This window comes from Mitsuaria sp. WAJ17 (assembly GCF_014174515.1).
In the GTDB taxonomy this organism is placed as follows: Bacteria; Pseudomonadota; Gammaproteobacteria; order Burkholderiales; family Burkholderiaceae_C; genus Roseateles_B.
Window position 1 is genome coordinate 1 of the sequence record NZ_JACJUG010000012.1, and the last position, 54,850, is coordinate 54,850.

Annotated in this window: 61 protein-coding genes and 1 tRNA gene (1 of these 62 cut by a window edge); 46 read left to right on the plus strand and 16 right to left on the minus strand. The window is 66.1% G+C overall.

The window, feature by feature from the left end; genetic code table 11:
- The first annotated feature begins 6 nt into the window (after positions 1–6).
- Positions 7–99 carry an integrase core domain-containing protein gene (locus H5407_RS11335; RefSeq protein ID WP_310737641.1) on the plus strand — a complete coding sequence of 31 codons (93 nt, stop codon included), beginning with the start codon at positions 7–9 and terminating at the stop codon, positions 97–99.
- Between the two features lie 172 nt (positions 100–271).
- Here H5407_RS11335 and H5407_RS11340 read toward each other — a convergent pair whose 3' ends face one another.
- A complete protein-coding gene (locus H5407_RS11340) occupies positions 272–1,177 on the minus strand; it encodes an AEC family transporter (RefSeq protein WP_183104563.1) in 906 nt (301 codons plus the stop codon).
- Between the two features lie 248 nt (positions 1,178–1,425).
- On the opposite strand from H5407_RS11340, the gene H5407_RS11345 reads away from it, so the two are divergent.
- From H5407_RS11345 to xerD, 3 genes are all read left to right on the plus strand, one after another.
- Positions 1,426–1,878 carry a hypothetical protein gene (locus tag H5407_RS11345; protein WP_183104564.1) on the plus strand — a complete coding sequence of 151 codons (453 nt, stop codon included), beginning with the start codon at positions 1,426–1,428 and terminating at the stop codon, positions 1,876–1,878.
- Between the two features lie 106 nt (positions 1,879–1,984).
- Positions 1,985–2,962 carry a tripartite tricarboxylate transporter substrate binding protein BugE gene (locus H5407_RS11350; protein ID WP_183104565.1) on the plus strand — a complete coding sequence of 326 codons (978 nt, stop codon included), beginning with the start codon at positions 1,985–1,987 and terminating at the stop codon, positions 2,960–2,962.
- 33 nt (positions 2,963–2,995) lie between these two features.
- On the plus strand, positions 2,996–3,925 hold the full coding sequence (gene xerD / locus H5407_RS11355) for a site-specific tyrosine recombinase XerD (RefSeq protein ID WP_310737638.1): 930 nt from the start codon (positions 2,996–2,998) through the stop codon (positions 3,923–3,925).
- 62 nt (positions 3,926–3,987) lie between these two features.
- On the opposite strand, the gene H5407_RS11360 is transcribed toward xerD, so the two are convergent.
- Complete coding sequence (locus H5407_RS11360) at positions 3,988–4,458, minus strand: Lrp/AsnC family transcriptional regulator (protein ID WP_183104567.1); 471 nt, start codon at positions 4,456–4,458, stop codon at positions 3,988–3,990.
- A gap of 123 nt (positions 4,459–4,581) precedes the next feature.
- On the opposite strand from H5407_RS11360, the gene H5407_RS11365 reads away from it, so the two are divergent.
- On the plus strand, positions 4,582–5,184 hold the full coding sequence (locus H5407_RS11365; protein ID WP_183104568.1) for a MarC family protein: 603 nt from the start codon (positions 4,582–4,584) through the stop codon (positions 5,182–5,184).
- Positions 5,185–5,253: 69 nt separating this feature from the next.
- Here H5407_RS11365 and H5407_RS11370 read toward each other — a convergent pair whose 3' ends face one another.
- The 6 genes from H5407_RS11370 to H5407_RS11395 form a co-directional block, all read right to left on the minus strand.
- Positions 5,254–6,837, minus strand: a complete 1,584-nt coding sequence (locus H5407_RS11370) for a TRAP transporter large permease subunit (RefSeq protein ID WP_183104687.1) — start codon at positions 6,835–6,837, stop codon at positions 5,254–5,256.
- On the minus strand, positions 6,837–7,445 hold the full coding sequence (locus H5407_RS11375; RefSeq protein WP_183104569.1) for a TRAP transporter small permease subunit: 609 nt from the start codon (positions 7,443–7,445) through the stop codon (positions 6,837–6,839). The genes H5407_RS11370 and H5407_RS11375 overlap by 1 nt, the downstream gene beginning before the upstream one ends.
- Positions 7,446–7,589: 144 nt before the next feature.
- A complete protein-coding gene (locus H5407_RS11380) occupies positions 7,590–7,931 on the minus strand; it encodes a TIGR01244 family sulfur transferase (RefSeq protein ID WP_183104570.1) in 342 nt (113 codons plus the stop codon).
- Positions 7,932–7,974: 43 nt separating this feature from the next.
- Positions 7,975–8,421, minus strand: a complete 447-nt coding sequence (locus H5407_RS11385) for a GatB/YqeY domain-containing protein (RefSeq protein WP_183104571.1) — start codon at positions 8,419–8,421, stop codon at positions 7,975–7,977.
- 160 nt (positions 8,422–8,581) lie between these two features.
- Positions 8,582–8,794, minus strand: coding sequence for a 30S ribosomal protein S21 (gene rpsU / locus H5407_RS11390; RefSeq protein ID WP_012346814.1), 213 nt, complete (start codon positions 8,792–8,794; stop codon positions 8,582–8,584).
- Positions 8,795–8,978: 184 nt separating this feature from the next.
- Positions 8,979–10,223, minus strand: coding sequence for an NAD(P)/FAD-dependent oxidoreductase (locus H5407_RS11395; RefSeq protein ID WP_183104572.1), 1,245 nt, complete (start codon positions 10,221–10,223; stop codon positions 8,979–8,981).
- Positions 10,224–10,648: 425 nt separating this feature from the next.
- Here H5407_RS11395 and H5407_RS11400 point away from each other — a divergent pair, with 425 nt between their 5' ends.
- Positions 10,649–11,683 (plus strand): sensor domain-containing diguanylate cyclase, encoded by a 1,035-nt coding sequence (locus H5407_RS11400; protein ID WP_183104573.1) that lies wholly within the window; start codon positions 10,649–10,651, stop codon positions 11,681–11,683.
- Between the two features lie 42 nt (positions 11,684–11,725).
- Here H5407_RS11400 and H5407_RS11405 read toward each other — a convergent pair whose 3' ends face one another.
- The 4 genes from H5407_RS11405 to nth form a co-directional block, all read right to left on the minus strand.
- A complete protein-coding gene (locus H5407_RS11405) occupies positions 11,726–12,196 on the minus strand; it encodes an EVE domain-containing protein (protein WP_183104574.1) in 471 nt (156 codons plus the stop codon).
- A 319-nt stretch (positions 12,197–12,515) separates the two neighbouring features.
- Complete coding sequence (locus H5407_RS11410; RefSeq protein WP_183104575.1) at positions 12,516–12,824, minus strand: cell division protein ZapA; 309 nt, start codon at positions 12,822–12,824, stop codon at positions 12,516–12,518.
- Positions 12,821–13,030: a cell division protein ZapB gene (gene zapB, locus H5407_RS11415; RefSeq protein WP_183104576.1), complete on the minus strand. Its 210-nt coding sequence runs from the start codon at positions 13,028–13,030 to the stop codon at positions 12,821–12,823. The genes H5407_RS11410 and zapB overlap by 4 nt, the downstream gene beginning before the upstream one ends.
- Before the next feature lie 57 nt (positions 13,031–13,087).
- Positions 13,088–13,720 (minus strand): endonuclease III, encoded by a 633-nt coding sequence (nth, locus tag H5407_RS11420; RefSeq protein WP_183104577.1) that lies wholly within the window; start codon positions 13,718–13,720, stop codon positions 13,088–13,090.
- Between the two features lie 96 nt (positions 13,721–13,816).
- Between nth and H5407_RS11425 the strand changes: the two genes are divergently transcribed.
- The 4 genes from H5407_RS11425 to H5407_RS11440 are packed head-to-tail and all read left to right on the plus strand — an operon-like array spanning position 13,817 to position 17,475.
- Positions 13,817–15,265, plus strand: a complete 1,449-nt coding sequence (locus H5407_RS11425) for a glycosyltransferase family 39 protein (protein WP_183104578.1) — start codon at positions 13,817–13,819, stop codon at positions 15,263–15,265.
- Positions 15,252–16,283 (plus strand): glycosyltransferase family 2 protein, encoded by a 1,032-nt coding sequence (locus H5407_RS11430; RefSeq protein WP_183104579.1) that lies wholly within the window; start codon positions 15,252–15,254, stop codon positions 16,281–16,283. Before H5407_RS11425 ends, H5407_RS11430 begins: the two co-directional genes overlap by 14 nt.
- Entirely contained in the window at positions 16,280–16,666 is a 387-nt protein-coding gene (locus H5407_RS11435) for a GtrA family protein (RefSeq protein ID WP_183104580.1), read from the plus strand. Before H5407_RS11430 ends, H5407_RS11435 begins: the two co-directional genes overlap by 4 nt.
- Positions 16,663–17,475 (plus strand): ChbG/HpnK family deacetylase, encoded by an 813-nt coding sequence (locus H5407_RS11440; RefSeq protein ID WP_183104581.1) that lies wholly within the window; start codon positions 16,663–16,665, stop codon positions 17,473–17,475. Before H5407_RS11435 ends, H5407_RS11440 begins: the two co-directional genes overlap by 4 nt.
- 26 nt (positions 17,476–17,501) lie before the next feature.
- Here the strand turns inward: H5407_RS11440 and rsxB are convergent, their stop codons facing one another.
- From rsxB to H5407_RS11455, 3 genes are all read right to left on the minus strand, one after another.
- A complete protein-coding gene (gene rsxB / locus H5407_RS11445; protein ID WP_183104582.1) occupies positions 17,502–18,188 on the minus strand; it encodes an electron transport complex subunit RsxB in 687 nt (228 codons plus the stop codon).
- Positions 18,189–18,207: 19 nt separating this feature from the next.
- Entirely contained in the window at positions 18,208–19,524 is a 1,317-nt protein-coding gene (locus H5407_RS11450; RefSeq protein ID WP_183104583.1) for a polyhydroxyalkanoate depolymerase, read from the minus strand.
- Between the two features lie 241 nt (positions 19,525–19,765).
- The gene (locus H5407_RS11455; RefSeq protein WP_183104584.1) at positions 19,766–20,968 is read right to left on the minus strand and encodes an amino acid aminotransferase; all 1,203 of its coding nucleotides are present in this window, start codon (positions 20,966–20,968) and stop codon (positions 19,766–19,768) included.
- Between the two features lie 145 nt (positions 20,969–21,113).
- Here H5407_RS11455 and uvrB point away from each other — a divergent pair, with 145 nt between their 5' ends.
- The 10 genes from uvrB (at position 21,114) to tsaD (ending at position 30,479) form a co-directional block, all read left to right on the plus strand.
- A complete protein-coding gene (gene uvrB, locus H5407_RS11460) occupies positions 21,114–23,228 on the plus strand; it encodes an excinuclease ABC subunit UvrB (protein WP_183104585.1) in 2,115 nt (704 codons plus the stop codon).
- A 32-nt stretch (positions 23,229–23,260) separates the two neighbouring features.
- Positions 23,261–23,728, plus strand: coding sequence for a low molecular weight protein-tyrosine-phosphatase (locus tag H5407_RS11465; protein ID WP_183104688.1), 468 nt, complete (start codon positions 23,261–23,263; stop codon positions 23,726–23,728).
- A gap of 188 nt (positions 23,729–23,916) precedes the next feature.
- Entirely contained in the window at positions 23,917–24,453 is a 537-nt protein-coding gene (locus tag H5407_RS11470; protein ID WP_183104689.1) for a Fe-S cluster assembly transcription factor, read from the plus strand.
- 51 nt (positions 24,454–24,504) lie between these two features.
- Positions 24,505–25,725: an IscS subfamily cysteine desulfurase gene (locus H5407_RS11475; RefSeq protein ID WP_183104586.1), complete on the plus strand. Its 1,221-nt coding sequence runs from the start codon at positions 24,505–24,507 to the stop codon at positions 25,723–25,725.
- Between the two features lie 48 nt (positions 25,726–25,773).
- Complete coding sequence (gene iscU, locus H5407_RS11480) at positions 25,774–26,160, plus strand: Fe-S cluster assembly scaffold IscU (protein ID WP_183104587.1); 387 nt, start codon at positions 25,774–25,776, stop codon at positions 26,158–26,160.
- A 16-nt stretch (positions 26,161–26,176) separates the two neighbouring features.
- On the plus strand, positions 26,177–26,500 hold the full coding sequence (gene iscA, locus H5407_RS11485; RefSeq protein ID WP_183104588.1) for an iron-sulfur cluster assembly protein IscA: 324 nt from the start codon (positions 26,177–26,179) through the stop codon (positions 26,498–26,500).
- Positions 26,501–26,605: 105 nt separating this feature from the next.
- Positions 26,606–27,127, plus strand: coding sequence for a Fe-S protein assembly co-chaperone HscB (gene hscB / locus H5407_RS11490; protein ID WP_183104589.1), 522 nt, complete (start codon positions 26,606–26,608; stop codon positions 27,125–27,127).
- A 72-nt stretch (positions 27,128–27,199) separates the two neighbouring features.
- Entirely contained in the window at positions 27,200–29,056 is a 1,857-nt protein-coding gene (gene hscA, locus H5407_RS11495) for a Fe-S protein assembly chaperone HscA (protein WP_183104590.1), read from the plus strand.
- A gap of 41 nt (positions 29,057–29,097) precedes the next feature.
- A complete protein-coding gene (gene fdx / locus H5407_RS11500; RefSeq protein ID WP_183104591.1) occupies positions 29,098–29,436 on the plus strand; it encodes an ISC system 2Fe-2S type ferredoxin in 339 nt (112 codons plus the stop codon).
- A gap of 2 nt (positions 29,437–29,438) precedes the next feature.
- Positions 29,439–30,479, plus strand: a complete 1,041-nt coding sequence (gene tsaD / locus H5407_RS11505; RefSeq protein WP_183104592.1) for a tRNA (adenosine(37)-N6)-threonylcarbamoyltransferase complex transferase subunit TsaD — start codon at positions 29,439–29,441, stop codon at positions 30,477–30,479.
- 33 nt (positions 30,480–30,512) lie between these two features.
- Here the strand turns inward: tsaD and H5407_RS11510 are convergent, their stop codons facing one another.
- Positions 30,513–30,956 (minus strand): Hsp20/alpha crystallin family protein, encoded by a 444-nt coding sequence (locus H5407_RS11510; protein WP_183104593.1) that lies wholly within the window; start codon positions 30,954–30,956, stop codon positions 30,513–30,515.
- Positions 30,957–31,381: 425 nt separating this feature from the next.
- Here H5407_RS11510 and H5407_RS11515 point away from each other — a divergent pair, with 425 nt between their 5' ends.
- From H5407_RS11515 to H5407_RS11640, 26 genes are all read left to right on the plus strand, one after another.
- The gene (locus H5407_RS11515) at positions 31,382–31,591 is read left to right on the plus strand and encodes a hypothetical protein (protein ID WP_183104594.1); all 210 of its coding nucleotides are present in this window, start codon (positions 31,382–31,384) and stop codon (positions 31,589–31,591) included.
- Between the two features lie 117 nt (positions 31,592–31,708).
- Positions 31,709–32,227 carry a DUF2244 domain-containing protein gene (locus tag H5407_RS11520; protein ID WP_183104595.1) on the plus strand — a complete coding sequence of 173 codons (519 nt, stop codon included), beginning with the start codon at positions 31,709–31,711 and terminating at the stop codon, positions 32,225–32,227.
- A 295-nt stretch (positions 32,228–32,522) separates the two neighbouring features.
- Positions 32,523–32,792, plus strand: coding sequence for a 30S ribosomal protein S15 (rpsO, locus tag H5407_RS11525; RefSeq protein WP_183104596.1), 270 nt, complete (start codon positions 32,523–32,525; stop codon positions 32,790–32,792).
- A gap of 228 nt (positions 32,793–33,020) precedes the next feature.
- The gene (gene pnp, locus H5407_RS11530; RefSeq protein ID WP_183104597.1) at positions 33,021–35,156 is read left to right on the plus strand and encodes a polyribonucleotide nucleotidyltransferase; all 2,136 of its coding nucleotides are present in this window, start codon (positions 33,021–33,023) and stop codon (positions 35,154–35,156) included.
- Between the two features lie 54 nt (positions 35,157–35,210).
- Complete coding sequence (locus H5407_RS11535) at positions 35,211–36,197, plus strand: NAD(P)H-quinone oxidoreductase (RefSeq protein WP_183104598.1); 987 nt, start codon at positions 35,211–35,213, stop codon at positions 36,195–36,197.
- Between the two features lie 17 nt (positions 36,198–36,214).
- A complete protein-coding gene (gene tpiA, locus H5407_RS11540) occupies positions 36,215–36,955 on the plus strand; it encodes a triose-phosphate isomerase (RefSeq protein ID WP_183104599.1) in 741 nt (246 codons plus the stop codon).
- A 70-nt stretch (positions 36,956–37,025) separates the two neighbouring features.
- Complete coding sequence (secG, locus tag H5407_RS11545) at positions 37,026–37,409, plus strand: preprotein translocase subunit SecG (RefSeq protein ID WP_183104600.1); 384 nt, start codon at positions 37,026–37,028, stop codon at positions 37,407–37,409.
- Between the two features lie 185 nt (positions 37,410–37,594).
- A tRNA-Leu gene (locus H5407_RS11550) sits at positions 37,595–37,679 on the plus strand.
- A gap of 242 nt (positions 37,680–37,921) precedes the next feature.
- Positions 37,922–38,281 (plus strand): NADH-quinone oxidoreductase subunit A, encoded by a 360-nt coding sequence (locus tag H5407_RS11555; protein ID WP_183104601.1) that lies wholly within the window; start codon positions 37,922–37,924, stop codon positions 38,279–38,281.
- Between the two features lie 132 nt (positions 38,282–38,413).
- Entirely contained in the window at positions 38,414–38,890 is a 477-nt protein-coding gene (locus H5407_RS11560) for an NADH-quinone oxidoreductase subunit B family protein (protein WP_046113908.1), read from the plus strand.
- 15 nt (positions 38,891–38,905) lie between these two features.
- Positions 38,906–39,502: an NADH-quinone oxidoreductase subunit C gene (locus H5407_RS11565; RefSeq protein WP_183104602.1), complete on the plus strand. Its 597-nt coding sequence runs from the start codon at positions 38,906–38,908 to the stop codon at positions 39,500–39,502.
- A 69-nt stretch (positions 39,503–39,571) separates the two neighbouring features.
- Positions 39,572–40,825, plus strand: coding sequence for an NADH-quinone oxidoreductase subunit D (locus H5407_RS11570; RefSeq protein ID WP_183104603.1), 1,254 nt, complete (start codon positions 39,572–39,574; stop codon positions 40,823–40,825).
- Positions 40,822–41,328, plus strand: a complete 507-nt coding sequence (gene nuoE / locus H5407_RS11575; protein WP_183104604.1) for an NADH-quinone oxidoreductase subunit NuoE — start codon at positions 40,822–40,824, stop codon at positions 41,326–41,328. The genes H5407_RS11570 and nuoE overlap by 4 nt, the downstream gene beginning before the upstream one ends.
- An 8-nt stretch (positions 41,329–41,336) precedes the next feature.
- On the plus strand, positions 41,337–42,680 hold the full coding sequence (nuoF, locus tag H5407_RS11580; protein WP_183104605.1) for an NADH-quinone oxidoreductase subunit NuoF: 1,344 nt from the start codon (positions 41,337–41,339) through the stop codon (positions 42,678–42,680).
- A gap of 17 nt (positions 42,681–42,697) precedes the next feature.
- Positions 42,698–45,022 carry an NADH-quinone oxidoreductase subunit NuoG gene (nuoG, locus tag H5407_RS11585; protein ID WP_183104606.1) on the plus strand — a complete coding sequence of 775 codons (2,325 nt, stop codon included), beginning with the start codon at positions 42,698–42,700 and terminating at the stop codon, positions 45,020–45,022.
- 4 nt (positions 45,023–45,026) lie between these two features.
- Positions 45,027–46,124: an NADH-quinone oxidoreductase subunit NuoH gene (gene nuoH, locus H5407_RS11590; RefSeq protein ID WP_183104607.1), complete on the plus strand. Its 1,098-nt coding sequence runs from the start codon at positions 45,027–45,029 to the stop codon at positions 46,122–46,124.
- Between the two features lie 6 nt (positions 46,125–46,130).
- A complete protein-coding gene (gene nuoI, locus H5407_RS11595; protein ID WP_183104608.1) occupies positions 46,131–46,613 on the plus strand; it encodes an NADH-quinone oxidoreductase subunit NuoI in 483 nt (160 codons plus the stop codon).
- Positions 46,614–46,771: 158 nt separating this feature from the next.
- Positions 46,772–47,425, plus strand: a complete 654-nt coding sequence (locus tag H5407_RS11600) for an NADH-quinone oxidoreductase subunit J (RefSeq protein ID WP_183104609.1) — start codon at positions 46,772–46,774, stop codon at positions 47,423–47,425.
- Positions 47,425–47,736, plus strand: coding sequence for an NADH-quinone oxidoreductase subunit NuoK (gene nuoK, locus H5407_RS11605; protein ID WP_183104610.1), 312 nt, complete (start codon positions 47,425–47,427; stop codon positions 47,734–47,736). Before H5407_RS11600 ends, nuoK begins: the two co-directional genes overlap by 1 nt.
- 26 nt (positions 47,737–47,762) lie before the next feature.
- Complete coding sequence (gene nuoL / locus H5407_RS11610; RefSeq protein WP_183104611.1) at positions 47,763–49,805, plus strand: NADH-quinone oxidoreductase subunit L; 2,043 nt, start codon at positions 47,763–47,765, stop codon at positions 49,803–49,805.
- Positions 49,806–49,826: 21 nt separating this feature from the next.
- Positions 49,827–51,299, plus strand: a complete 1,473-nt coding sequence (locus H5407_RS11615; RefSeq protein WP_183104612.1) for an NADH-quinone oxidoreductase subunit M — start codon at positions 49,827–49,829, stop codon at positions 51,297–51,299.
- Between the two features lie 16 nt (positions 51,300–51,315).
- The gene (gene nuoN / locus H5407_RS11620) at positions 51,316–52,794 is read left to right on the plus strand and encodes an NADH-quinone oxidoreductase subunit NuoN (RefSeq protein ID WP_183104613.1); all 1,479 of its coding nucleotides are present in this window, start codon (positions 51,316–51,318) and stop codon (positions 52,792–52,794) included.
- A 6-nt stretch (positions 52,795–52,800) separates the two neighbouring features.
- Positions 52,801–53,109 carry a DUF2818 family protein gene (locus H5407_RS11625; RefSeq protein WP_183104614.1) on the plus strand — a complete coding sequence of 103 codons (309 nt, stop codon included), beginning with the start codon at positions 52,801–52,803 and terminating at the stop codon, positions 53,107–53,109.
- Positions 53,096–53,716: an NUDIX domain-containing protein gene (locus H5407_RS11630; RefSeq protein ID WP_404935622.1), complete on the plus strand. Its 621-nt coding sequence runs from the start codon at positions 53,096–53,098 to the stop codon at positions 53,714–53,716. Before H5407_RS11625 ends, H5407_RS11630 begins: the two co-directional genes overlap by 14 nt.
- A 15-nt stretch (positions 53,717–53,731) precedes the next feature.
- Entirely contained in the window at positions 53,732–54,244 is a 513-nt protein-coding gene (locus H5407_RS11635; RefSeq protein WP_183104615.1) for a DUF1178 family protein, read from the plus strand.
- 174 nt (positions 54,245–54,418) lie between these two features.
- Positions 54,419–54,850, plus strand: partial view of an efflux RND transporter periplasmic adaptor subunit gene (locus H5407_RS11640; RefSeq protein WP_183104616.1) — the 5' portion only. Its footprint extends 732 nt past the window's final position; only the first 432 of its 1,164 coding nucleotides appear in the window; the start codon lies at positions 54,419–54,421; its stop codon lies beyond the right edge, outside the window.

Genomic DNA, 54,850 nt, shown 5'->3' on the forward strand with positions numbered 1-54,850 from the left:
CGCCTCATCGGGGACTGGATCCACTTCTACAACCACCGGCGCCCGCATCAGGCGCTGAACATGAGGACTCCCGCTGAGGCGTTTGCATTAGCGGCATGACCTGAGCAGGTTCTGCTGGGTCAATACACCGAGGCCGACAGCGAGCCGGGCCGCTGGCGAGCACGCAGTGCTAGCCGCAGCGTGACGCTGAACTGCACGGACGGCACAAGCTCTGCTGACCCGCCCAGGGAACGTCAGCTGTGCGTGGCCGCAAGGCCATGACGATGGAGCCCTAGCGCCCCACCCATCCCTGCACCACCAACCACACCGGCAAGCTGACCATCCCCAGCAGCGTCGACAGCGTGATCAGCCCCGCCACGAAGGGCCCGTTGCCCCCCATGCGCACGGCCAGCACATAGGCGCTCGACGCCGTCGGCAAGGCCGCGAAGGCCATCAGCATCGAGGCTTGCGCCGGGGGCAGCGCGAGCACATGGATCAGCGCCAGCGCCACCAGTGGCAGCGCCGCATGCCGGATGAAGAGCAGGGCACCGGCCAGCCCGGGGGCATCGCGCAGGGCGCCGAAGCGCAGGCCTGCGCCCACAGCCATCAGGCCCAGGGGCAGGGCGGCCACGCCGATCTTCTGCAGGCTGACGGCCGCCGGCTCGGGCAGACGCAGGCCGCTGAGGTTGGCGACAAGCCCCAGCACCGTCGAGACGATCAGCGGATTGCGCACCAGCTCCTTCAGATAACCGTGGCCGCCGTGCCGGGCCAGTGGCCACACCGCCGCCACATTGGCCAGCGGCACGCACAGCGCGATCAGCAGGGCGATCCAGGCCACGCCCTGCGCGCCCTGCAGCCGCTCGGCCAGGGCCAGCGCCACGAAGGAATTGAAACGGAAGGCCACCTGGGCGCCCGAGGCATGGTTCTGCGCATGCACGCCCGGCCACAGCCGCAGGGCATAGGACAACAGCACGCCGCTGAGCAGCACGGCCACGCCGGCACCGGCCAGGGCCAGGGTCTCGCCCGGGCGCAGCTGGCTGCGCGAGATGGAGTTGAACAGCAGCACCGGGAACAGCAGGTAGTACACCAGGCGCTCCACGCTGCTCCACACCGGGCGGTCCAGTGAGGTGTAGCGGCACAGCACGAAGCCGACGACGATCAGCAGGAAGTCGGGGAGCAGGAGCAGCAGGTCGGGCATGGACGGAGTGTGCCAGCGCCGCCTTGATAGCGGTCTTGCGATGGGGCGTTGAGTAGGAGGGGCGGGATCCACCTCAGGCGGGCTGTATGTTCGTGCCGCCATGTTCGCGCCGCCATGGGCGGGACAAACGTGCGTGCACAGCCAAAACCGTGTGTGCATAGTCGCGAGCATGCACGGGGCTGCATGTGCTGGCGGCGAGCGGGGCGCCGTATCATTCGTTACATCTACCCGGCCTTCCGCGCTTGCCCATGAGCCCCATCAACGACAGCACTGACGCCTACGCCCAGACCCGCTTTCCCCTGCACGGCCGGGTGCAGATCGTGGGCGAGTGGCCCTTTCTGCTGAACCATTCGGAAGGCCCCTTCAACAAGGAGCTGGTCCTGGCCCTGGGGCAGTTGCTGGCGGCGCAGATTCCGGCGCTGCAGGCGCGGGGGCCCTGGGTGATGCTGGCCATCATCGGCTACAGCACCCTGGCCACTGACGAGGCGCTGCAGACCTTCGCCGGAATGCTGCAGCGGCTGTCGGCAACCGGCCTGGCGCCAAGAGCTGTTGCCCATGTGACGTCGCCGGAGGTCGAGGGTGCCGGCCTCATGGATGAGGCCATTGCCCGCTGCTTCGATACGGCCGGGATTCCCTTCGCCAGCTTTAGCGAAGAGGCGCCGGCAAGGGATTGGCTGCAAAGCCAGTTGGGCAGCGACTGAGCGCCGTGCGAACGGCCTGCCCGAGACCTGCCTGAAGACCCGGCCCGCGTGCCGCGAGCTGGCATAGACTGGCATCTCCCTTCAGCCGGTACTCGAGAGGAGACCCATGACCCGTCGCACGATTCTCAAGCACATTCCCCTGGCCCTGGCGACCTTGGCCGCACCGGGCATGGTCCTGGCCCAGGCCTATCCGAGCAAGCCGGTCAAGCTGGTCGTGCCCTTCGCGCCGGGTGGCACCACGGATATCGTGGCCCGCGTGGTGGCCGAAAAGATCAACGGGCCCCTGGGCCAGACCATGATCGTGGAGAACAAGGCCGGCGGCGGCGGCAAGGTGGGCGCCAACGAGACGGCCAAGTCGGCGCCGGACGGCTATTCCCTCGGCATGGCCACGGTATCGACCACGGCGGCCAATCCGGCCATCGACCCCAAGATCCCCTACAACCCGCTGACGGACTTCACGCCCATCATCAATGTGGCCGCCACGCCCAATGTGATCGCGGTGCACCCCAGCTTCCCGGCCCGCGACTACAAGGGCTTCGTGGCTGAGCTCAAGAAGAACCCCGGCAAGTACAGCTATGCGACCTCGGGCACGGGCGGCATCGGCCACCTGCAGATGGAGCTGTACAAGTCCCTGGCCGGGGTATTCGTGCTGCACATCCCCTACCGCGGCGCGGGCCCGGCCCTCAATGACACGGTGGCCGGGCAGGTGCCCATGATCTTCGACAACCTGCCCTCGGCGCTGCCCTTCATCAAGGACGGCCGGCTGATACCCATCGTCGTGGCCGCGCCTCAGCGCCTGGCTCAGCTGCCCCAGGTGCCCACCTTCAAGGAGGTCGGCCTGGAGCCGGTGAACCGCATGGCCTACTACGGCATCTACGGTCCCAAGGGCCTGCCCAAGGAGGTGGTGGACAAGGTCAGCACGGCCGTCAAGAAGACGCTGGAGATGCCCGATGTGCGCAAGCGCATCGAGGACACTGGCGCCCTGATCGTGGCCAACACGCCTGAGCAGTTCGCCGCGCAGATCAAGGCCGAGTACGAGGTCTACAAGAAAGTCGTCGAGACCCAGAAGCTGAAGCTGGACTGAGCCCCGTCCGTGCCGCGCGCCCGCCAGACCCCTGTGCCTGCGCCCGCTGGCCCGCCGGCCAGCAGCGCAAGGCGGGCCAGCGCGCAGGCGGCTGAGCTCTTCCTGGAGGCGCTGTGGCTGGAGGACGGCCTCTCTACGGCCACCCGCCAGGCCTATGGCCGTGACCTGGCCCTGCTGGCCGACTGGCTGGACGCCGAACGGGGCCGCTGCATCGACGAGGCCAGCCAGGCCGACCTGCAGGCCTACATCAGCGCCCGTCATGAGGGCAGCAAACCCAGCAGCGCCAACCGGCGCCTGAGCGTCTTCAAACGCTACTTCCGCTGGGCACTTCGTGAAGGCCGGCTGAGGCAAGACCCGACCCTGCAGCTGCTGCCCTCGCACCGCCTGCAGCGCAGCATCAAGACCCTCAGCCAGGCCCAGGTCGAGGCCCTGCTGCAGGCGCCGGATGTGGACGAGGCCCTGGGCCTGCGCGACCGCGCCATGCTGGAACTGATGTATGCCAGCGGCCTGCGCGTCAGCGAGCTGGTGGAGTTGAAGACCCTGCATGTGGGTCTCAAGGAAGCGGCCATGCGGGTGATGGGCAAGGGCAGCAAGGAGCGCCTGCTGCCCTTTGGCGAAGAGGCCCGGGACTGGCTGCTGCGCTATCTGCGTGAGGCCCGGCCCCAGCTGGCCGCCGGCAAGCAGCCCGAGGCGCTGTTCCTCAACCGCTACGGCGAGGCGCTCAGCCGGCAGATGTTCTGGCGGCTGGTGAAGAAGTATGCGCTGCAGGCTGGCATCCGCCAGAGCATTTCGCCGCACACGCTGCGCCATGCCTTTGCGACCCACCTGTTGAACCATGGGGCCGATCTGCGTGCCGTGCAGTTGCTGCTGGGTCATGCCGACCTCTCCACCACGCAGATCTACACCCACGTGGCCCGCGAGCGCCTCAAGGCCCTGCACGCCCAGCACCACCCGCGGGGCTGAGCGCTGAGGTCTGGGGTGGGGTCAGGTCTTGCCTGCCGCCTGAACCGCCGCCCGCAAGCCGCTCAGCGCACAGGCAGCGGGGAGGGCGGCTTGATCTCCTCCAGGCAGATCATGGAGCGCACGTCGGCCACGCCAGGCAGCTGCATCAGCTTGTCGGTCAGGAACTGAGAGAGGGATTTCAGATCGGCCGCCACCACCTTGAGCAGATAGTCGCAGTCGCCCGAGACCGTGTGGCATTCCAGGATCTCGGGGAAGGCCTTGAGCAGGGTCTCGATGTCCCGGACCCGCACAAAGGCCTGAGCCTCGATGTTGAGGCTCACGAAGGCCGTCACGCCCAAGCCCAGGGACTGCGGGTCCACCTCGGCACGGTAGCCACGCAGCACGCCGCGTTCCTCCAGCGCCCGGACCCGACGAAAGCACTGCGGGGCCGACAGCTGCACCCGCGCGGCCAGGTCCACATTGGCAATGCGGCCCTCGCGCTGGAGGATCTCGACGATGCGGGCGTCCAGGGTATCGAGCGGGGCGTGGGACATGTCTGGCATGGGATGAAAGCACGGGCTGGCCCGCATGATCGCAGGCCGCTTCGCGTGAGGATGGCACGCGAGCTAATGGTTAACCCGTGGTCCGCAGACCGAACTCGCGGACAATGGCGCCCCATGGACCACAGCTTTCTCTCCGCCCTGATCCTGCTCCTGCTGGTGCTGGATCCGCTGGGCAGCCTTCCCATCTTCATCCCCATCATGCGCGCCGTGCCCAAGGAGCGGCGCGTCAAGGTGGCCGTGCGCGAGGTCGGCATCGCCTTCCTGGTGCTCTTCGCATTCATGTTCCTGGGCGACGGCTTCCTGCGCGTCATGCACCTGTCCGAGCGCTCGCTGGAGGTGGCCGGCGGCGTGATCCTGCTGATCATCGCGATGCGCATGATCTTCGGCAGCTCCGGCGAATCGGCCTACGGCGTGGAGCCGGGCCGCGAGCCCCTGATCTTTCCGCTGGCCGTGCCGCTGCTCGCCGGGCCGTCCGCCATGGCGACGGTGCTGCTGCTGGCCTCGCGCCAGCCGGACCGCATCATGGAATGGGTGGGCGCCCTGACCGCCGCCATGCTGATCTCCGGCCTGACCCTGGTCCTGGCGGACCGCATCCGCAAGCTGCTGGGCGACTCGGTGGTCTCGGCCATTGAGAAGCTGATGGGGCTGGTGCTGACCGCCATTGCCGTGGAAATGGTGCTGGCGGGCCTGAAGCGCTATTTCATCGGCGGGCTGTGAGCCTGTCTGGCCCATGAGAAAAGCCGGCTGATGGCGACATCAGCCGGCTTTGTCATTGCGGCGGCAAGCCTACTTTTTTGCATCCTGCTGCAGCGCCCTCAGCACCGCCTCGTTCGGATCCTCAGCCGCCCCGCTGGCGGACGAGGCCGGCGCACTTGCCGCCTCCGGTGCGAAGAGCTTGCTGGCGTCGTCCGAGCTGAGCTCGTCCTTGCCCTTGTCCTGATCCTTGCCGGTGTCCATGCCCTGCAGCAGCTGCGTGGCCTGGTCCATGTCCACGACCTTGGCCTTGTCGAGGAAGGCCGTCACGGTGACGGGGAAGAAGATGACGATGGCCACCAGGATCAGCTGCATCAGCACCCAGGGGATGGAGCCCATGTAGATGTCGCTGGACTCCACCTTCCTGGGCAGGGAACCCTGCTTGAAGAGCGTGTCCGAGATGCCGCGCAGATAGAACAGGGCGAAGCCGAAGGGCGGGTGCATGAAGCTGGTCTGCATGTTCACGCACAGCATCACGCCGAACCAGACGAGGTCGATGCCCATCTTGTCCGCCACCGGGCCCAGCAGGGGCAGGATGATGAAGGCGATCTCGAAGAAGTCCAGGAAGAAGGCCAGGAAGAAGATGAAGATGTTGACCACCACCAGGAAGCCGATCTGGCCGCCAGGCAGCGTGGATAGCATGTGCTCGATCCAGTGACCGCCCTCGACGCCCTGGAACACCAGGGAGAAGGTGCGCGATCCGATCAGGATGAAGACCACCATGGCCGTGATGCGCATGGTGCCCATCATGGTGCCCTTGACCAGCGGCCAGTTCAGACGGCCATGCATGGCGGCCAGCACGAAGGCGCCCACCGCGCCCATGGCGCCGGCTTCGGTCGGGGTGCAGATGGCAGTGTTGATGCCCGGCAGGCCGCCCATGGAGCCCAGCACGGCGAAGATCAGCACCGCGGAGGGCACGATGCCGCGCAGGCACTTGCGCCACAACGCCCAACCCTGAAGGGTCCGCGCTTCCTTGGGCACGCCGGGCACATGGTCCGGCTTGATGCGGGACAGCGCGAAGGTGTAGAGCGCGAAGATCAGCACCTGCAGGATGGAGGGGCCCCAGGCGCCCTTGTACATGTCGCCCACGGGCTTGCCGAGTTGGTCGGCCAGCACCACCAGCACCAGGGAGGGGGGCACCAGCTGCGTGATGGTGCCTGAGGCGGCCAGCACGCCGGTGGCGTAGCGCATGTTGTAGCCGTAGCGCATCATCACCGGCAGCGAGATCATGGCCATGGCGATCACCTGGCCGGCCACGGTGCCGGTGATGGCGCCGAGGATGAAGCCCACGATGATCACCGAGTAGCCCAGGCCGCCGCGGATGGGGCCGAAGAGCTGGCCCATGGAATCGAGCATGTCTTCGGCCAGGCCGCATTTCTCCAGCAGCGCGCCCATCAGGGTGAAGAAGGGGATGGCCAGCAGCAGGTCGTTGCTGAGGATGCCGAACACGTTCTGCGGCAGCGCCGCCATGAATTCCGGCGGGAACCAGCCCTGGCTGATGGCGAAGAGGCCGCAGCCCAAGCCCAGGGCCGCCAGCGAGAAGGCCACGGGGAAGCCGATCAGCATGATGATGATCAGCCCCGCGAACATCAGGGGCGGGAATTGCTCCATGCTGATCATTGCAGGGGCCTCTCGTAGTGCGTGTCCATGTTGTAGCGGTGGCCGAGCCAGCCAATGCGCTTGATGATCTCGGCCACGCCCTGCAGCCAGACCAGGGCGAAGCCCAGGGGCAGCATCAGCACGGCGGGCCAGCGGATCAGACCGCCGGCGTTGCTGGAGACCTCACCGCTGACCAGCAGCTTGTGCACATAAGCCAGGAAGCCCAGGCTGGCGATGCTGTCGTCCGGCCGCATGCCGGTGGTGAGCTTGCCCATGAAGAGACCCCAGGACAGCCAGGCCATGTAGCCGATCACCGGCAGCAGGAAGACGGTGATGCCGAAGAGGTCCACCAACACCTTGCTCTTGCCGCTGAGGCGGCTGTAGATCAGGTCCACCCGCACATGCTCGTTGATGCGCAGGACCTGGGCAGCGCCCAGCATCACGCAGGCGGCGAACAGGTACCACTGGATCTCGAGGAAGGCGTTCGAGCTGTAGTCGAAGGTGTAGCGGACGACGGCGTTGGCCGCACTGATGAGGCAGGACAGCAGCACGGCCCATTCGGCGAGCACGCCGAACCGGTCGTTGAGTCTGTCGATGGCCTCCGCAAAGGCAATCAAGGCGTTCATGGGCAGTTCCTGGAGCAAAGGGTAGGGCGGTGGGCCCTGCCAGCTTGGTCCGGACTGTATCGATTGCCCGCTGAACGCTGCCTGAATTCGACGCCGGATGAGGGTAAGCCCCGAGCAGGCGAGGCGCGTACCCTCTGCCCGGGTTCAGCCCTGGGTGGCTGCCACGTAGAGCTTGGTGCAGCGCGCACCCGAGCGGCAGAAGGCCAGCACGGGGCCGGGCAGGGTGGTCAGCAACTCGCGGAAGGCGGCGATCTCTTCGGGCGACTGATAACCGCCTGCCACTGGCAGGTGTGCGTACTGCAGGCCGGCTGCCGCCGCAGCAGCCGCCACGCTGGCGCTGCTGGGCTGCTCGGGGCCCCCCTCGCCGTCGGGGCGGTTGTTGATCACGCTGCGGAAACCGGCCGCTGCGGCCTCGGCCATGGCTGCGGGCTCCAACTGCGGGGCGACGGCGAAGTCGGGCGTCAGGCGATTGAGCGGCAGGGTCATGGTTCGAGGCTCCGAGTGGTGATGGCGGATGATGCTAGCGGGATCAGGGCGCCAGGGCCTTCTTGACCGCGGCAGACACCAGTCCCATGTCGGCCTTGCCGGCCAACTGGGTCTTGACTGCGGCCATCACCTTGCCCATGTCGCCTGGGCCCTTGGCACCGAGCTCGGCCACGATGGCGGCCACGGCGGACTGGATCTCGGCCTCACTGAGGCGGGCCGGCAGGTAGGCTTCCAGCACCACGACTTCGGCGGCTTCCTTGTCGGCCAGGTCCTGGCGGGCAGCGGCGGTGTACTGGGCGATGGCGTCCTTGCGCTGCTTGATGAGCTTATCGACGATGCCAACCAGCATCACGTCATCCACGTCCACGCGCTCATCGACTTCCTTCTGCTTGACGGCGGCCAGCAGCATGCGGATGGTCGAGAGCCGGTCGGCTTCCTTGGCGCGCATGGCGGCCTTCATGTCTTCGGTGATGCGTTCTTTGAGCGTCATGATGAGCAATCAGTGATAAGGCTGGACGTCAGGGCTGGATTCCGCCCCGAAATGGAAAAAGCCCGCGACAGCGTCCTGCGCGGGCTTTGTTGAAGAGGCAAGCCTCTTCAGCAGCGTGGACGCCTGACGGCGCCAGAAAACGAGAAGCTCAGCGAGAAGCTCAGTACAGCTTCTTGGGCAGCTGCATGCTGCGAACGCGCTTGTAGTGACGCTTGACGGCGGCGGCCTTCTTGCGCTTGCGCTCGGCAGTGGGCTTTTCGTAGAACTCACGAGCACGCAGCTCGGTGAGCAGGCCCAGCTTTTCGATGGTGCGCTTGAAGCGGCGCAGGGCCACGTCGAACGGCTCGTTTTCTTTGACGCGAATGGTGGTCATGAAGCAATAGTTCCTTCAAGGTGCGCTCGGTGTTCGCCTGAGCTGGTCAAACCAGGATTGGCTTGACAGCTCTGAAGCGGAAGTATCCGGAGTCCGCTTCCGAATCGACGCGCGGGTTTGCTAGCAAAGACAGGGATTATAGCCACAGATTTGCCAGTTCGCCAAGATGGTGTCCGAGGGCGTTTCAGGCAGCCACAGCGCCGGTGTCCAGCGACTGTTGGCGGGCCAGCACGCCTTGCGCGCAGGCATGGGCGCTGGCCCAGGCCCACTGGAAGTTGTAGCCGCCCAGCCAGCCGGTCACGTCCACCACCTCGCCGATGAAGAACAGGCCCGGCTGGCGCCGACTTTCCAGGGTCTGGGAACTGAGTTCGCGGGTGCTGACACCGCCCCGCATCACCTCGGCCTTCTTCCAGCCTTCGTCGCCGGCGGGCGTGAGCTGCCACTGCTTGAGGCTGCGGGCGAGGGTCTCGAGGTCCCTGTCCTTGCAGTCGGCCAGGGGGCGGCTGCCGTCCAGACCCTGCTGTTTGAGCCAGGTCTGAGCCAGGCGGGCCGGCATCCATTCGCCCAGCGCATTGCCCAGCTGCTTGCGGCTGTGGGCCTTGGCTTCGCGCAGGGCGCCGGCCAGATCCAGGGCGGGCAGGAGGTCGATCTCGATGCCATGGCCGGGCTGCCAGTAGCTGGAGATCTGCAGGATGGCCGGACCGCTGAGCCCGCGGTGTGTGAAAAGCAGGTCCTCCAGAAAGCGGGTGCGCTGCTTGCCCTGCCCGGTGCTGACCGCCACTTCCAGCGAGAGGCCGGCCAGCTCGGCGAAGGGCGCCCAGCTATCGGCGGAGAAAGTCAAGGGGACGAGGGCGGGGCGCGGCGTGACCAGCTCATGGCCGAACTGCCGGGCCAGGCGCAAGCCGAAGTCACTGGCGCCGATCTTGGGCACGGGCAGGCCGCCGCAGGCCACCACAAGGGAATGCGCGCGGACAGGCCCCTGGCTGGTCTCCAGCTCGAAGCCCTGGTCCAGGGCATGGACGGCAGCTACCGTGCAGGGCTGCCAGCGCTGCACGCCCCCGGCCTCGCACTCGTCTTTCAGCATCTGGATGATGCGCTCGCTACCTTCGTCACAGAACAATTGGCCGCGATGCTTCTCATGGAAGCCGATGCCATGCTTCTGCAACAGGGCCATGAAGTCCTGCGGTGTGTAGCGCGCCAGAGCCGAGCGGCAGAAGTGGGGGTTCTCGGAGAGGTAATTGCCGGGCCCGGCTTCGCGGTTGGTGAAGTTACATCGCCCGCCACCGGAAATGCGGATCTTCTCCGCCAGGCGCGGCGCATGATCGATCAGCAGGGCCCGCAGGCCCAACTGGCCGGCCTGGGCTGCGCAGAAGAGGCCGGCAGCACCGGCGCCGATGATGATGAGGTCAAAGTCAGGCGTGGCAGGCATGGAGCAGGGCGAGGCGCGGCAGGAGGATGCCGGGGCAGGGCTTGTGGGGCGGATGAAGGCGAAAGAACGCGAATGGAGTCGAATCGATGAGTGGTCCCGCGGACCCCCATGGATCGAATCGGGACGCGGGCCCCGCATTCTCGCCGCAAGAGGCCCATAACCTGCCAAGGGATGGGGCCAGTGGCCCGCAGCGGCAGGATCGGGGCCGCCCCTGACGAGTAGGATGACCCAAATAGGGGGCAGGCGTCGCCGCCAAGCGGTCTGGTTTTGGCTACCATGCGCGGAGCAATCACAGGCCGACAGCGACAGGCCGACAGCACCCGTCCACGCAAGGGATGGGATGCTCGCCCGGTACGTGCCCTGCCAGGGGTGCTCACGGGCCGGCGCGAGGGAGCATCGGAAAGAAGCAAGAAGGCTTTCAAGGCATGGACATTCAATCGGCGATCGCACAGGGCATGGCAGGACGCCCGGGCAGCTTGCAGGACTGGCTGCAGTCGCAAGGCCTGTCCGACGGCGGTGCTGCCGGGGCCCTGCTGAGCCTGGCTGAGCCGCTGGGGGGCTTTCTGGCGGTCAAGTCCCTGGCCACCGGCCGTTATGTCTATGCCAGCGCCGGCCTGGATCGCCTCTTCGAGCGCACGGAATCTTCCCTGGTCGGCAGCAGTGACGTGGACCTCATGCGCGGCGACGAAGTCCAGGCCATGCGCCGGGTTGAGCAGGCTGTCATGGCGCAGCGCAATGTGGTGGTCAGCGAGCACCGGCTGGAGCTGGGCGGCCGCCGCCGCGATTTCATGGTGACGCGCGTACCCCTGGGGGCTGATCACATCATGTCGATGTGGTCCGAGCGTACCGAGGAGAAGCACCGCGAGTCGCACCTCCAGCGCGCGCTGCAGCAGATCGAGCAGCAGCAGAAATCCATGGAAATGCTGCGCCGAGAGTCCGAGAAGGGCAGTGGCCGGGATGACACCTCGGGACTCTACCTGCGGGCGCAGTTCGACGACCAACTGCTGCGCGAGATCGACCTCTCCACCCGCGAGCACCGCGAATTCGCCCTGGTGCTGATTTCGCTGGATCCCTTGCCGGCCGAGGTCCAGCACCTGCGGGACGAGGCTCAGCAGCGCATGCTGGAAGGCCTGGGCCGCATGCTGCGCGCCAACACGCGTGCCATGGATGCGGCCTGCCGGGTAGGCGAGCAGCTGTTTGCCGTGCTGCTGTCGGGCGTTGGGCTGGCCACCGCCCACGCCCGCATGGAGCAGCTGCGCAGGCAATGCGTGACCCAGATCATCGTGGTGCAGGGCCTGGACCTGCATCTGTCGCTGTCCATGGGTGTTGCCAGCTTCCCGCATACTGCCTCCCGCCAGGAGGATCTGCTGGAGGCGGCGCAGTCCGCCATCCAGGAGGCCCAGCGTCGCGGCGGCAACCAGGTGGTGCTGGCGCCGATTCCCTTTGGCAGCCAGCCCTGAACGGGCTGTCGGTGCCCGCATCGCCAACCGGCACCGGCAGCCTCAGGCGCTGGCCTTGTCCAGCAGGGCCATCACGGCCCGCCATTCCTCGGGGCTGACCGGCGTGATGGACAGGCGATTGCCGGCCTGCAGCACGCGCATGCTGGCCAGGCTCGCCTGCTGGCGCATCTCGGCCAGGCCCATCAGGCGGGTCTTGCAGACGAAGCGCACATCAACATGCAGCCAGCGCGGCGCTTCCGGCTTGGATTTGGGGTCGAAATAGGGGCTGGTAGGGTCGAACTGGCTGGCGTCTGTGTAAGCCGAACGGCTCACCTCACCAATGCCGGCAATGCCCGGCTGAGGGCAGGAGGAGTGATAGAAGAGCACCCCATCACCCGGCTGCATGGCGTCACGCATGAAATTGCGGGCCTGGTAGTTGCGTACGCCGATCCAGGGCACGGTCTGCGCGGGGGCGGCAGCCAGGTCGTCGATGGAGCACTCGTCCGGCTCCGACTTCATCAGCCAGTAGTTCATGGGCAGAAGCACTGCACTCGGGGGGGGCTGGTGTGCGGTAGGCCGAGTGAAGGGGCGTAGAGGGCGCAAGCCGGTGCGACCCGGGCGAGGGGCTGCGCCTGGCAAGAAGAGGGTGTCCGCCGCGAGCCGTGAGCCGCATTCCTGAACCCAGGGGATTCAGGTGGGCGAGGTCAGCAAGACTTCGGGTTCATCTGACGCGAGACGATCACACCAGCCAGGCGATGTTCCAAGCCCATGCTCAAAGAGCATCGGTTCAAGGAAATATAAGACTCACGCGAACGCAACGGACGGGCCCATTCTAGGGCCTCGCCGGCCAGTCTCAGAGCAGTTGCCCATCCTGGGCAAGGGCTTCGTCGAGACGTTTGATGAGCCCTTCGAGATCGGATACCGTGCCGTCCTGCGTGCCCGGGGTGCTGGCACGGGTCGCAGGCTGCTCGGCGAGCTGGTAAGCCAGGTTCAAGGCGGCCAGCACGGCGATGCGCTCCCGAGCCTTGATGCGGCCGGCATCCCGGATGCCACACATCTCGCGATCGACCTGGGCCACCGCCTTGCTCAGCGCGGCCTCGCCGCCTTCAGGGCAGCCCAGCAGATAGCTCTGGCCCATGATGGTCACTTCCATCTGCTTCATGGCGCGTTCTTCTCCGATTCCAGCGGCAGACGATCCAGCAGGGCGTCGATGCGGGCCCTGGCGGCGTTGAGACGGGAGCGCATGCCATCGCGCTCCTGGGTCAGGGCGCGAACCTGCTCCTCGAGCAGGGCGTTGGTGCGGGTCAGCTCGTCGTGACGCAGGAGGAGCCTCTCCACCCGGTCAACTAGGTCGGTGATGCTTGGCATGGCTGGCTGGGACGATCTCGCCTACTGATGATGCGGCATTGTAGGGGCGGCGGGCGCTCAGGGCAGGCTGCGGCCCAGGTCGCAATCCACGCGCACACTGCAGCGCTCGCACATCGGGCGGCGGGCCTGGCAGACGTAGCGGCCATGCAGGATCAGCCAGTGATGGGCATCAACCATGAACTCGGCCGGCACTCGGCGCAGCAGGCCCTGCTCGACGGCCAGCGGCGTCTTGCCTGGCGCCAGTCCGGTGCGGTTGCCGACGCGGAAGATGTGCGTGTCCACAGCCATCGTGGGCTCGCCGAAGGCGACGTTGAGCACCACATTGGCCGTCTTGCGGCCCACGCCGGGCAGGGCCTCCAGGGCCTCGCGGCTGCGCGGCACCTGGCCACCGTGCTGCTCCACGAGGAGGCGGCAGGTGCTGATGAGGTTCTTGGCCTTGTTGCGGTACAGGCCTATGGTCTTGATGGCGTCGGCCAGGCCCTCCTCGCCCAGGGCCAGGACCTTGGCCGGTGTGTTGGCCCGGGCAAAGAGCTTGCGGGTGGCCTTGTTGACACCGACGTCCGTGGCCTGGGCCGAGAGCAGCACGGCGGCCAGGCATTCAAAGACGCTGCTGTACTCCAGCTCGCTCTGAGGCGAAGGGTTGGCCGTGCGCAGGGTCTGGAAGAAGTGCAGGACTTGGGCGTCATTCATGGCGTGATTGTGGTTCAAACGGGGGTCCGAACCGGGTCGCCTCGGCGAGAATGCGCCACGCGTTCGCCCCGGGACGCCACGTCATCCTCCAGCCGCATGAGTTCCGCTCCGATCAACGCCATCCCGATATCGCCCGCCAGCCCGCTACGCAGCGCCGCCGGCGCTCGCCCCTGGCTCTGGCTGCTGGCCGTGGCCGTGCTGCTGCGGCTGCTGAGCCTGCCCCTGATGGCCCTCACGGACCACACCGAGGCCCGCTATGCCGAGATCGCCCGGCTCATGGTGCAGTTGGGCGACTGGGTCAGCCCCCATGTCACGCCCGGCGAGGTCTTCTGGGCCAAGCCGCCTCTATCGACCTGGAGCCAGGCCCTGTTGATGGAGCTGTTCGGCGTCAATGAATGGTCGGGCCGCCTGGCGGCCTGGGGCTGGGCACTCCTGGGCCTATGGAGCCTGGACTGGATGCTGCGCGCCAGCCTGGCATCGGTCCAGCGGGCTGCGGCCCTGACGGCGCTGATGCTGTGCCCCATGTACTTCATCTGTGCCGGCGCCGTGATGACCGATGCCACGCTGATGGCCACGGTGCTGCTTGTGCAGGCCGCCTGGTGGCGGGCGGTGACGGCGCCCGATGCCGCCGCTGCACGCCGCGCCGGCCGCGTCCTGGCGTTTGGCCTGGGCCTGGCCCTGCTCACCAAGGGGCCGGCCGCAGGCGTGCTGGCCTTGCTGCCGCCGGTGCTGCACGCACTGTGGCGCGGGCACTGGGCGGTGGTCGGCCGCATCCTCAAGGACCCGCTGGCCTGGCTGATCTGGCTGGGCCTGACCCTGCCTTGGTATGCCTGGGCCGAGCAGCGCACACCCGGCTTCCTACAGTACTTCCTGCTGGGTGAGCATGTGATGCGCTTCCTGCAGCCTGGCTGGAAGGGGGACCGCTACGGCTTCGCCCATGCCCAGCCCATCGGCATGATCTGGCTGTTCGTGCTGGTCTCGGCCCTGCCCTGGATTCTGCACGGGCTGGCCGCCTGGCTGGGCGGGCGCCGAGCCGGGACGCCGGCACCCGAGCGGCTCGGCCGCGATCTCTGGGCCTATGCGCTGTGCATCACGGCTGCGCCGCTGCTGCTGTTCAGCGCGGCCCGCAACATCATCCCCACCTACGCGGTCACCGCGCTGCCCGGCGTGGTGCTGCTGTGGCTCGCCCAGGTGGATGCCCAGCGCCTGGGCGCGGCACGGCACTGGGGTGCCGGCCTAATCGTGCTGCTGCTGACGGCCTTGGGCTTCCTTTGGCTGGGTCCGAAGGAAGCCCTGCGAGCCTCCGACCGCGAGCTGATCCGTGCCTACGAGAAGGCCTGCGGCGCGCAGGCCTGGACCGCTGCCTGTGGTTTGGAGTACGCCAGCAAGCCGGACCACTCAGCCTTTTTCTACAGTGCGGGCCGTCTCTATGCGCAGCCGGAGCATGCGGTCGTGCGCTACCAGGTCCTGGACCGGGATACCCAGCGCCCGCACGGCGACGCGCTGGCCTGCAACAAGCATCTGTGCCTCTATGTCGCTCCCTGAGAATTCCTCCACGCCTCGTGCTCTCAAACCCCTGACGGCTCGTGGGCGGCCACAGCTGCTGTCGGTGGTGATGCCGGCCTTCAACGAGGCGCGCAACCTGTCGTGGCTGCTGCCCAGGCTGGTCGAGGAGCTGGGGCCCCACGCCGAGGCCCTAGAGCTGATGGTCATCGACGACGGCAGCCGTGACGACACCGTGATGGTCGTGCAGGGGCTGATCCGCCAGGGCTTGCCGGTGCGCCTGTTGCGCTTGTCGCGCAACTTCGGCAAGGAGGCTGCACTGACTGCCGGACTGGATGCGGTCGAGGGTGAGGTGGTGATCAGCATGGACTCCGACGGCCAACATCCCGTCAGCTGCGCGCTCAAGATGCTGGAGCGCTGGCGGGACGGCTATGACGTGGTCTACGGCGTGCAAAAAGGGCGGCGCGAGTCGCAGTCCTTCGCGCGGCGGGTCTACACCCGGACTTTCTACTGGCTGATGCAGAAGGGCTCGCGCTTCGAGCTTCCCGCCGACGCCGGTGACTTCCGTCTGCTGGACCGCGCCGTCGTGCTGGCTCTGCGCCAGTTGCCAGAGCGGGCCCGCTACATGAAGGGCCTGTTCGCCTGGGTGGGCTTCCCGGCGACAGGCATCGAGTTCGTGCCGGACGCGCGGGCCCACGGCGAGACCAGCTTCAACTTCATGCGCCTGCTGCAGCTGGCGGTGACGGGCATCACCGCCTTCTCCAAGGTGCCGCTGCGCGTGGTGTCGGCCCTGGGCATGGTGGTGTCCTTGATTTCGGTGGTGTTTGGCTTCTGGATCGTGTTCGAGAAAGTCTTCCTCGGCAACGAGATCTCAGGCTTCGCAACGTTGGCTGCCTCGATCACCTTCCTGGCGGGGGTGCAGCTGCTGTGCCTGGGCATCATCGCCGAGTATCTGGGCCGGGTCTTCGACGAGGTCAAGCGTCGCCCGCTGTACGTGACGCAAGACCTGACCCCCTCGCTGAAGCGGTCTGCGGATGCCGGTCCGGAGCCGCGCGCGTGAAGTCCCTGCTGTGGTTTGGCACCGTGGGTGCTTGCGCGGCGGCCGTGCATTTCTGCGTGGTCTGGTTACTGGTCGGAGCCTGGCAGTGGCCGGCGCTGGGGGCCAATGTGCTGGGCTTTCTGCTGGCCTTCGGAGTGAGCTTCGTCGGCCATCACCGCCTGACCTTTGCTGCGCAGCAGGCCCGGCGGCGGGATGCCCTGCCACGCTTCTTTGGCGTCGCGGTGCTGGGGTTCGCCTGCAATGAGATGCTCTATGCCTTGCTGCTGGAGCTGGGCGTGGAATACCGCCTGGCGCTGTTCGTCGTGTTGCTGGCCGTGGCGGCCATGACCTGGTGGCTGGGTCGGCACTGGGCTTTCAGGCGGCGCGGCGGAGCCTCGTCATGAGCCTGCGTCGCATCCAGATCTGCGCGGACGACTACGGCTTCGATCGCGCCATCAGCCAGGGCATCCTGGACACCATCGACGCGGGCGTGGTCAGCGCCACCAGCTGCATGGTGCTGTCGCCGGCCTGGCCGCACTGGGCACCGGCGCTGAAGGAAAGAGCCGGCTTGGCCGACCTGGGCCTGCACCTGGATCTCAACGAGTTCGCCCACTACGCTGCGCACAGCCTCAAGGGCTGGATCGTCGCGGCCTATCGCGGCGCCGTCCCCGCTTCCATGGCGCGCTCCTGGATCGATGCGCAGCTGGATACCTTCGAGAAGCGCCTGGGCCGGGCTCCGGACTATGTGGATGGCCACCAGCATCTGCACCAGTTGCCCGGCATCCGCGAGGCCCTGCTGCAGGCCCTGTGCGCTCGCTACGGCCATGCCTGTGCCTTGCGCATCACACGGTCGCGCCAATGGCGTGGTGCCAAGGCGGCCATCATCGGTGCCTTGGGCGCCGGTGCGCTGGCGGCAGGCGCCCGGGCCGAAGGATTGCGGGTCAACCGCGACTTTGCCGGTGTCTATGAGTTCCAGCCTGCGGCGGATTTCGCAGCGCTGCTGAGATGGTGGCTGGACCACCTGCCGGACGGCGGTCTGATGATGTGCCACCCGGGCCGCGCAGGTGTCACGGAAACACGTGCCGATGGCATCCGCGCAGCTCGGGTGCGCGAGCATGCCGTGCTGGCTGGCGGCCAGGGCAGGGCGCTGTTGCAGGCCCTGGGCATCCAGCCGGGGCGTTGCGCAGACTGGGATGTCGCCCGGGCCGACTGAAGCACACGGACGGCTTCGCGCAGCGTTCAGCCGTCGCGCTTGGCCCGTGCGCGTGCCAGCGCCGCCTCGATCACTGAGCGCTTGCGCTGCAGCTCCGCGTCGTCGGCCGGCTTGGTGAGCTCCGCCAGGTGGGCCAGCTTGTGCTGGGCCTTGGCGGCGAGGCGCTGCGCGTTCTCTTCGGCCTCGCGCTGTTCGCGCAAACGCTTGAAGCGGTAGCGCTCGCGGGCCTCCTGGGCCTGTGCCTCGCTCCATGCGGCCCAGCCACTGCGGCCGGGCGTCACATCCACCAGGGAGATGCAGTCCACGGGGCAGGCGGGCACGCAGAGCTCACAACCTGTGCATTGCTCCGCCACGATGGTGTGCATCAACTTGGGCGCGCCGGCGATGCAGTCCGCCGGGCAGGCCTTGATGCACAAGGTGCAGCCGATGCACCAAGCCTCGTCGATCACGGCCAGCTTGCGCGGGCCTTCCGCGCCATGCTCGACGCTCAGCGGCAGTGCCGGTCGGCCCGTGATGCGGGCCAGGCGTTCGACGCCCTCGGCACCGCCGGGCGGGCACTGGTTGACGCCGGCCTCGCCGCGCGCCATGGCCTCGGCGTAGGCGCGACAGTCCGGGTAGCCGCAGCGCGTGCATTGCGTCTGTGGCAGGGCTTGGTCGAGTTGATCGATCAGTGCGGCGGTCGAGGCGCTTGTTGTGGCGTTTGTGGCTGTCAAGGTCGGAAGCGGTGCAGCGTCAGGTCGTGGCTTTGCTGCGCGAGCGGGCGGCGGGGGGCTTGCTGCTCGTCGCGGTGGTGGCCGTCAGCGGGACTGCATCGTACTTCGCAATGAAGCTACGCACTTCGGGGTAGACCATCTCGCGCCAGCGGCGGCCCGAGAAGATGCCATAGTGGCCGGCGCCGATGGCATCGTAGTGATACTGATGGCTGCTTGGGATGCCGCTGCACAGCTCATGGGCTGCGCGGGTCTGGCCGGCGCCGGAGATGTCGTCCAACTCGCCTTCCACGGTCAGCAGGGCGGTGCCGCTGATGTCCTGCGGGCGCACCAGCTCCTCGCCGACCTGCCAGGTGCCATTGACCAGCGCGAAGTCCTGGAACACGGTCTTGATGGTGTCGAGGTAGTACTCGGCGGGCATGTCCAGCACGGCGTTGTACTCGTCGTAGAACTTGCGGTGGGCCTCGGCGCTATCGTCGTCGCCACGCACCAGGTCCAGAAAGTAGTCGTAGTGCGACGTCAGATGGCGGTCCGGGTTCATGGCCACGAAACCGGTGTGCTGCAGGAAGCCTGGATAGACTGCACGGCCGGCGCCGGGGAAGTTGGGCGGCACGCGGTAGATGACGTTGTTCTCAAACCAACTGTGGCTCTTGTTCATGGCCAGGTTGTTGACGGCGGTCGGGCTCTTGCGGGCGTCGATGGGGCCGCCCATCATGGTCATGGATCGCGGCGTGGGCTCGCCTCGCGAGGCCATCAGCGAGATGGCCGCCAGCACGGGCACGGTGGGCTGGCAGACCGAGATCACATGGGCCTGGTCGGCGCCCACGTGGCGGATGAACTCCTGCACGTAGTTGATGTAGTCGTCCAGGTGAAAGGGGCCTTCGTCCAGGGACACCATGCGGGCGTCTGTCCAGTCGGTGATGTAGACCTTGTGGTCGCGCAACAGGGACTTCACCGTGTCACGCAGCAGGGTGCTGTGATGGCCTGACAGCGGTGCGACCACCAGCACGGTCGGCTGTGTCTTCATCTTGGCCAGCACGGCCGGGTTGTCCGTGTAGCGCTTGAAGCGCAGCAGCCGGCAGAAGGGCCTCTCCAACGGGACCAACTCCTGCACCGCCACATCAACGCCATCCACGTCCACGCTGCGGATGTCGAACTCAGGCTTCTCGTAGTCCTTGGCCAGACGGTGCATCAGGTCCAGGCCGGCGGAGAAGCGCGCGGCCATGGGTGAGTGCGCGAAGGGCGACAGCGGGTGGCTGTAGAGCTTGGCGGCGGCGCTGGCGAACTCCGAGAACGGGCTCATCAGGGCGCGTTGGGTTTCGTAAAGCTGGTACAGCATGTGGGACCCCTTCCATGGCTGGCCGGCGCCGCGGGATGCGTGGGCTCGGCGTGGTGGCTTGGATGCCTGTGGAGCATCTTGCCTTGTTTTGTGCGTTGCAGCATTGTAGGGATGCAATGCTGACAGGCAGCTTGGTGAAATACCCCGCACAAACCCGGTATTTGCGCCATGACCGCCGTCACGGGGGCGAAAAAGGCGCCGCCGGTGACCCGGACGGCGCCTTGCGCGCGAGGGCGGGGAATCAGCCCTTGATGACTGCCGCCATCGCTGCCGCCACTGCCTTCAGGTTGCCGGGGTTCAGCGCGGCCACGCAGATGCGGCCGGAGTCCACGCCATAGATGCCGAACTCGCCGCGCAGGCGCTGCATTTGGGTGGCGTTGAGGCCGGAGTAGCTGAACATGCCCTTCTGGCGCGTCACGAAGCTGAGGTCCTGCTCGACGCCCGCGGCCTTCAGCTCGGTCACCAGGGCCTCGCGCATGGCGCGGATGCGGGTGCGCATGCCGGCCAGCTCTTCTTCCCACAGGGTGCGCAGGGCGGGGGTGGACAGCACGGTGGCCACGACCTGGGCGCCATGGGTGGGCGGGTTGCTGTAGTTGGTGCGGATCACGATCTTCAGCTGGCTCAGCACGCGGCCAGCTTCCTCACTGCTTGCGCAGACCACGCTCAGGGCGCCCACGCGCTCGCCGTACAGCGAGAAGCTCTTGGAGAAGCTGGTGGAAACGAAGAAGTCCAGGCCGGCGGCCAGGAACTGCTGGATCACGGCGCCGTCCTCGGCGATGCCTTCGCCGAAGCCCTGGTAGGCCATGTCCAGGAAGGGCACGAGGCCGCGGGCCTTGACCACCTCGACCACCTTCGCCCACTGGGCTGGCGTCAGGTCATAGCCCGTGGGGTTGTGGCAGCAGGCGTGCAGCACGACCACGGTGCCGGCCTCAGCGGCTTGCAGGTCGGCCAGCATGGCCTCGGCCTTGATGCCGCGGTGTTCGGCGTCATAGTAGGCATAGGTGTCGACCTGGAAGCCGGCATTGGTGAACAAGGCGCGGTGGTTCTCCCAACTGGGGTCGGAGATCAGCACGCAGGCGTCGGGGTTCAGGCGCTTGAGGAAGTCTGCGCCGATCTTCAGGCCGCCGGTGCCGCCCAGGGCCTGCACGGTGGCGACGCGCTTGCCCTTCACCACCTCGGAGTCAGCCCCGAAGACCAGGCCCTGCACGGCCAGGTCATAGGCGGCGATGCCGTCGATGGGCAGGTAGCCGCGCGCCTTGGGCGCTTCCAGCATCTGGTGCTCGGCCTGGGCCACACAGCGCAACAGGGGCAGCTTGCCGTTCTCGTCGTAATAGACGCCGACGCCGAGGTTCACCTTCTTGGGGTTGGTGTCGGCATTGAATTGCTCGTTGAGACCCAGGATGGGGTCGCGGGGGGCCATTTCGACGGCGGCGAACAAGGACATGGGGCTTTCCTGACAGGACGGTGGCATGAGGCTCGCGGGTGCTTCGCTGCGAGCGGAAGCGGTCTGCGCTACGCTGTCGGGTTCAAGGCGCTGCCAGACCCTGGAATTCTAGGGGCGGCCGGCGCCCAAGCTCAGGGAATCCCCGATGTCCAGCACCGCCATTGCCCCCGACGCCACCGAGGAAAACGACGACACCCTCAAGGGTGAGTTCGTTACATTCGAAGGCTCGCCGTTCCAGCTTTTCCAGCCTTTCCCTCCGGGAGGGGACCAGCCCACGGCCATCGCGCAATTGGTCGAAGGCATCCACGATGGCCTCAGTTTTCAGACGCTGCTTGGGGTGACGGGGTCGGGCAAGACCTACACCATGGCCAATGTCATCGCCCGCCTGGGGCGGCCGGCCATCGTCTTTGCCCACAACAAGACCCTGGCGGCGCAGCTCTACAGCGAGATGCGGGAGTTCTTCCCCAAGAACGCCGTCGAATACTTCGTCAGCTACTACGACTACTACCAGCCCGAGGCCTACGTCCCGCAGCGCGACCTCTTCATCGAGAAGGACAGCGCCATCAACGAGCAGATTGAGCAGTTGCGGCTCTCCTGCACCAAGAGCCTGCTGGAGCGCCGGGACGTGGTGATCGTGGCCTCGGTCTCGGCCATCTACGGCATCGGCAACCCGAGCGACTACCACCAGATGGTCATGACCCTGCGCGTGGGTGACACCATGGGCCAGCGCGACGTCATCGCCCAGCTGATCCGCATGCAGTACCAGCGCAACGAGATGGAGTTCCAGCGCGGGCACTTCCGGGTTCGGGGCGACACCATCGATGTCTTCCCGGCTGAGCACTCCGAGTTGGCCCTTCGCATCGAGCTCTTCGATGACGAGGTCGAGACCCTGCAGCTCTTCGATCCGCTCACCGGCCAGATCCGCCAGAAGATCCCGCGCTTCACCGTCTACCCTTCCAGCCACTACGTCACCCCGCGCGAGCGGGTGCTGGCCGCCGTGGAGACCATCAAGGAGGAGCTGCGCGAGCGGGTGGGGCAGTTCATTGCCGACGGCAAGCTGGTCGAGGCCCAGCGCATCGAGCAGCGCACGCGCTTTGACCTGGAGATGCTCACCGAGGTCGGGCACTGCAAGGGCATCGAGAACTACACCCGCCACCTCTCAGGCGCCGCTCCGGGCGAACCGCCGCCCACGCTGGTGGACTACCTGCCCTCGGACGCCATCATGTTCGTCGATGAGAGTCACGTGACCTTGGGCCAGTTCGGGGGCATGTACAACGGCGACCGCGCACGCAAGACCACACTGGTGGAATTCGGATTCCGCCTGCCTTCCGCGCTGGACAACCGCCCGCTGAAGTTCCAGGAATTCGAGCGCAAGATGCGCCAGGCCATCTTCGTTTCCGCCACGCCGGCGGACTACGAGAAGCAGCACGCCGGCCAGGTGGTGGAGCAGGTGGTGCGCCCCACGGGCTTGGTGGACCCCATCGTCGAGGTGCGCCCCGCCACGCACCAGGTGGACGATGTGCTGCAGGAGATTCGCGACCGAGTCGATGTCGGCGAGCGCGTGCTCATCACCACCTTGACCAAGCGCATGGCGGAGCAACTGACCGACTACCTCAGCGACAACGGCGTCAAGGTCCGCTACATGCACTCGGACGTTGACACCGTGGAGCGGGTGGAGATCCTGCGTGACCTGCGCCTGGGTGCCTTCGATGTGCTGGTGGGCATCAATCTGCTGCGGGAAGGCCTGGACATTCCCGAGGTGTCCCTCGTGGCCATCCTGGATGCCGACAAGGAAGGCTTCTTGCGCTCGGAGCGCAGCCTGATCCAGACCATAGGCCGCGCGGCGCGCAACCTCAACGGCAAGGCCATTCTGTACGCGGACAGGATCACCGACTCTATGCGCCGCGCCATCGACGAGACCGAGCGCCGCCGCGCCAGGCAGCTTGCCTTCAATGCCGAGCATGGCATCGTGCCGCGGGGCGTGCGAAAGCGCATCCGCGACCTGATCGACGGCGTCTACTCCGACAAGGGCGGCAAGGACGACCAGAAGCTGGGCATGGTGGAAGAGCTGGAGGAGCTCAGCGAGAAGGACCTCAGCAAGCGCATCACCCAGCTCGAGAAGCAGATGCTGGAGCACGCCCGCAATCTCGAGTTCGAGAAGGCTGCCCGGGTGCGCGATCAACTGGCGCAGCTGAGGGAGCAGGTGTTTGGCGCCGCGCACCATGACAACGTGGTGCCCATAGAGACGGGGCGCAAGTGACGGGCAGGGCGGGGCCTGGCCTGACGGTGCTGATGGTCTGCACCGGCAATATCTGCCGCTCGCCGACGGCCGAGGGCGTGCTGCAGCACCAACTGCAGACGATGGGCCTGGCGGGCAGGGTGCGAGTCGATTCTGCGGGCATCCAGGGCTGGCACGCGGGCGAGGCTCCCGATCCTCGCAGTCAGGCTCACGCCAGCCGGCGCGGCTACGATCTCTCAGCTCAACGCGCCCGGGCCGTGCAGGCGCTTGATTTCGAACAAGCCGACCTCATCCTGGCCATGGACCGCGGCCACCTCCGGACGCTGAAACAGCGTTGCCCGACGGGCCTTCGCCACAAGCTGGGTCTGCTGCTGGATCACGCGCCAGGCCTTGCCGGGCAGGACGTGCCCGACCCTTACTACGGGGGCGCTGAGGGCTTTGAAGCGGTGCTGGATCTGGTCGAGGCCGCCTGCGCGCCCTTGGCCAGAACGCTGGCTGAGCGCTTGCCACAAGGCCGCTGAGCAGGGGGCGCGAGGCGCTGAAAGCCCTTCATGCTCGGGGTATTTGTGCTGCGGTGCAGCGGCCGGCGGATGAAGCTCCCGATAATTGAGTAAAATGCTCGGAAATAGGCCAGGGTTAACCCAGAATTTCTCTGGGTTCTGTCTGGTGTTCGAGCAGGCTCATGGTCGTCAGGCCGAAGGAGAGTTGCATGCGTCTTACCACCAAAGGTCGTTTCGCCGTTACCGCGATGATTGACTTGGCTCTGCGTGAAAACAGCGGCCCGGTTGCCTTGGCGGCCATCAGCCAGCGGCAGCAGATTTCCCTGTCCTACCTGGAGCAGCTCTTCGGGAAGCTGCGGCGGCATGAGCTGGTCGAGAGTACCCGCGGCCCCGGCGGCGGCTATTCACTGGGCCGCAAATCCGACGCGATCACCGTGGCCGACATCATTGTCGCCGTGGACGAGCCCATCGATGCCACCGGCTGCGGTGGCAAGGAAAACTGCATGGGCGAGGATACCGGGCGCTGCATCACGCACGAGCTCTGGACCAGCCTCAACGCCAAGATGATCGAGTACCTGGATTCCGTCTCGCTGCGCAAACTGGTGGATGACCAGCTTGCCAAGGGCGTGACCATTGAGGAGGCCCCGATCAAGCGTGCCATCTCATCGACGCCGGTGGTGAAACCCATCCGCATCACTGCTCCCAATTCTGTCTTCGCCCTGGGCAACAGCGCCCTGACGAAGTGAGTCCGTTCCCAAGTTCACCTGCAAGCCAGCCTCCGTCGCCAGCCCCTCACCATGGACATGACCCCTCATTTCCCCATCTACCTGGACTACGGCGCGACCACACCGGTCGATCCGCGCGTCGTGGACGCCATGATCCCCTGGTTGCGCGAGCATTTCGGCAACGCCGCCTCGCGCAGCCATGCCTGGGGATGGGAAGCCGAGGCTGCCAATGAGAAGGCCCGCGAGCAGGTCGCGGCCCTGATCGGCGCCGACCCTCGCGAAATCGTCTGGACATCAGGGGCGACCGAGTCCAACAATCTGGCGCTCAAGGGCGCCGCTCACTTCTACCAGTCCCGAGGCAAGCACATCATCACGGTGAAGACCGAGCACAAGGCCGTGCTTGACGTCTGCCGCGAGCTGGAGCGCCAGGGTTTCGAGGTGACCTATCTCGATGTCCAGGAGAACGGCCTGGTCGATCTGGCGGCCTTCAAGGCAGCCATGCGCCCAGACACCATCCTGGCCTCGGTCATGTTCGTCAATAACGAGATCGGCGTGATCCAGGACATCCCCGCGCTCGGCGCCTTGTGCCGTGAGCGCGGCGTGATCTTCCATGTGGATGCCGCGCAGGCCACCGGCAAGGTGGACATTGATCTGGCCACGCTGCCCGTGGACCTGATGAGCCTGGCCTCGCACAAGACCTACGGCCCCAAGGGCATCGGCGCTCTCTATGTACGCCGCAAGCCCCGCATCCGTATCGAGGCGCAGATGCACGGTGGCGGTCACGAGCGCGGCATGCGCTCGGGCACCCTGCCCACACACCAGATCGTGGGTATGGGCGAAGCCTTCCGCATCGCGAGGGAAGAGATGGGGGCAGAGCGCGAGCGCATTCGCGGTTTGCAGCAACGCCTGCTACGCGGCCTGTCGGATGTCGAACAGGTGTTCGTCAACGGCGACCTTGAGCGCCGGGTGCCGCACAACCTGAACATGTCCTTCAATTTCGTCGAAGGCGAGTCCCTGATCATGGGCATCAAGGGCATTGCCGTGTCTTCGGGCTCGGCCTGTACCTCGGCCAGCCTGGAGCCCAGCTATGTGTTGCGCGCCCTGGGCCGCAGCGACGAGCTCGCCCATTCCTCCCTGCGAATGACCTTCGGCCGCTTCACGACCGAGGCAGACATTGACTACGCCATCGACACCATCCGCCAGAACGTGGCCAAGCTGCGCGAACTCTCGCCGCTGTGGGAGATGTACCAGGACGGCGTGGACCTCAGCACCATCCAGTGGGCCGCCCACTGAGCGCTGCACCGAGGCAGTCACAGACATACAGATCGTTGGAGAGATACCATGGCATACAGCGAAAAGGTCGTTGACCACTACGAAAACCCCCGCAACGTCGGTTCCTTCGAGAAGGGCGACGACACTGTGGGCACCGGCATGGTGGGCGCACCCGCTTGCGGTGACGTCATGAAGCTGCAGATCAAGGTCAACCCGGCCACGGGCCTGATCGAGGACGCCAAGTTCAAGACCTACGGCTGCGGTTCGGCGATCGCCTCCAGCTCCCTGGTGACCGAGTGGGTCAAGGGCAAAAGCCTGGACCAGGCCCTGTCCATCAAGAACACCCAGATTGCCGAGGAGCTGGCTCTGCCGCCGGTGAAGATCCACTGCTCCATCCTGGCCGAGGATGCCATCAAGGCAGCCGTGGACGATTACCGCGCCAAGCACGGCAACTGAGCAAGGACGAGCGACGATGGCAGTCACCCTGACCGAAGCCGCCGCACGCCACGTGACGCGCTACATCTCCAAGCGCGGCAAGGGTGTGGGTGTGCGACTGGGCGTCAAGACCACGGGCTGCTCGGGCCTGGCCTACAAGCTGGAATATGCCGATGAGATAGCGCCCGAAGACGTGATCTTCGAAGGCCATGGCGTGAAGGTGCTGGTCGATCCCAAGAGTCTGCCCTACCTCGACGGCACGGAGCTGGACTTCGTCCGCGAGGGCCTCAATGAAGGCTTCAAGTTCCGCAACCCGCGCGAGAAGGATCGCTGCGGCTGCGGTGAGTCCTTCAGGGTCTGATCACCCGGGCGGGCAGGCAAGGGCGCGGGGGATCTCGCGCCTTTTGTGCTTCAGGTGCCAGGCGCGGCACGTGCCGCTGGCAGGGCCGATGGAAGGAATGGATGCATGAATCTCGCTGACGATGACTTCGCGCTGTTCGGGCTGGCACCGCGCTTCACGCAGTCCCGCGAGGAGATCGAGTCGCGCTGGAAGGCCCTGGCGGCCCAGGTGCACCCGGACCGCTACGCCAGCGAAGGCGCGGCCGCCCAGAGGCGCGCCATGCAATGGGCGCTGCGGGTCAACGAGGCTCACCAGCGCCTGCGCGATCCGCTCAGGCGTGCGGCCTATCTCTGCGAGCTGCGTGGCGCGGCCCTGAATGAGCACGAGAACACCCGCATGCCGGCCAGCTTCCTGATGGAGCAGATGGCCTGGCGCGAGGCCCTCGACGAGGCGCAGACGCTGGAGGCCGTGCAGGCTCTGGACGCCGAGGTCGCCGACCGCGAGACCGAGCTGTTGCGCGAGGCCGGCCGCCTGCTTGACGAGCAGGGCGATGCCGACGCTGCCGCCCAGTGCGTGCGCGCCCTGATGTTCGTGGCCCGCTTCCGCAGCGACATCGACCGCCGGCTCGAAGCCCTGGAACAATACTGAGTTTGCCGCCGAGTCCCTGGCCTCCCGTGCTTAGCTGTCCAGAACAAGAACACCTCTGATTTCCTGAACTCCATGGCCCTGCTGCAGATCTCCGAACCCGGCGCCTCGCCCAATCCTCACGAGCGCCGCATCGCCGTGGGCATCGACCTCGGCACCACGCATTCCCTGGTGGCCGCCGTGCGCCATGGCGTGGCTGAATGCCTGCCTGATGACCAGGGGCGCGTGATCCTGCCCTCAGCCGTGCGCTATCTCGAGGGTGGCGGTCGTCAGATCGGTGCGCAGGCCCTGGCGGCGCAGGCGGAGGATCCGCTGAACACCATCGTCTCTGTGAAGCGTTTCATGGGGCGCAAGGTCCAGGACGTGCAGGGGCGCGAGAAGCTGCCCTATCAGTTCGAGGACACGCCGGGCATGCTGAGCCTGCTCACCCGTGAGGGGCTCAAGACGCCGGTGGAGGTGTCTGCCGAGATCCTGGCGACCCTGCGCCATCGGGCCGAGGACACCTTCGCCGACGACCTCTTCGGCGCCGTGATTACCGTGCCTGCCTATTTCGATGACGCTCAGCGCCAGGCCACCAAGGACGCCGCGCAACTGGCCGGTCTCAAGGTGCTGCGCCTGATCAACGAGCCCACCGCCGCGGCCATTGCCTATGGCCTGGACAACGGCTCGGAAGGCCTCTATGCCGTCTACGACCTGGGTGGTGGCACCTTCGACATCTCCCTGCTGCGCCTGACCCGCGGCGTGTTCGAGGTGGTGGCTACGGGCGGTGATGCGGCCCTGGGCGGTGATGACTTCGACCACGCGCTGGCCGACTGGGCCTTGGTTCAGTCGGGGCTGCAGCTCAGCACCGCCCACGACAAGCGCGCCGTGCTGGTGGCGGCTCGGGCGGCCAAGGAGCAGCTCTCCAGTGAGGCTCAGGCCCAACTGAAGGCCGCCCTGGACGCCGGCCCGCTGGACGTGACGGTGAGCCGCGAGCAGTTCCAGTCCCTGACCAAGCCCCTGGTTGATCGCACCCTGACTTCCGTGCGCCGCGTGCTGCGCGATGCCCGTGTCAAGCCGGAGGACGTTCAGGGCACGGTCATGGTTGGCGGCTCTACGCGCATGCCGGCCGTGCGTGCGGCGGTGAGCCAACTCTTTGGCCGCGAAGTGCTGACCAATCTGAATCCGGATGAGGTCGTGGCCCTCGGGGCGGCCGTGCAGGCCAACCAGTTGGCCGGCAATTCGTCCGACGGCGAGATCCTCTTGCTGGATGTGATCCCGCTGTCCCTGGGCCTGGAGACCATGGGTGGCCTGGTGGAGCGCGTGATCGAGCGCAACGCCACCATTCCCATCGCCAAGGCCCAGGACTTCACGACCTTCAAGGACGGCCAGACCGCCATGGCCATCCACGTGCTGCAGGGTGAGCGCGAGCTGGTGAGTGAATGCCGCTCGCTGGCGCGCTTCGAGCTGCGCGGCATCCCGCCCATGGCTGCGGGTGCGGCGCGCATTCGCGTCAGCTTCCAGGTGGACGCCGACGGCCTGCTGAGCGTCTCGGCCAAGGAGCTGGGGTCCGGTGTGGAGGCCGCAGTGCAGGTCAAGCCCAGCTATGGCCTGGCTGACGAGCAGATCGCCCAGATGCTCAAGGATGGCTTTGCCAGTGCGGAGTCCGACATGCAGGCGCGCAGCCTGCGCGAGGCTCAGGTCGAGGCCGAGCGCATGCATCTGGCAACGCTCTCTGCCCTGGCGGCGGATGGCGACCTGCTCCATGCCGGCGAGCGGACCGAGATCGAAGCCTTGCTTTCGTCCCTGCAGACCCTGGCGGCTGGCGAGGATGCGGCCGCCATCACCGAAGGCGTGGAACGCCTGGCCAAGGGCACTGAGGCCTTTGCCGCCGCCCGCATGAATCGTGGCATCCAGCAGGCCCTGGCCGGCCGCAGCATCGAGCAGATGTAAGTGCACAGCCAGCCCACTGAACTGAACAACGAGAGAACGTCATGCCCATCATCAAGATCCTGCCCCACGCCGAGTACTGCCCCGAGGGCGCCGAGGTGAGCGCGCCGGCGGGCACCTCCATCTGCGAGGCCTTGCTGGACAACGGCATCGAGATCGAGCACGCCTGCGACCAGGTCTGCGCCTGCACCACCTGCCATGTGATCGTGCGCGAGGGCTTTGCTTCACTGTCCGAGATGGAAGAGGGCGAGGAAGACATGCTCGACCGAGCCTGGGGCCTGGAACCCAACTCGCGCCTGTCCTGCCAGGCCATCCTGGGCCAGAAGGACGTGTCGGTCGAGATTCCCAAGTACTCCATCAACCACGCCAAGGAAAAGCACTGAGCATGCGGGTCCTGGGCTTCGAATCCTCCTGCGACGAGACCGGGGTCGCCCTGGTCGAACTGCCGCCGGCCGGGCAGTCCGGCACGCCGCGACTGCTGGCGCAGGCCTTGCATAGCCAGATTGCCATGCACCAGGCCTATGGCGGCGTGGTGCCCGAGCTGGCCTCGCGGGACCACATCCGCCGCGTGCTGCCGCTGAGCCGCGAGGTGCTGGCCCAGGCGCAGTTGGGCCTGCAGGATGTGGATGTGATTGCCTATACCGAGGGGCCAGGTCTTGCCGGGGCGCTTCTGGTGGGCGCGGGCGTGGCGGTGTCGCTGGCTGCGGCGCTGGGCAAGCCTGCTGTGGGTGTGCATCACCTGGAGGGGCATCTGCTGTCGCCCTTCCTCTCGGCAGATCCTCCGGAGTTCCCCTTCGTGGCCCTGTTGGTGTCGGGCGGGCATACGCAGCTGATGCGGGTGGGCGAAGTCGGCCAGTACGAGATCCTGGGTGAGACCATTGATGATGCTGCTGGCGAAGCCTTCGACAAGAGCGCCAAGCTGCTGGGCCTGCCCTATCCGGGCGGTCCGCATCTCTCGAGGCTGGCGGAGCAGGGCAGGGCGGATGCCTTCGAGTTGCCTCGCCCGCTTCTGCACAGCGGCAGACCGGACTTCAGTTTCGCCGGCCTCAAGACAGCCGTGCTGACGCAGGTGAAGAAGCTGGGCGATGCCCCCACCGAGCAGCAACGCGCCGATCTTGCAGCCAGCACCCAGGCGGCCATCGTCGAGGTGCTGGTCAAGAAGTCGCTGATGGCCCTGAAGAGTACCGGGCTCAAGCGCCTCGTGGTGGCAGGTGGTGTGGGCGCCAACGCCTCGCTGCGGACCCAGCTCAATGCCGCTTGCGCCCGGCGGGGTGTGCGGGTGCATTACCCTGAGCTGAGCCTGTGCACCGACAACGGCGCCATGATCGCCATGGCCGCCGCCATGCGCCTGCAGCGCGGCACGGCCCGGCTGCGCGACGACGGCAGCTTCGGCGTGCGGCCGCGCTGGGACCTGTCGGCTGCCTGAGGCGGGGCCCCGACAGCCGGGCTCATCTGCGCATCAGCTGACCGTCAGGCGGGCTCCGCCCTTGGCCTGGCGCTTGGCCAGGATCAGCGTCAGCACGCCATGTTCCATGCGCGCGCTGGAGTCGGATTCGCTGATCTCCTGCGGCAGGCTGAAGCTGCGCGAGAAGCGGGACACAGAGCGCTCGCGATAAAGCACGCGCTCGCCGTCCTTCTTTTCCTCGTCCTTGTTCTGCTCGGCCTCGACATTGATGCGACGGCCGTCCACGGTGATCTTCACCGCTTCCTTGGGCACGCCAGGCATTTCAAGCTTCACGGTGTAGGCGCTGTCGGACTCGCTAACGTCCAGCGCAGGACTGCGCAGGGCCTGACTCAGTTCGCGGCCTTCCTGGCCGAAGACGTTGCCGAAACTGTCATCGAACAGGCGCTCCAGGCTGCGGGAAAGATCATGGGCTTGGCGGGAAGTGGGCACGAGAAACATAGGGCCTCCTTGTGGCTGCATTCATCGCTCGGGGAACGTCCCCTTGCTGCCAACTTATGAGTCCTGGCCAGGCTTTCAAGGGCCTCGCACGCGGGAGTATTCAATTTCTTGAGTTGCGGCAGGAAAGCCTGTCTCGACACTTGAAATGCAGACATTCGAAGCCAGATGTCATCTCTTGGCCGCGAAAGACGCCTGCAGGGCGGCGGCGCGCGCCGTCCCGCAACCAGTCGCCGCGTTCCGGAGTGTGGGGTGGGTAGGGTGACGACTTCTGGAGTCTTGAAGCGGCAAGGCTTGCCTGGCGAGGTAGGGCTTGCCGCAACAAGCGGCATGCACGGGCCTGGGAAGGCCTGGCCCACTGGGCATCGGCCTTGCCAGTGAAGGGTGTCGGCAGCTGCCGGTTCCTTTAACTTCATAGGAGTACCACCATGACCCAGCAGGACGTCAATGACGCGGCCCAAGGCAAGGACGCAGGCCCAGGCAAGGACGCAGATTCTTCGCGAGGTCAGGATCAGCAACGCGGGCTGGAGCGGCAAGGCGGCCATCAGCCTCGCCGTCGCGGGGAGGACAGCAACCGCGGGGACGCCGCCGGGCGCAGCGAGGACTCGTCGCGCGAAGAAGGCAACCGTCAGCGCTGAGCCCGCAGGGTGCGCGGCCTGGCATTTCCCGGGCTGCTGCGCTTCATGTGCGGCGATTGCGCAGGGGTAGGGGGCGTGGTGCCAAACTCGTCCGCTCTGGCCTGTTCGCCGGCCCAAATGGCGCGGGAGCCGCTGCAGCGCTGGGAACTGCGGCGCCGCAGCAGCCTTCAGCCGGGCCGCTTGCTGGTCGCTTGTGCGCTGCCTTGCGGATTGAGCCTGTCGTTCGGACTGGCCTTTGCGGCCGTGGGCAGCCCATGGCCCCTGGTCTTCGCCATGCTGCAGGCGGCAGCGATGGGCATGGCGGCCCTGGTCCAAGCCCGCCATGGGGGCGATCGTGCGGTGCTGACCGTGCGGGACGGTTGGCTGGAGGTCATCAAGCGGCGTGGGTCGCGACAGAGCGTCTGCAATCTGCCCCTGGCCTGCCTGCGCATGCGGGCCGACGCGCGCGGACTGCGCCTGGAGTGTGGCTCGACGATCGTCCGGATCCGGGGCTACGCTTCATCGGCAGCGTGCGCGGCGGTCTTGCGGGACCTGGAGCAGGCCCGGCGCAGGGCGGTGGCCAATGCCGCCTTGCCCGGTCGGGGTGCCGCCGTTCCTGCCGCTGACAGCCACTTCGTTCCCTTTGCGGCCTGCTGAGGAGCTTCGCCGACAGGGTGGAGGCGCGCCAGGGCTCGTGGATGCAGATAGGGGCGGGGTGCTCTCGTGTCGCGTCTGCGCCCCGCGGGCTGGGCGGAGGTCTTCTGACTTGTCCTCGCTCAAGTGCGCTATACTCCGCCGGTTTCGCGTCTTTCTCCTGCCTTTTGAGGGTGGCTGGAAGAGGTGGAATCTCAGCACGGCATGGGTAGGTTTCACCTGTGTCCGCAAGTCCAGTACCGGAAACCGTCTGCGTGGGTCTGTCCTGCCAGCGGCTTCCCCTTTGAAGGAACGCATCATGGCAGTCGCCGATCTGAACAAGGCCGAAATCGTCAAGGCCAACGCACGCAGCGCCAACGACACGGGCTCCCCCGAAGTCCAAGTGGCCCTGCTGACCGCTCGCATCAACGAGCTGACCCCCCACTTCAAGACCCATGCCAAGGACCACCACGGCCGTCGCGGTCTGCTGAAGATGGTCAACCAGCGCAAGAGCCTGCTGGCCTACCTGAAGAACAAGGACGCGGCTCGCTACACCGCCCTGATCCAGAAGCTGGGCCTGCGCAAGTAATTCGCCCATGACGCCAAAGAGCCTGTCTGGATTTTCAAGCCAGCACAGGCTCTTTGTTTTTGTTGTTCGCTGTTGGAGTCGAGCTGACGTGGCGGATGTGTCATTCCAAGGCGGTTTGCAGGGCTGAAGTCCTGAGCCAGTCGCCCTGGAATGGCATCGCGCCAGACCCAGCCCCACTCCCGGTTTCGCAGTGCGCCGCAAGCACTGTTCGCAATTGAGGAGATGCACATGAGCATGTTCAACAAGGTCACCAAGACCTTCCAATGGGGCCCCCATACCGTCACCATGGAGACCGGCGAGATCGCCCGTCAATCCACCGGCGCCGTGCTGGTGAACATCGATGACACCGTGGTGCTGGCCACCGTCGTCGCCAAGAACGAACCCAAGCCCGGCCAGGACTTCTTCCCCCTGACCGTCGATTACATCGAGAAGACCTATGCTGCCGGCAAGATCCCCGGCAGCTTCTTCAAGCGTGAAGGCCGCCCCAGCGAGCTCGAGACTCTGACCAGCCGTCTGATCGATCGTCCCATTCGCCCGCTGTTCCCCGAAGGCTTCTTCAACGAAGTCCAGGTCGTGGTGCATGTGGTGTCGCTGAACCCCGAGGTCCAGGCTGACATCGCCGCAATGATCGCCACCAGCGCTGCGCTGGCCATCTCCGGCATCCCCTTCAATGGCCCCATCGGTGCCGCCCGAGTGGGCTACATCAACGGCGAGTACGTGCTGAACCCGGGCAAGACCCAGCTGACCGAGTCCAAGATGGACCTGGTGGTTGCGGGCACCGAAGCCGCCGTGCTGATGGTCGAGTCCGAAGCCGACCAACTGAGCGAAGACATCATGCTGGGCGCCGTGGTCTACGGCCACCAGCAGGGCCAGATCGCCATCAACGCCATCCACGAGCTGGTGAAGGAAGCCGGCAAGCCCGTGTGGAACTGGGCCGCTCCTGCCAAGGATGAGCCCTTCATCGCCAAGGTCACCGGCCTGGCCGAGGAAGCCCTGCGCGCTGCCTATCAGATCCGCTCCAAGCAGGCCCGCACCCAGGCCTGCCGCGAGGCGTATGCCAAGGTCAAGGAAGCGCTGACCGCTGAAGGCCTGGCCTTCGACGGCGTGGAGGTCGATGGCCTGCTGTTCGAAATCGAGGCCCGCATCGTGCGCAGCCAGATCCTGGCCGGCGAGCCCCGCATCGACGGCCGTGACACCCGCACCGTGCGCCCGATCGAGATCCGCTCTGGCGTGCTGCCGCGCGCCCATGGCTCCTCGCTGTTCACTCGCGGTGAGACGCAGGCCCTGGTCGCCGCCACCCTGGGCACCGAGCGCGATGCTCAGACCATCGACGCCCTGGCTGGCGAGTTCAGCGAGCGCTTCATGCTGCACTACAACATGCCTCCGTTCGCCACCGGCGAGACGGGCCGCGTGGGCAGCCCCAAGCGCCGTGAGATCGGCCACGGCCGTCTGGCCAAGCGCGCCCTGGTGGCCGTGCTGCCGACCAAGGAAGAGTTCCCGTACTCCATCCGTGTGGTCTCCGAGATCACCGAGTCCAATGGCTCGTCCTCGATGGCTTCCGTCTGCGGCGGCTGCCTGTCCCTGATGGACGCCGGTGTGCCCTTGAAGGCTCACGTGGCAGGCATCGCCATGGGCCTGATCAAGGACGGCAACCGCTTCGCTGTGCTGACCGACATCCTGGGTGACGAAGATCACCTGGGCGACATGGACTTCAAGGTGGCCGGCACGACCGGTGGCATCACCGCCCTGCAGATGGACATCAAGATCCAGGGCATCACCAAGGAAATCATGCAGGTCGCCCTGGCTCAGGCCAAGGAAGCCCGCCTGCACATCCTGGGTGCCATGGTCGATGCCGTCGGTGGCGCCAAGACCGAGGTGTCGCAGTTCGCTCCGCGCCTGTACACCATGAAGATCAACCCCGAGAAGATCCGTGACGTGATCGGCAAGGGCGGCGCCACCATCCGTGCGCTGACCGAAGAGACCGGCACGCAGATCGACATCGGCGAGGACGGCACCATCACCATTGCCTCGACCGACGCCGACCGCGCCGCCGCTGCCAAGAAGCGCATCGAGGAAATCACGGCCGAAGTGGAAGTGGGCAAGGTCTACGAAGGCCCCATCACCAAGATCCTGGACTTCGGTGCCCTGGTGAACCTGCTGCCCGGCAAGGACGGCCTGCTGCACATCAGCCAGATCGCGCACCAGCGCGTCGAGAAGGTGACGGACTTCCTGAAGGAAGGCCAAGTGGTCAAGGTCAAGGTCCTGGAGACCGACGAGAAGGGTCGCATCAAGCTGTCGATGAAGGCCCTGATCGATCGCGACGCAGCTCCGGCTGCTCCGGTTGCCGAGCCTGCTGGCGAGTAATTGCCGGCCAGGCATCGTCCAGCACCGACTCAAGCACTGAGCCAGCGACACGCCATGCGCGCCATCGCCATTAGCCAGCCTGGCGGACCCGAGGTCCTGCAGCTGCAGATCCTGCCCGAGCCTCAGGCTGGGGCAGGGGAGTGCCTCATTGTGGTTGAGGCCTACGGCATCAACCGCCCTGATGTGCTGCAGCGCAAGGGCGCATATCCGCCCCCGGCTGGGGCGAGTCCTTTGCCGGGGCTGGAGGTTGCAGGGCGCATCGTCGCGGGCGACGAGACGGCTCTGGCCGCTGCCGGCCTGCGCGCGGGCGATGCCGTCTGTGCGCTGGTGGCGGGTGGCGGCTATGCTGAGCGCTGCGTGGCGCCTGTCGAGCAGTGTCTGCCTGTGCCTGCGGGCTGGAGCATGGCCGAGGCGGCCAGCCTGCCGGAGACGTTCTTCACCGTGTGGAGCAATGTCTTCGAACGGGCCTCGCTGAAGGGGGGCGAAAGCCTGCTCGTCCATGGCGGCAGCAGCGGCATCGGCGTCACCGCCATCCAGCTGGCCAAGGCCTTCGGCGCCCGCGTTCTCGTGACGGTGGGCAATGCGGCCAAGGCGCAGGCCTGCCTGAAGCTGGGGGCGGACGTTGCCATCAACTACCGCGAGCAGGATTTCGTCGCGGAGGTGAAGGCGGCTACGCAGGGGCGGGGCGTCGATGTCATCCTGGACATGGTTGCGGGCGACTACGTGGCCCGCGGCGTGCAGTGTCTGGCCGATGATGGCCGCATGGTCATCATCGCGGTGCAGGGCGGGGTCAAGGCCGAGTTCGATGCGGGTCGGGTCTTGCGCCGCCGCCTGACGATCAGCGGCTCGACGCTGCGTCCGCGCTCCCTGTCCTTCAAGGCGGGCATCGCCCGGGCCTTGCGCGAGCGGGTCTGGCCGCTGCTGGCCTCGCGCGTGATCGCGCCGGTCATCTATCAACAACTGCCTGCCGACCAGGCGGCCCAAGCCCACGCCCTGATGGAATCGGGCGAGCATGTGGGCAAGATCGTCCTGGTCTGGTGAGTTTCACGAGGTTATTCATGCGCAAGAAGCTGGTCGTTGGCAACTGGAAGATGCATGGCAACCGGGCCTCGAATGCCCTGTTGCTGAGCGGCCTGAAGGAAGCTGGCCCCTGGACGGCCGATGTGGCCGTGTGCGTGCCATTCCCCTACATCACCGAGACGGCGCTGGCCCTGACGGGTGCGCAGATCGCCTACGGTTCGCAGGACTGCTCGGCGCATGAGCAGGGGGCCTACACGGGCGAGGTGTCCTCGGCCATGCTGGCGGACATCGGTTGCCGCTTTGCCATCGTCGGACACTCCGAGCGCCGCGCCTACCACCAGGAAAGCGACCAGTTGGTGGCCGACAAGGCGAAGGCGGCGCTGGCTCATGGCGTCACGCCCATCGTGTGCGTGGGCGAGACGCTGGCCGAGCGCGAAGCCGGGCAGACCGAGCATGTGGTCAAGCGCCAACTGGCTGCGGTGATCCACACGCTGACCCACTGCATCGGCGAGATCGTGCTGGCCTATGAGCCGGTGTGGGCCATCGGTACGGGCCTCACGGCGACGCCGGAGCAGGCTCAGGCCGTGCATGCCGTGCTGCGCCAGCAGCTGCGCGCAGCCACCCAGAAGGCCGACGCCATGCGCATCCTCTACGGTGGCAGCGTCAAGGCCGACAATGCCGCCCAGCTGTTTGCCCAGCCGGACATCGACGGTGGCCTGATCGGTGGTGCGGCCCTGAAGGCGGCGGACTTCTCGGCCATCTGCCGTGCCGCGGGCTGAGACCCAAGAGTGCTTTTACTGTGCGCCTGCCTGTGAAGTGGCGGGCGGCTGATTCGATTTGGAGATACGAATGCAAGTCCTGATGAACCTGATCCTCGTGGTCCAGCTGCTGAGCGCGCTGGTCATGATCGGCCTGGTGCTGGTGCAGCACGGCAAGGGTGCCGACATGGGTGCCTCCTTCGGCAGCGGTGCCTCCGGCAGCCTGTTCGGTGCCACTGGCAGTGCCAACTTCCTGTCGCGCAGCACGGCCATCTGCGCCACGCTCTTCTTCATCTGCACTCTGGGTCTGGCCTATTTTGGCAGCCATCGTGAGGCTGGCGCTTCCCAGGAAAGCCTGCTGGAGCGTGCCGCTCCTGCGAGCGCTCCAGCGCCTGCCGTCGCCGCTTCCGGCGCGGCTGCCATTCCTGAGGCCCCGGTGGCTGCCCAGCCGGTGGCTCCTGCTGCCAGCAAGTAAGCCCCAGATGCGCAGAGAGGCAAGACCTGTCCCTCTGCCTGCCGGGGCTCGGGCGGAAAGTCTGTCGCAGATCAATCCGCCTGCACCGCAAAAAACCGCTGTTTCTCTCTGAAGGGCGTTTTTTTCAGTATAGAATTCGAGGCTGTCTGGAACGCAATTCCTCATGCTACCGGACAGTAAAAACCGCCGACGTGGTGAAATTGGTAGACACGCTATCTTGAGGGGGTAGTGGCGAAAGCTGTGCGAGTTCGAGTCTCGCCGTCGGCACCAAATTCCTCAATCGAGGTCGTGCGTTAACATCCCCGGGTTGGAGCCCGGTGGTGTGCAAGCGATCCTGGTTGAAGCGCCCTGTGGCAGGGGTGGTCGCAAGATCAAACCTGCTAAGGGACAAGCCGGGCGCGGTCCGTGAGCGATAGGTCTATCGCCAGCGGCGCGCCCGTTGCTTTTGTCGACTCTGTCGGCGTGCTGGTGGCCTGGAGGCCATGGTCGCTGGCGCAACCGAGAGCAAAGCTGTGAGTCTGGAACAGTACCTCCCCGTCATCCTCTTCATTCTGGTCGGCGCAGTGGTGGGTATAGCGCCCCAGATCCTGGGCTACCTCCTCGGACCCAACCGGCCGGATCAGGCCAAGAACTCCCCCTACGAATGCGGCTTCGAGGCCTTTGAAGACGCGCGCATGAAGTTTGATGTGCGCTACTACCTCGTCGCCATCCTCTTCATCCTCTTCGACCTGGAAATCGCCTTCCTCTTCCCCTGGGCCGTGACCCTGCGTGAAATCGGGGCGACAGGTTTCTGGGCGATGATGGTTTTCCTGGGCATCCTGGTCGTGGGCTTTGCCTACGAATGGAAAAAGGGTGCCCTTGATTGGGAGTGAGCTTTTGCCCCTCGCCCAGCGCTAGGCGCTGGGCGGTCCCCCGAGGGGGTGCCAGCCTGCGGCTGGCAATGTGGGCCGGCTTGGGGCGGCCCGGCGCTCGGCCCGTTCGGGTAGACAGATTGGAAGCGTGCTATGGGTATTGAAGGCGTTTTGAAGGAAGGCTTCGTCACCACCTCGGTCGACAAGCTGATCAACTGGTCCAAGACCGGTTCTCTGTGGCCCATGACCTTCGGTCTGGCCTGCTGCGCGGTCGAGATGATGCATGCCGGTGCGGCACGCTATGACATCGACCGCTTCGGCATGCTGTTCCGCCCCAGCCCACGCCAGTCCGACCTGATGATCGTGGCAGGCACGCTGTGCAACAAGATGGCGCCGGCCCTGCGCAAGGTCTACGACCAGATGGCAGAGCCGCGCTGGGTGCTCTCCATGGGTTCCTGCGCCAATGGCGGCGGCTACTACCACTACAGCTATTCCGTCGTGCGCGGCTGCGACCGCATCGTGCCGGTGGACGTCTACGTGCCGGGCTGTCCGCCCACCGCCGAGGCGCTGCTGTACGGCATCCTGCAACTGCAGGCCAAGATCCGCCGCGAAAACACCATCGCACGCTGAAGAGGGCAGGGCTCCATGACCATGAAACTCGACACCCTGCAGGCCACCCTGGAAAAGGTGCTGGGCGAGCAGATCATCGATCTTAAGCGCGAGTTCGGTGAGATCACCATCCGCGTCGCGCCCGGGCATTACGCCGCTGTGGCCAAGACCCTGCGTGACCACTCCGAGCTGCGCTTCGAGCAGCTGATCGACCTCTGCGGTGTGGACTACAGCAGCTACGGCGAAGGTGCCTATGAAGGCCCGCGCTTCGCCGCCGTCTCGCACCTGCTGTCCGTGACAAAGAACTGGCGCCTGCGCCTCAAGGTGCTGGCCGCCAACGACGACTTCCCCTGTGTCGCCTCGGTCACGCCTATCTGGAACTCGGCCAACTGGTTCGAGCGCGAGGCCTTCGACATGTTCGGCATCATCTTCGAGGGCCACGAGGACCTGCGCCGCATCCTGACCGACTACGGTTTCATCGGCCACCCCATGCGCAAGGACTTCCCGACCACCGGGCACGTCGAAATGCGCTACGACGCCGAGCAAAAGCGCGTGATCTACCAGCCGGTGACCATCGAGCCGCGCGAGATCACGCCGCGCGTGATCCGTGAAGACAACTACGGCGGACTCTGAATGATTCGCCCTCAAGCCCACATTCGTTCGCTGCCCCTCGTCGGGCCGGCCCGGCGGGAGTCCTGATCCATGGCTGACATCAAGAACTACACCCTCAACTTCGGTCCCCAACACCCGGCCGCGCACGGCGTGCTGCGCCTGGTGCTGGAACTCGACGGTGAAGTGATCCAGCGCGCCGACCCGCACATCGGCCTGCTTCACCGCGCCACCGAGAAGCTGGCCGAGAGCAAGACCTACATCCAGTCTCTGCCCTACATGGACCGCCTCGACTACGTGTCGATGATGGCCAATGAGCACGCCTACTGCCTGGCCATCGAGAAGATGCTGGGGCTGGAGGTGCCGGAGCGCGCGCAATACATCCGCGTGATGTTCGCCGAGCTGACCCGTATCCTGAATCACCTGCTCTGGCTGGGCTGCCACGGCCTGGACTGCGGTGCGATGAACATCCTCATCTACTGCTTTCGCGAGCGTGAGGACATCTTCGACATGTACGAGGCTGTGTCGGGCGCGCGCATGCATGCGGCCTATTTCCGTCCGGGTGGCGTCTACCGCGACCTGCCGGACACCATGCCGCAGTACAAGGTCAGCAAGATCAAGAACGCCAAGACGATCGCCGAGCTGAACAAGAATCGCCAGGGTTCGCTGCTCGACTTCATCGAGGACTTCTGCAAGCGCTTCCCCAAGAACGTTGACGACTACGAGACCCTGCTGACCGACAACCGAATCTGGAAGCAGCGCACCGTGGGCATCGGCGTCGTGACGCCCGAGCGTGCCCTGAACATGGGCTTCACCGGCGCCATGCTGCGCGGCTCCGGCATCCCCTGGGACCTGCGCAAGAGCCAGCCCTACGATGTCTACGCCAAGATGGACTTCGACATCCCCGTGGGCACCAACGGCGACACCTACGACCGCTACGTGGTGCGCGTCGAGGAAATGCGCCAGTCCTGCCGCATCGTCGAGCAGTGCGTGAAGTGGCTGCGCGCCAACCCCGGCCCCGTCATCACCGATAACCACAAGGTGGCGCCGCCGGCCCGTGTGGACATGAAGTCCAACATGGAAGAGCTGATCCACCACTTCAAGCTCTTCACCGAAGGCTTCCGCGTACCCGAGGGTGAGGCCTATGCGGCCGTCGAGCACCCCAAGGGCGAGTTCGGCATCTACATCGTCAGCGATGGCGCCAACAAGCCCTATCGCCTGAAGATCCGCGCCCCGGGCTTCGCCCATCTGGCCGGCCTGGACGAAATGTCCCGCGGCCACATGATTGCCGACGCCGTCGCCGTGATCGGCACCATGGACATCGTTTTCGGTGAGATTGACCGATGAGCAGCACTCCCTACCAGCTCAGCGACGCCACCCGCGCTCGCTTCGACCGCGAGGTCGCCAAGTACCCGGCCGAGCAGCGCCAATCCGCCGTGATGGCCTGCCTGTCCATCGTGCAGCAGGAGCAGGGCCATGTGTCCCGCGAGAGCGAGGACGCCATCGCCGCCTACCTGGGCATGCCCGCCATCGCGGTGTATGAGGTCACGACCTTCTACAACATGTACAACCAGCGCCCGGTCGGCAAGTTCAAGCTGAACGTGTGCACCAACCTGCCTTGCCAGCTGCGCAATGGCCAGCAGGCGCTGGACCATCTGCTGACCAAGCTGAGCGTGGAAGAGGGCGGCACCACCGCTGACGGCGTCTTCACGGTGCAGAAGTGCGAGTGCCTGGGCGCCTGCGCCGACGCGCCGGTCATGCTGGTGAACGACCGCCAGATGTGCAGCTTCATGAGCCATGAGCGCCTCGACGAGCTCGTCGATACGCTGAAGGCCCACGCCAAGAACTGAGGGCAAGCATGCTGGATCTCTCCAAGTTTCAAAGCAAGGGCGTCGAGACCTGCTTCCATGGCCGCCACCTCGGCCCGCAGATCTACGCCGACCTGAACGGCAGCAACTGGTCGATCAAGGACTACGAAGCCCGTGGCGGCTATGCAGCGCTGCGCAAGATCCTGGGCAAGGACGGCGGTGAAGGTCTGACGCCTGACCAGGTCATCGCCGAGGTCAAGACCTCCGGCCTGCGCGGCCGTGGTGGCGCCGGATTCCCGACCGGCCTGAAGTGGAGCTTCATGCCCCGCCAGTTCCCCGGCCAGAAGTACCTCGTCTGCAACTCCGACGAAGGCGAGCCGGGCACCTGCAAGGACCGCGACATCCTCATGTACAACCCGCATATCGTCATCGAAGGGATGGCGATCGCGGCGTATGCCATGGGCATCAAGGTCGGCTACAACTACATCCACGGCGAGATCTTCGAGGTCTACGAGCGTTTCGAGGCGGCCCTGGAAGAGGCCCGTGCGGCCGGCCTGCTGGGTGACAACATCCTGGGTTCGAGCTTCTCCTTCCAGCTGCACGCCCATCATGGCTTCGGCGCCTACATCTGCGGCGAAGAGACCGCGCTGCTGGAGTCGCTGGAAGGCAAGAAGGGCCAGCCGCGCTTCAAGCCGCCGTTCCCGGCGAGCTTCGGCCTGTACGGCAAGCCCACGACCATCAACAATACCGAAACGTTCGCGGCGGTGCCCTGGATCATCCGCAACGGTGGCCAGCCCTACCTCGAAATCGGCAAGCCCAACAATGGCGGCACCAAGATCTTCTCGGTCTCGGGTGACGTCAACAAGCCCGGCAACTACGAGATTCCGCTGGGCACGCCCTTCGAGAAGCTGCTCGAGCTGGCCGGCGGCGTGCGCACCGGCCGCAAGCTCAAGGCCGTGATCCCGGGCGGTTCGTCCGCCCCGGTGCTGCCGGCCGAGGTGATGATGCAGTGCACGATGGACTATGACTCCATCGCCAAGGCCGGCTCCATGCTGGGCTCGGGCGCTGTCATCGTGATGGACGACTCGCGCGACATGGTCACCAGCCTGCTGCGCCTGTCCTACTTCTACGCCCACGAGTCCTGCGGCCAGTGCACGCCCTGCCGCGAAGGCACGGGCTGGATGCACCGCGTGATCGAGCGCATCGCCCACGGCCAGGGGCGCTTGGAAGACGTCGACCTGCTGAACTCGGTCGCTGACAACATCCAGGGCCGCACCATCTGCGCTCTGGGCGACGCGGCCGCCATGCCGGTGCGCGCCATGATCAAGCACTTCAAGCACGAGTTCGTGCAGAAGATCGAACAGGCTCAACAGGCCCGCGCCAAAGCGGCCTGAACGCCAGGACACGAACCATGGTTGAAATCGAACTCGACGGCAAGAAGGTAGAGGTCCAGGAAGGCAGCATGGTCATGCATGCTGCTGAAAAGGCCGGTACCTACATCCCGCATTTCTGCTACCACAAGAAGCTCTCCATCGCGGCCAACTGCCGCATGTGCCTCGTGGACGTGGAAAAGGCCCCCAAGCCCATGCCTGCCTGCGCGACCCCGGTCACGCAAGGCATGATCGTCCGCACCAAGAGCGAGAAAGCCATCAAGGCCCAACAGGGCGTGATGGAGTTCCTGCTGATCAACCACCCGCTGGATTGCCCCATCTGCGACCAGGGCGGTGAGTGCCAGCTGCAGGATCTGGCCGTCGGCTACGGCGGCTCCAAGAGCCGCTACACCGAAGAGAAGCGCGTGGTCTTCCACAAGAACGTGGGCCCGCTGGTCTCGATGGAAGAGATGAGCCGGTGCATCCATTGCACCCGCTGCGTGCGCTTCGGCCAGGAAATCGCCGGCAAGATGGAACTGGGCATGGCCCACCGCGGCGAGCACAGCGAGATCCAGACCTTTGTGGGCCGCACGGTCGATTCCGAGCTCTCGGGCAACATGATCGACATCTGCCCGGTCGGCGCGCTGACCAGCAAGCCCTTCCGCTACAGCGCCCGCACCTGGGAGCTGTCGCGCCGCAAGAGCGTGTCGCCGCATGACTCCACCGGCGCCAACCTGATCGTCCAGGTCAAGAACAACCAGGTCATGCGCGTCGTGCCCCTGGAGAACGAAGACGTCAACGAGTGCTGGATCGCCGACCGCGACCGTTTCTCCTACGAGGCCCTGAACAGCGAGCAGCGCCTGACCCAGCCCATGATCAAGCAGGGCGGCCAATGGAAGGCCGTCGACTGGACCGTGGCCCTGGAGTACGTGGCCAACGGCCTGAAGTCCATCAAGGACACGCACGGCGCTGCCAGCATCGCGGCCCTGGGCTCGGCCCACAGCACGGTGGAAGAACTCTTCCTTCTGGGCCAGCTGGTGCGCGGCCTGGGCAGCCAGAGCATCGATCACCGCGTGCGCCACGCCGCCTTTGACAACGGTGCTGGCGAAGGCCAGGCCCGTTGGCTGGGCAGCTCGATTGCCGCGCTGACCTCGCTGGACCGCGCCTTCGTGATCGGCTCCTTCCTGCGCAAGGACCACCCGCTGTTCGCGCAGCGCCTGCGCCAGGCCGCCCGCCACGGCGCCCAGGTCTCGTCCCTGCATGGCTCGGCTGACGACTGGCTGCTGCCCGTCGCGAACCGCATCACGGCCGCCCCGTCGGCCTGGGTCCAGGAGCTGGCCAATGTGGCCGCCGCCATCGCCGCTGCCAAGGGTGTGAGCGCCCCGGCCGCCGGCAGCGCCACCGCCGAAGCGCAAGCCATCGCCAGCAGCCTGCTGGGTGGCACGCGCAAGGCCGTGCTGCTGGGCAATGCGGCCGCCGAGCATCCGCAGGCCGCCAGCCTGCTGAGCCTGGCCAACTGGATCGCCCATGAGACCGGCGCCACCGTCGGCTACCTGAGCGCCGCCGCCAACACGGTGGGCGCCCAGCTGGTCCGCGCGGTGCCGGGGCAGGGCGGTGCCAACGCGGGTGAGCTGCTCTCAAGCAAGCCCGCCAAGGCCCTGATCCTGCTGAACGTCGATCCGGCCCTGGACACCGCCAACCCCGCCGCAGCCGTGAAGGCCGTCAACGCCGCCGAGATGGTCGTCGTGATGAGCCCCTTCAAGTCCGGCATGGACTACGCCGACGTGCTGCTGCCCACGGCTCCCTTCACCGAGACCTCGGGCTCCTTCGTCAACGCCGAGGGTCGCCTGCAGAGCTTCGTGGGCGTGGCCAAGGCCTTGGGCGAGACCCGCCCGGGCTGGAAGATCCTGCGCGTGCTGGGCAGCCTGCTGGGCCTCTCCGGCTTCGGCCAGGAAAGCTCCGAGCAGGTGCGCAACGAGGCCCTGGGCGTCGATGCCGACCTGAGCAGCCGCCTGAACAACGCCTCGACCGCCACCGTGCAGTTCGGTACCGCCGCCACCGTGGAACGCCTGGCCGATGTGCCCATCTACGCGACCGACGCCCTGGTGCGCCATGCCACCTCGCTGCAGCTGACCACCGACGCCAAGAACGCCGCCGTGGCCCATGTGAGCCAGGCCCTGTGGACCCAACTGGGTCTGGGGGAGGGCGCCGAGGTGCAAGTGAGCCAGGACGGCGCCGGCTCGGCCCGCCTGAAGGCTCGCCTGGATGCCACGCTGCCCGCCCATGTGGTGCGCGTGCCTGCCGGCCTGCCCGAAACCGCCGCCCTGGGTGCCGCATTCGGCAGCCTGACGATTGCCAAGGTGTGACGCGATGATCGAAAGCCTCTACCAATCCGGCGCCTCCCTGCTGGGCGCACTCTGGCCTGTGGTCTGGAGCCTGCTCAAGATCATTGCGGTTGTCGCGCCGCTGATGGTCTGCGTGGCCTACCTGACCCTGTGGGAACGCAAGGCCATCGGCTGGTCCCAGATCCGTCCGGGCCCCAACCGCGTGGGCCCCTACGGCCTGCTGACCCCCATCGCCGACGCGGTGAAGCTGATCTTCAAGGAGATCATCCTCCCCAGCGCCGCCAACCGCGGGCTCTTCTTCCTGGGCCCCATCATGACCATCATGCCGGCCCTGGCCGCCTGGGCCGTGGTGCCCTTCGGTCCGGACGCGGCGGTAGCGAACGTCAACGCCGGTCTGCTGTTCCTGATGGCCATCACCTCGCTCGAGGTGTACGGCGTGATCATCGCCGGCTGGGCCTCCAACTCGAAGTACGCCTTCCTGGGCGCGCTGCGGGCCTCGGCGCAGATGGTGTCCTATGAAATCGCCATGGGCTTCGCGCTCGTGGTGGTGCTGATGGTCACCGGCAGCATGAACATGACGGACATCGTCACCGCGCAGGAGAAGGGCACCTTCGCCTCGATGGGCGTGAACTTCCTGTCCTGGAACTGGCTGCCCCTGCTGCCCATCTTCGTCGTGTACTTCATCTCGGGCCTGGCCGAGACCAACCGCCACCCCTTCGACGTGGTGGAAGGTGAATCGGAAATCGTGGCCGGCCACATGATCGAGTACTCGGGCATGTCCTTCGCGATGTTCTTCCTGGCCGAGTACGCCAACATGATCCTGGTCTCGGCCCTGGCCGTCGTCATGTTCCTGGGCGGCTGGAGTGCACCGATCTCCTTTGGCCTGCTGGGCATGGAGACGCCCCAGTTCATCCAGAACAGCATGGCCTTCTGGAACTGGTTCTGGCTGTTCGCCAAGACCTTCTTCGTTGTCACGATGTTCCTGTGGGTGCGCGCCACCTTCCCACGCTTCCGCTATGACCAGATCATGCGTCTGGGCTGGAAGATCTTCATTCCCGTGACCTTGATCTGGCTGGTCGTCGTCGGCCTGTGGATCCAGTCGCCGCTGAACATCTGGAAGTAAGCCGCCATGGTCAAACACTTCATCAAGAGCTTCATGCTCACCGAGCTGCTCAAGGGCATGGCCCTGACTGGTCGGCATTTCCTCTCGCGCAACATCACCGTCCAGTTCCCGGAAGAGAAGACCCCGCTGTCGCCCCGCTTCCGTGGCCTGCACGCGCTGCGCCGCTACGAGAACGGTGAAGAGCGCTGCATCGCCTGCAAGCTCTGCGAGGCCGTGTGCCCGGCGATGGCCATCACCATCGAGTCCGACGTGCGTGAAGACGGCAGCCGCCGCACCACGCGCTACGACATCGACCTGACCAAGTGCATCTTCTGCGGCTTCTGCGAGGAAAGCTGCCCCGTGGACTCCATCGTCGAGACGGACATCTTCGAGTACCACGGCGAGAAGCGCGGCGACCTGTACTTCACCAAGGACATGCTGCTGGCCGTGGGTGACCGCTACGAGAAGCAGATCGCAGCCAACAAGGAGGCAGACGCAAAATTCCGTTGACCCCTCGCCCAGGGCGGAACGCCCTGGTCGGTCCCCCGAGGGGACGCCGAAGGCCGACGGCCTTCAGCCATCGACCTCCGCCACGCGGCCGTCCTTGGGGCGGCCCGGCGGACGGCCAGAACGGCAATACCTCGGGTCAACGAATTTGTGAGAACACCATGGACATCACCACCGCACTGTTCTACCTCTTCTCAGCCGTGCTGCTGGGTTCAGCCTTCCGTGTGATCACGGCCAAGAGCACCGTGCATTCGGCGCTCTTCCTGATCCTGGCCTTCTTCAATGCCTCCTGCATCTGGATGCTGCTGAAGGCCGAGTTTCTGGCGATCACGCTGGTGCTGGTCTACATCGGCGCCGTGATGGTGCTGTTCCTGTTCGTCGTGATGATGCTGGACATCAACTCCGACCAGGTCCGCCAAGGCTTCTGGAAGCACATGCCCCTGGCCCTGCTGGTGGGCGCGCTGATCGCCCTGGAAATGGCCGCTGTGCTGATGCCGGGCTTCAACCTGCGTGCCGTCCCCGAGTTGAGCGCCGAAGCCGCGAAGCTGGGCAACACGAAGATGCTGGGCATCCAGATCTACACCAACTACCTGTACCCGCTGCAGATCGCCGCCGTGCTGCTGCTGGTGGCCATCATTGCCGCCATCGCGCTGACGCTGCGCCGCCGCAAGGACAGCCGTGCCCAGGATCCGTCCGAGCAGGTGAAGGTCCAGAAGGCCGACCGCCTGCGCATCGTGAAGGTGCAGGCCACGGTCGAAGCCCCGTCCGCAGCAAGCGCCGCTGAAGCCGCGGCCGACAACAAGGGAGCCGCATGATGGCAGCGCTGACTCTGGGCCATTTCCTGACGTTGGGCGCGATCCTGTTCGCGCTGTCGGTGATCGGCATCTTCCTGAATCGCAAGAACCTGATCGTGCTGCTGATGGCCATCGAGCTGATGCTGCTGGCAGTCAACCTGAACTTCGTGGCCTTCTCCCACTACCTGGGTGACATGGCCGGCCAGGTCTTCGTGTTCTTCATCCTGACCGTGGCGGCCGCCGAGTCCGCCATCGGCCTGGCCATCCTCGTCGTGCTGTTCCGCAACCGCGCCAGCATCAATGTGGAAGAACTCGACGCCCTGCAAGGCTGATCGGACACAAGGCACGGGATAACAAGATGTCTGCACAACTCTCTCAGAACATGCTGCTGGCGGTGCCCATGGCGCCCCTGGTCGGAGCCATCGTGGCCGGCCTGTTCGGCAAGCAAGTGGGCCGCAAGGGCGCGCACACGATCACCATCCTCGGGGTGGCGATCGCCCTGGCGATCTCGGTGATGACGCTGTTCAGCGTGCTGGATGGCGCGCGCTTCAACCAGACCATCTACGAATGGATGGTGCTGGGCGGCCTCAAGATGGAAGTCGGCTTCCTGGTTGACGGCCTCACGGCCATGATGATGGTGGTGGTGACCTTCGTGTCGCTGATGGTGCACATCTACACCATCGGCTACATGGAAGAGGACCCCGGCTACCAGCGCTTCTTCGCCTACATCTCGCTGTTCACCTTCTCCATGCTGATGCTCGTCATGAGCAACAACATGCTGCAGCTGTTCTTCGGCTGGGAAGCGGTGGGCCTGGTGTCCTACCTGCTGATCGGCTTCTGGTACACCAAGCCGACGGCCATCTTCGCCAACATGAAGGCCTTCCTGGTGAACCGGGTCGGTGACTTCGGCTTCATCCTGGGCATCGGCCTGCTGGTGGCCTACGGCGGCTCGCTGAACTACACCGAGACCTTTGCCAAGGCCAATGAGCTGGCGCAGATCAAGTTCCCGGCCCCGCTGTGGGGCAGCGACTGGATGATGCTGACCGTGGCCTGCATCTGCCTGTTCATCGGTGCGATGGGCAAGTCGGCGCAGTTCCCGCTGCACGTGTGGCTGCCGGACTCGATGGAAGGCCCGACCCCCATCTCCGCGCTGATCCACGCCGCCACCATGGTGACGGCAGGCATCTTCATGGTCTCGCGCATGAGCCCGCTGTTCGAGCTCTCGGACACCGCGCTGAACTTCATCCTGGTGATCGGTGCCATCACGGCGCTGTTCATGGGCTTCCTGGGCATCATCCAGAACGACATCAAGCGCGTCGTGGCCTACTCCACGCTCTCGCAGCTGGGCTACATGACGGTCGCCCTGGGCGCCTCGGCCTACTCGGTCGCGGTGTTCCACCTGATGACGCACGCCTTCTTCAAGGCCCTGCTGTTCCTCGGTGCCGGCTCGGTGATCATCGGCATGCACCATGACCAGGACATCCGCAACATGGGCGGCCTGCGCAAGTACATGCCCATCACCTGGATCACCTCGCTGCTGGGCTCGCTGGCCCTGATCGGCACGCCCTTCTTCTCGGGCTTCTACTCCAAGGACTCGATCATCGAGGCCGTGCACGCCAGCCACCTGCCGGCGGCGCACTTCGCCTACGCCGCGGTGATCATCGGCGTCTTCGTGACGGCCTTCTACAGCTTCCGGATGTACTTCCTGGTCTTCCACGGCAAGGAAAACTTCCATCACAAGCCCTTCCCGGGCGAGCACGACCACCACGACGACCACGGCGAGCACCACGAGCCGCACGAGTCGCCCTGGGTCGTGACCGCACCGCTGGTGCTGCTGGCCATCCCCTCGGTGCTGATCGGCTTCTACACGATCGAGCCCATGCTCTTCGGCGACTTCTTCAAGGACGCCATCTTCATCAACCACGACGTGCATCACGCCCTGGGTGAGCTGAAGGAAGAGTTCCACGGTGCCGTGGCCATGGCCACGCACGGCGTGACGACGCTGCCGTTCTGGCTGGCCCTGGGCGGCGTGCTGACGGCCTATGTGTTCTACATGGTCGCTCCGCAGATCCCCGCTGCGATCGCCCGCGTGGCAGCGCCGCTGATCAAGGTGCTCGAGAACAAGTACTACATGGACTGGATCAACGAGAACATCCTCGCTGCTGCAGCGCGCGCCATTGGCGTGGGCCTGTGGAAGGGTGGGGATGCCGGTCTGATCGATGGCGTGATCATCAACGGCTCGGCCAAGACCGTGGGCGGCATTGCCGGCCTGGTCCGTCGCGTCCAGACGGGTCACCTGTACTGGTACGCCCTGGTGATGATCCTGGGTGTCATCGGCCTGATGACCTGGAAGCTGTGGCCCTTCATCGCGCCGCAGTTCAAGGCCCTGACCGGTCTCTGAGCACGGAGACGGAGAAAAAGAATGTTGCTGAGTCTTTCCATCTGGCTGCCCATCGTCAGCGGTCTCATCCTGCTGGCCCTGGGTCGCGACGACCAGGCCAAGACCGTGCGCTGGCTGGCCCTGGTGGCCGCCATCGCGAGCTTTGCCGTCACCCTCCCGCTCATCACCGGCTTCAAGGTCGATACGGCTGCCATGCAGTTCGTGGAGAACTTCTACTGGATCGAGCGCTTCAACATCCACTACCACCTCGGTGTGGATGGCATCTCCATGTGGTTCGTGCCCCTCACGGCCTTCATCACCATCATCGTGGTGCTGGCTGCCTGGGAGGTGATCGAGAGCCGCGTCAACCAGTACATGGGCGCCTTCCTGGTGCTGTCCGGCCTGATGGTCGGCGTGTTCTCGGCGCTGGACGGCATGCTGTTCTACGTGTTCTTCGAGGCGACCCTGATCCCGATGTACATCATCATCGGCGTCTGGGGCGGCCCGCGTCGCGTGTATGCCGCCTTCAAGTTCTTCCTGTACACGCTGGCCGGCTCGCTGCTGATGCTGATCGCGCTGCTGTACCTGTACCTGAAGAGCGGTGGCAGCTTCGACATCCAGACCTGGCACAAGCTGCCGCTGCCGCTGGACGCACAGACCCTGCTGTTCTTCGCCTTCTTCGCCGCCTTCTCGGTGAAGGTGCCGATGTGGCCGGTGCACACCTGGCTGCCGGACGCCCACGTGGAAGCGCCCACGGGCGGTTCCGTGGTGCTGGCCGCCATCATGCTGAAGCTGGGTGCCTACGGTTTCCTGCGCTTCTCCATGCCCATCGCGCCGGATGCAGCGCATGAGTACGCCTGGTTCATCATCGCGCTGTCCCTGATCGCCGTGGTCTACATCGGCCTCGTGGCCCTGGTTCAGAATGACATGAAGAAGCTGGTGGCCTACTCGTCCATCGCGCACATGGGCTTCGTGACCCTGGGCTTCTTCATCTTCAACGAGCTGGGCGTCTCCGGCGCCCTGGTGCAGATGATCTCGCACGGCTTCGTGTCGGGGGCGATGTTCCTGTCCATCGGCGTGCTCTACGACCGCGTGCATTCGCGTGAGATCTCGGCCTACGGCGGCGTGGTCAACACCATGCCCAAGTTCGCCGCCTTCGCCCTGCTGTTCGCCATGGCCAACTGCGGCCTGCCGGCCACCGGCGGCTTCGTGGGCGAGTGGATGGTCATCCTGGGCACGGTGAAGTACAGCTTCTGGCTGGGTGCCATCGCCGCAACGGCCCTGGTCTTCGGTGCGGCCTACACGCTGTGGATGTACAAGCGCGTCTACTTCGGGGCCGTCACCAACGACAACGTGCGTGGCCTGACTGACATCAACGGCCGTGAATTCCTGATGCTGGCCGTGCTGGCCGTGGCGGTGCTGTGGATGGGCGTCTATCCCAAGCCCTTCACCGACGTGATGCATGCCTCGGTCACCGAGTTGCTGAAGCATGTGGCCATGTCCAAGCTGCAATAAAGAGGGCCGCTGAAAAATGAATGACATGAACTGGAATGCGGTGACCCCGGAGATCCTGCTGCTGGGCCTGTCCTGCGTGGTGGCCCTGGTGGATCTCTTCGTCAAGGACGAGCGCCGCGCGCCCACCTACTGGCTGACCCAGCTGACGCTGGCCCTGGTGTCCCTGCTGCACTTCAACGCCTTCTACGGCGGCGCCGAAGTCTTCGCCATGCAGGGCATGGTGGTGGTGGACCCGCTGAGCCACCTGCTCTCGGCCGTGGCCGGCATCGCGGTGATGATCACCCTGGTCTATGCGCGGCCCTATGCGGCCCCGCGCGAGATGCTCAAGGGCGAGTTGTTCACGCTGAGCCTGCTGTCCTACCTGGGCGTGAGCATCATGGTCTCGGCCAACAACTTCCTGGTCGTGTACCTCGGCCTGGAGCTGATGAGCCTGTCCCTGTACGCCCTGGTGGCCCTGCGTCGTGACCATGCCGTCTCGACCGAGGCCGCGATGAAGTACTTCGTGCTGGGCGCCCTGGCCAGCGGCTTCCTGCTGTACGGCATGTCCATGATGTATGGCGCCACGGGTTCGCTGACGATCCCCACCGTGTACCAGGTGATCAGTAGCGGCGCGCCCAATCCTGGCGTGCTGGTCTTCGGCGTGGTCTTCGTCGTGGCTGGACTGGCCTTCAAGCTGGGGGCCGCCCCCTTCCACATGTGGGTGCCTGACGTCTACCAGGGCGCTCCCACGGCGGCCACGCTGCTGATCGGCGGCGCACCCAAGCTGGCAGCCTTTGGCATCACCATTCGCCTGCTGGTGGACGGTATGCAGGGTCTGGCCGTGGACTGGCAGCAGATGCTGCTGGTGCTGGCCGTGGTCTCCCTGGTCATCGGCAACCTGGCCGCCATCGCCCAGAGCAACCTCAAGCGCATGCTGGCCTACTCGACCATCGCGCAGATGGGCTTCATGCTGCTGGGCCTGGCCTCGGGCGTGGTCAACGGCAACACGCTGTCGGCCGCCAATGCGTACAGCTCGGCCTTGTTCTACGTGATCACCTATGTGCTGACCACGCTGGGTACCTTCGGCCTGATCATGCTGATGGCCCGCCAGGGGCATGAGGCCGAGCAGATCGTGGACTTCGCCGGCCTGGCCAAGCGCAGCCCCTGGTATGCGCTGGTGATGACCATCTTCATGTTCTCGCTGGCCGGCATCCCGCCGACGGCAGGCTTCTACGCCAAGCTGGCCGTGCTGCAGGCCATGGTCGCCACCAATGACCCGCTGTACATCAAGCTGGCCATCGGCGCGGTGGTGCTGTCGCTGATCGGCGCCTTCTACTACCTGCGCGTCATCAAGGTCATGTTCTTCGACGAGCCCTCCGAGCGCGGCGCCCTCAGCGCTCCGACGGATGCCCGTCTGGTCATGTCGCTCAACGGCGTGGCGGTGGTGCTCTTCGGCCTGATGCCGGACGGCCTGCTGACGATGTGCGCTGTCGCTGTCAAGACGCTGGCCAACTGATCAAACGTGAACCCCTCTGCCGCCGCCTGGCTGGTGCTGCTGGTCGCCATCCTGGCGGCCAATGCGCCCTTCCTCAGCCAGCGAATTCTGCTCGTGGGGCGCCGCGACCCGATGAAGTCGGGCTGGTGGCGCCTGCTGGAGCTGCTGGTAATGGCCCTGCTGACGCTGGGGCTGGGCATGGGACTGGAAGCGCGCATGGGGCAGCGCCAGCCGCAGGGCTGGGAGTTCTACGCGGCCGCGGCCTGCCTTTTCCTCACGCTGGCCTTTCCGGGCTTCGTCTGGCGCTACCTGAAGAAGCACCGTGAGCAAGCCTGAGCAGCTCCGCACGGCCACGGCAGGCGCAGACCCCGACGCCGGCCTGAGGGAAGACCGCCTGGAGGGTCGCGAGGTCTATCAGGGCGGCTTCCTGAAGGTGCAGCGCGACGTGGTGCGACTGCCCGATGGCCGCGAGGCCGTCCGCGAATACATCCGACACCCGGGCGCCGTGATGGTCGTTCCGCTGCTGGACGACGACCGCTTGCTGTTGGAGCGCCAGTACCGCTATCCCATGGGCCGGGTGATGGTGGAGTTCCCCGCCGGCAAGCTGGACCCGCAGGAGAGCCCGCTGGCCTGCGCCATCCGTGAGCTGCGCGAGGAAACCGGCTACCGCGCCGGAGAATGGGCCTACGCTGGCGTGCTGCACAACGCCATTGCGTACTCCGACGAAGGCATCCACATCTTCTTCGCCCGTGGCCTGGTGGCCGGACGCGCCGAACTGGATGCCGGCGAGTTCGTCGAATGCCTCAGCATGACGGTGGATGCGCTGGACCAAGCCGGCCGCCAGGGCGAGGTCACCGACGCCAAGACGCTCATCGGCCTGCTGTGGCTGCAGCGTTGGCGCCAGGGAGCCTGGTCGCTGGACTGGCAACCGGCCCCCACCTGAACAGGAAGCTGCCCCATGGTGGTGCTGAACCTGGCCTGCGAGTCCAGCCATGCCTTCGAAGGCTGGTTCGCTTCCTCCGATGATTGCCGGGACCAGCAGGCGCGCGGCCTGCTCAGCTGCCCGGTGTGTGGCTCATCGCGCGTCGAGCGTCGGCCTTCTGCGCCTCGTCTTAATGTGGCCCATCTTCGCGCCGGCAAGACCGCAGTGCCGATCCAGCCTGATGCGGCCAGCCCCCCAGAGGGCATGGTTGCAGGCGGCGTTGCGGACGGGGCAGGGCAGGCAGCAGTGGGCGAGGCAGGCGAGGCTCTGCAGTCGCTGTGGATGGCCGTCTCGCGCGAGCTGGCCCGCCACAGCGAGGACGTCGGTGAGCGTTTCGCCGAGGAAGCGCGGCGCATCCACTACGGCGATGCCGAGGAGCGTGCGATCCGCGGACGCAGCCAGCCCGAGGAAGTGCGGGCGCTGATGGAAGAGGGTATCGAGCTGCTGCCCCTGCTGTTGCCCAAGGGCGGGGACGGCGAACTCCACTGAGCGCGCGGGCTCGCGGCCTGGCCTCCCGCCGGGCGCCCATCCCTGCCGGCCAGGCGTCCCGGCGTGCCATCCGTCGCAGGGCCGCGACGGCATGTCCCTTCTTCCTGCACCATGACCAGCGGATGTAGCCCGTGCCGGGCCTATGCTCCGGCGATTGATCTCCCGCAAGCCATCATGAACAAGAAGCAACGCATTGTCTCGTCCGGCCATGGTCTGGCCCTGCTGGTCCTTTCTGCTGCCCTCCTGAGTGCCTGTGGCAAGGGCTCCAAGCCTGAAGCAGCCGACGCGGGCTCCGTGACGCCGCTGCTGCTCGCCAAGGAGGATGTGCGCGACCTGAGCCTCAGCGAGCAGGCCTCCGGGCCCGTCATCACCGGTTCCATCCAGCCCGAGCGCCGGGCCGATCTGCGTGCCGAGGTCTCCGCCGTGGTGCTGCAGGTGCTGAAGGACAACGGTGAGGCCGTGCGCAAGGGCGATCTGCTGGTCCGCCTGGACGAGACCGCCATCCGCGACAGCCTCACTTCCGCTGAGGAAGCCGCCCGCGCCTCCGCCCAGAGCTTCGAGCAGGCGGAGCGCCAGCTGCAGCGACAGAAGACCCTGCAGTCCCAG

Coding starts and splice junctions, on each gene's coding strand:
- H5407_RS11520 (WP_183104595.1), top strand. CDS start 31,709: ATGGCGCGGGAGCCGCTGCAGCGCTGGGAACTGCGGCGCCGCAGCAGC.
- H5407_RS11565 (WP_183104602.1), top strand. CDS start 38,906: ATGACCATGAAACTCGACACCCTGCAGGCCACCCTGGAAAAGGTGCTG.
- H5407_RS11475 (WP_183104586.1), top strand. CDS start 24,505: ATGGACATGACCCCTCATTTCCCCATCTACCTGGACTACGGCGCGACC.
- H5407_RS11560 (WP_046113908.1), top strand. CDS start 38,414: ATGGGTATTGAAGGCGTTTTGAAGGAAGGCTTCGTCACCACCTCGGTC.
- H5407_RS11405 (WP_183104574.1), bottom strand. CDS start 12,196: ATGAACTACTGGCTGATGAAGTCGGAGCCGGACGAGTGCTCCATCGAC.
- H5407_RS11455 (WP_183104584.1), bottom strand. CDS start 20,968: ATGTCCTTGTTCGCCGCCGTCGAAATGGCCCCCCGCGACCCCATCCTG.
- uvrB (WP_183104585.1), top strand. CDS start 21,114: ATGTCCAGCACCGCCATTGCCCCCGACGCCACCGAGGAAAACGACGAC.
- tpiA (WP_183104599.1), top strand. CDS start 36,215: ATGCGCAAGAAGCTGGTCGTTGGCAACTGGAAGATGCATGGCAACCGG.
- rpsU (WP_012346814.1), bottom strand. CDS start 8,794: ATGACCACCATTCGCGTCAAAGAAAACGAGCCGTTCGACGTGGCCCTG.
- H5407_RS11385 (WP_183104571.1), bottom strand. CDS start 8,421: ATGACGCTCAAAGAACGCATCACCGAAGACATGAAGGCCGCCATGCGC.
- H5407_RS11470 (WP_183104689.1), top strand. CDS start 23,917: ATGCGTCTTACCACCAAAGGTCGTTTCGCCGTTACCGCGATGATTGAC.
- H5407_RS11440 (WP_183104581.1), top strand. CDS start 16,663: ATGAGCCTGCGTCGCATCCAGATCTGCGCGGACGACTACGGCTTCGAT.
- nuoK (WP_183104610.1), top strand. CDS start 47,425: ATGGCAGCGCTGACTCTGGGCCATTTCCTGACGTTGGGCGCGATCCTG.
- H5407_RS11465 (WP_183104688.1), top strand. CDS start 23,261: ATGGTCTGCACCGGCAATATCTGCCGCTCGCCGACGGCCGAGGGCGTG.
- nuoI (WP_183104608.1), top strand. CDS start 46,131: ATGGTCAAACACTTCATCAAGAGCTTCATGCTCACCGAGCTGCTCAAG.
- H5407_RS11345 (WP_183104564.1), top strand. CDS start 1,426: ATGAGCCCCATCAACGACAGCACTGACGCCTACGCCCAGACCCGCTTT.
- H5407_RS11395 (WP_183104572.1), bottom strand. CDS start 10,223: ATGCCTGCCACGCCTGACTTTGACCTCATCATCATCGGCGCCGGTGCT.
- nuoL (WP_183104611.1), top strand. CDS start 47,763: ATGTCTGCACAACTCTCTCAGAACATGCTGCTGGCGGTGCCCATGGCG.
- iscU (WP_183104587.1), top strand. CDS start 25,774: ATGGCATACAGCGAAAAGGTCGTTGACCACTACGAAAACCCCCGCAAC.
- iscA (WP_183104588.1), top strand. CDS start 26,177: ATGGCAGTCACCCTGACCGAAGCCGCCGCACGCCACGTGACGCGCTAC.
- pnp (WP_183104597.1), top strand. CDS start 33,021: ATGAGCATGTTCAACAAGGTCACCAAGACCTTCCAATGGGGCCCCCAT.
- H5407_RS11425 (WP_183104578.1), top strand. CDS start 13,817: ATGAGTTCCGCTCCGATCAACGCCATCCCGATATCGCCCGCCAGCCCG.
- nuoH (WP_183104607.1), top strand. CDS start 45,027: ATGATCGAAAGCCTCTACCAATCCGGCGCCTCCCTGCTGGGCGCACTC.
- H5407_RS11535 (WP_183104598.1), top strand. CDS start 35,211: ATGCGCGCCATCGCCATTAGCCAGCCTGGCGGACCCGAGGTCCTGCAG.
- nuoF (WP_183104605.1), top strand. CDS start 41,337: ATGCTGGATCTCTCCAAGTTTCAAAGCAAGGGCGTCGAGACCTGCTTC.
- hscB (WP_183104589.1), top strand. CDS start 26,606: ATGAATCTCGCTGACGATGACTTCGCGCTGTTCGGGCTGGCACCGCGC.
- H5407_RS11350 (WP_183104565.1), top strand. CDS start 1,985: ATGACCCGTCGCACGATTCTCAAGCACATTCCCCTGGCCCTGGCGACC.
- H5407_RS11360 (WP_183104567.1), bottom strand. CDS start 4,458: ATGTCCCACGCCCCGCTCGATACCCTGGACGCCCGCATCGTCGAGATC.
- H5407_RS11430 (WP_183104579.1), top strand. CDS start 15,252: ATGTCGCTCCCTGAGAATTCCTCCACGCCTCGTGCTCTCAAACCCCTG.
- hscA (WP_183104590.1), top strand. CDS start 27,200: ATGGCCCTGCTGCAGATCTCCGAACCCGGCGCCTCGCCCAATCCTCAC.
- H5407_RS11375 (WP_183104569.1), bottom strand. CDS start 7,445: ATGAACGCCTTGATTGCCTTTGCGGAGGCCATCGACAGACTCAACGAC.
- H5407_RS11365 (WP_183104568.1), top strand. CDS start 4,582: ATGGACCACAGCTTTCTCTCCGCCCTGATCCTGCTCCTGCTGGTGCTG.
- secG (WP_183104600.1), top strand. CDS start 37,026: ATGCAAGTCCTGATGAACCTGATCCTCGTGGTCCAGCTGCTGAGCGCG.
- H5407_RS11510 (WP_183104593.1), bottom strand. CDS start 30,956: ATGTTTCTCGTGCCCACTTCCCGCCAAGCCCATGATCTTTCCCGCAGC.
- rpsO (WP_183104596.1), top strand. CDS start 32,523: ATGGCAGTCGCCGATCTGAACAAGGCCGAAATCGTCAAGGCCAACGCA.
- H5407_RS11615 (WP_183104612.1), top strand. CDS start 49,827: ATGTTGCTGAGTCTTTCCATCTGGCTGCCCATCGTCAGCGGTCTCATC.
- nuoG (WP_183104606.1), top strand. CDS start 42,698: ATGGTTGAAATCGAACTCGACGGCAAGAAGGTAGAGGTCCAGGAAGGC.
- H5407_RS11600 (WP_183104609.1), top strand. CDS start 46,772: ATGGACATCACCACCGCACTGTTCTACCTCTTCTCAGCCGTGCTGCTG.
- H5407_RS11450 (WP_183104583.1), bottom strand. CDS start 19,524: ATGCTGTACCAGCTTTACGAAACCCAACGCGCCCTGATGAGCCCGTTC.
- H5407_RS11515 (WP_183104594.1), top strand. CDS start 31,382: ATGACCCAGCAGGACGTCAATGACGCGGCCCAAGGCAAGGACGCAGGC.
- H5407_RS11380 (WP_183104570.1), bottom strand. CDS start 7,931: ATGACCCTGCCGCTCAATCGCCTGACGCCCGACTTCGCCGTCGCCCCG.
- H5407_RS11570 (WP_183104603.1), top strand. CDS start 39,572: ATGGCTGACATCAAGAACTACACCCTCAACTTCGGTCCCCAACACCCG.
- H5407_RS11400 (WP_183104573.1), top strand. CDS start 10,649: ATGGACATTCAATCGGCGATCGCACAGGGCATGGCAGGACGCCCGGGC.
- fdx (WP_183104591.1), top strand. CDS start 29,098: ATGCCCATCATCAAGATCCTGCCCCACGCCGAGTACTGCCCCGAGGGC.
- nth (WP_183104577.1), bottom strand. CDS start 13,720: ATGAATGACGCCCAAGTCCTGCACTTCTTCCAGACCCTGCGCACGGCC.
- tsaD (WP_183104592.1), top strand. CDS start 29,439: ATGCGGGTCCTGGGCTTCGAATCCTCCTGCGACGAGACCGGGGTCGCC.
- nuoE (WP_183104604.1), top strand. CDS start 40,822: ATGAGCAGCACTCCCTACCAGCTCAGCGACGCCACCCGCGCTCGCTTC.
- zapB (WP_183104576.1), bottom strand. CDS start 13,030: ATGCCAAGCATCACCGACCTAGTTGACCGGGTGGAGAGGCTCCTCCTG.
- nuoN (WP_183104613.1), top strand. CDS start 51,316: ATGAATGACATGAACTGGAATGCGGTGACCCCGGAGATCCTGCTGCTG.
- H5407_RS11340 (WP_183104563.1), bottom strand. CDS start 1,177: ATGCCCGACCTGCTGCTCCTGCTCCCCGACTTCCTGCTGATCGTCGTC.
- H5407_RS11635 (WP_183104615.1), top strand. CDS start 53,732: ATGGTGGTGCTGAACCTGGCCTGCGAGTCCAGCCATGCCTTCGAAGGC.
- H5407_RS11410 (WP_183104575.1), bottom strand. CDS start 12,824: ATGAAGCAGATGGAAGTGACCATCATGGGCCAGAGCTATCTGCTGGGC.